Here is a 57,671-nt window from a genome sequence, read left to right as displayed (position 1 = left end):
GGCCCGCGCGCAGCTGGCGCGCCGACTCGCTGCGGACGTAGCCCAGCGCGGTGATGGCCGCCTGCACCCGCTCGCGGGTCTCCTTCGCGACCATGTCGGGACGGTTGATCACATTGGAGACCGTGCCGATGGAGACGCCGGCCTGGCGTGCGACATCCTTGATACCCACCGTGTGCGCCACACCCGCCATGCTACGCACTCCGCCTTTCCCGCTCGACGCCGCCGGCCGCCGCGCCCCGTGGGGGCGAGCGCGACGGCCGGCAGCACTCGATGTGCCGAGGGGTTACTCGACGACCTTCAGCAGCTTGTTCGGCGTGCCCTCACCCGGGTTGGAGATCTTGTCCGGGGTGGCACCCTCGGTCAGCGCCGTGGCGACGTCCGCGGGCTTGGCGTCCTGGTGGCCGGCCAGGTAGACCGCGGCGGCACCCACGACGTGCGGGGTGGCCATCGACGTGCCCGAGATGGTGTTGGTGGCGTCGTCACCCTCGTTCCAGTCCGAGGTGATGTCGGAACCGGGGGCGTAGATGTCGACGACACTGCCGAAGTTGGAGTAGTCCGCCTGCTTGTCGTCCTTGTCGCTGGCGGCCACCGTGATGGCGTCCTTGACGCGGGACGGCGAGCCCTGGCCCGCGTCGGTGGACTCGTTGCCCGCCGCGACACCGAAGGTGACACCGGCGTCGATGGCCTTCTGGACGGCCGCGTCGAGCGCCTCGTCCGCGCCGCCGCCGAGCGACATGTTGGCGACCGAGGGGCCCTTGTGGTTCTTGGTGACCCAGTCGATGCCGGCCACGACCTGCTCGGTGGTGCCGGAGCCCTGGTCGTCCAGCACGCGGACGGCCACGATCTTGGCCTTCTTGGCGACGCCGTGCGCGGCACCGGCGATGGTGCCCGCGACGTGCGTGCCGTGGCCGTTGCCGTCGTCGGCGTTGTCGTCGCCGTCGACCGCGTCGAAGCCGGAGGTCGCGCGGTCCTCGAAGTCCTTGTGCGAGACGCGGACACCGGTGTCGATGACGTACGCGGTGACGCCCTCACCCGCGGCGTCGGGGTAGTTGTACTTCTTGTCGCCCGCGGTGTCCTCCTGGTCGATGCGGTCCAGGCCCCACGACGGGGGGTTGTCCTGGGTGGCGTCGATGGAGAACTTCTTGTTCTGGACGACCTTGTCGACGGCCGGGTCGGCGGCGAGCCGCTTGGCCTCGGTCTCGCTCAGGCCGGTGGCGGAGAAGCCCTCCAGGGCCGCGCTGTAGTGGCGCTCGACCTTGCCGCCGTACTCCGCGGCGAGGTCCTTGTTCTCGGCCGTACGGGCCTGGTCCTTGAGCATGACGATGTAGCTGCCGCTGACGGCGGACTTGGCGCTCGCGCCGTAGATCTTGCCCTCGGCGGGGCTGGCATCTGCGGTGACCGCGGTGACGGCCGCGATGCCGGTCGCGGCGACGACGGCGGTTATGCCGGTGATCAGCCGCTTCTTGCTGGAACGCTTGTGAGCCATAGCGAGGGTTCTCCTCGTTTGGTGGTGTGGGGGGAAAGCGTTGCGTTGTGACCCGGCTGGACGAAAAAATCTGCCGCCGGGCTGGCTCGAAACCCTGACTGATTGACGCGTCCAATTCAAGACTCCCCCACGGGTGTGACATAGGCAACAACCATGCAAAAATGCAAATCCCGTCACACCCGGTCAAATTGAGCACCTCAGTTGACTCCGGTTGCTTCAACTCCCGTTACAATCCGGCAACATGGGGCGATAGCTGGCCCATGGAAGCGGTCGCCGGGCGGGTCTGGTAGCGATGCCTGGTTGCGGTACCTGGTAGCGGTTCCGCTCAGCGCTGGTAGCGGGCGAGGACGAGATTGCCGTCCTCGACCAGCCGGCCGCGCAGTTCTTCGAGGCCGATCGCGCCGCTGTAGTACTCCTGCAGCCCCGGCGTGGCGATCTTGTCCTTCCACTCCGGATAGCCGCGTACGGACTGCGCGGGCGCGGCTTGCAACGTGCCGGCCAGCGCCGTCCCCGTGGCCCAGCCGTACTTCGCCACTCGCAGCCGGGGATCGCGCAGCGCCTCGGTACCCGTCGGCAGCATCCAGTCGCCGAGCGCCAGCCGCACCATGTTCTCTGGGCGCAGCAAGAAGGCGAGGAACGCCATCGCCTCCTCCTTGCGCGGGCAGTCGGCGGCGATCGAGAGCGTCTGCGGGCTCACGCCTTGGGCGTGCGCGCTCCCCATGGGCGCCGGCAACACCGTCCACTCGAAGCCCTTGGGGGCTTGTTGAACGATCTGCTGCCGGTACGAGAACCCGAGCGGCACCATCGCGTACCGCCCGGCGAAGAACCCGGGGAGCGTGTCCGAACCGCCCATGCCGAGCGTGGCGCGGGCCGCACTGCCGTCGACGTGCACCTGGTCGTGGACCGTCCGCGGCACGACCTGATCGGCCGCCTCGAAGCGGACCTCGGCACGGCCGTCGGCACGGCGGTGGAAGAGCCGGCCGCCGGTCGACAGCGAGAGGTTGAGGGTGGCCGACACCGGCTCCTTGAGCGGCCAGGCGACTCCGTACCGGTCGCCTCGGGTCAGCTTTTCGGCCGCCGCCCGGAACTCGGCCCAGCTCCAGGGGCGCTCCGGTGTGGGCACGCGCACTCCGGAGGCGGCGCGCAGCAGCTCCCGGTTGGCGATCAGTACACGCGGCTCCTGGAGGAACGGCACCCCGTAGAGCTGCCCTTGAAAGGTGCCGGTCCGCAGGCTCTGTTGCGGGATGTCGGCGGCGAGCCGGTCCGGCAGCAGTCCGGTGAGGTCGGCGAGGTAGCCGCCGTACGCGAAGTCGGCGAGGTCGTCGGAGGCGTCGTGGATGATGTCGGGCGGCTCGCCGCCCTCGAAGGCGGTCACCAGCTGGTCGTGGACGGTGGGCCAGGCACCCTGTACGTACTCGACGGGGCTGCGGGGGTGCTGCCGGTTCCACTCGGCGACCAGCGCCTTGTTGGCCCGCACGGACTCCGCCTGCCAGGCCAGCGACTGGAAGCGCAGGGGGCGGCGGCCGGACGCACTGGGGCCGGTGGAGCAGCCGGCGAGTACGGGAGCGGCAGCGGCGACGCCTACGGACGCGACGCCTATGGACGCGGCGGCGCTCAGGAACGTACGACGGCGCATCGGCGCGCGGACGGGCTCGGACATCGGCGCGCGGACGGGCTCGGGCATCGGCCCGTGGGCGGGCTCGGGCATCAGTTCTTCACCGCCCCGGTCAGCATCCCGCCCGTAATACGGCGCTGGATGACGGCGAAGACGAGCAGGCTCGGCACGGTGGCGAGCAGCGCGGCGGCGGCGAGCGGGCCGAGATCGGCGGCGCCCTCCGCACCGAGGAAGTGCGTGAGCACGACCGGCATCGTCTGTTTCTCCGGCGACTTGAGCAGGACGAGCGCGAAGAAGAACTCGTTCCAGGCGGTGATGAAGGCGAACAGCCCGGTGGCGACGATCCCGGGCGCGAGCAGCGGCGCGGTCACGGAGACCAGCGTGCGGACCCGGCCCGCGCCGTCCACGGCCGCCGCCTCCTCCAGCTCGGCCGGCACGGCCCGTACGTACCCGGTGAGCATCCACAGCGCGAACGGCAGCGACCAGACGACGTACACGAGGGTGAGCCCGCCGAGCGAGTCCACCAGGCGCAGCGCCTTCAGCAGCAGGAACAGCGGGATGATCACCAGCACCAGGGGGAACGCCTGGCTGACCACCACCCACCCGGTCGCGGCCCGCGCCAGCCGCGTACGGAAGCGCGCGAGCACGTATGCCATCGGGGTGGCCACCACTACGGCCAGCAGCGCGGCCCCGGCCGCCGCGAGCAGGCTGTTCGCGGCCGAGCTCAGCAGCGGCTGCTCGTCGAACGCGGCACGGAAGTTGGCGAGCGTCGGGTCGTGCGGCACCCAGGTCGGGTCGATGCTGCCCAGTTCACGCGGGGGTTTGAAGGCGGTGGACACCAGCCACAGGAACGGCACCAGCAGGAACAGCAGGTAGCACAGGAGGGCGAGGTACTGTCCGGCCCGGGTGGCGGCCGCACGCCCGCGGCGAGTGCTCATCGCTCGTCCTCCCCGGCCCGCAGGCGGCCCGCGAGGTACACGGCCAGCAGGATCGCGACGACGGCCACCATCGCGAGCCCCATCGCCGCCGCATAGCCGAACTGCCCGTACCGGAACGCCTCCTCATACGCGAAGAGCATCGGCAACCGGGTGCGCCCACCGGGACCGCCATCCGTCAGCACAAACACCAACGCGAACGAATTGAAGTTCCAGATGAAGTTGAGGGCGCTGATCGCCAGCGCCACCGGGCGCAGCGCGGGCCAGGTGACCGTACGGAACCGCCGCCAGGCGCCCGCGCCGTCCATGGCCGCCGCCTCGTGCAGCTCGCGCGGCACGTTCTGCAGGCCGGCCAGCAGCGGCACGGTGGTCTGCGGCAGGCCCGACCAGATGCCGACGACGATGACGGCGGGCAGCGCGGTCGCCAGCCCGCTCAGCCAGTCGCGGCCCTCGCCGAGCCCGAAGCTGCGCAGCGTCTCGTTGAGCACGCCCGCGTCCGGGTGGTACACGAGCCGCCACATGATGCCGACCACGACCTCGGGCATCGCCCACGGCACGATGGCCAGCGCCCGGGCCAGCCAGCGCAGCCGCAGCTTCTCATTGAGCAGCAGCGCGAGGCCGAGCGCCAGGAAGAACTGCGGGACGGTGACGCCCAGCGCCCAGACCAGCCCGATACGGAAGGAGTCCCAGAAGAGCGTGTCCTGAAGCAGATCGCTGAAGTTGAGCAGCCCCACCCACTGAGTGGGTTCAGTCCGGCCCGACTGCGCGTCCGTGAAGGCCAGCGCCACCCCGTACAGCAGCGGGCCGACGCTCAGCACGAGGATCGGTATCAGCGCGGGCAGCACGAGGAACCACACGCCGTGATCACGACGCGGTCCGGACGACCGCTTCGCCGCGGTCATGAGGGTCACGACAGGGACTCCTTGGCGCGGCTCGGTCCGATGTCCCCGGCTGATCCGGTACATCCGGCACGGAACGGCCGCGCGCGCCCGTACGCGCGAACAGCCCTCGTCATCGTCGTGACAGCGGGCGGTGACGTCAACAGGTACGGCGGCGAGAGGGCGCTGGGGGGCCGCGGGGCAGCCGTGGGGCAGCCGTGGGGGCCGGTTGTCAGACCCGCCTGAGAGACTGTGGGTGATCGGAACACCCGGGGGTGACAGCGACACCGCACCCGGAGTGCTCACGGAGCGCAGGAGGCAGCACGATGACCGAGGCGAGTGGTGGCGGGGCGGATGCCGCGACGGGCACGCCCTTCACGGAGGCGCGCGCACGGGACGTCCTGGCCGCGGCCGGACGACCGGACGCCGCGGCGGACGCCAAGCTCCTCTCCCTCGGCGAGAACGCCGTCTTCGCGCTGGACGACGCCGGCCCCGTGATCCGCGTGGGCCGCAGCGCCGAGCTGCTGGAGCGGGCCGAGCGGGAGCTGCGGGTGGCCGGCTGGCTGGCGGAGACGGGCGTACCGGCGGTGCGCGCGGCGGAGCCGACGGCCCGGCTGGTGGACGGCCATCCCGTCACGCTCTGGGAGCGGCTGCCCGAGGCGATACGGCCCGCCGGGCCCGCCGACCTCGCCGAGCTGCTCCGACGGGTGCACGCACTGCCCGAGCCGCCGTTCGCGCTGCCCCGGCGGGAGCTGCTGGGCGGCGTGGAGCGCTGGCTGCGGCTGGCGGGGGACGCGGTGTCCCGGGAGGACGCGGAGTATCTGCGCGGCCGCCGGGACGCGTTCGCCGCCGCGGCCTCGGCCCTGGAGCCGCACCTGCCGCGCGGCCCCATCCACGGCGACGCCATCCCGCGCAACGTCCATGTCGGCCCGGACGGCCCGGTCCTGGTCGACCTGGAGACCTTCTCGCGCGACCTGCGCGAGCACGACCTGGTGGTCATGGCGCTCAGCCGCGACCGGTACGGCCTGGGCGCCGACGCGTACGACACCTTCGTACGGGCCTACGGCTGGGACGTGCGGGACTGGGAGGGCTGCGCCGTCCTCCGCGGCTCCCGCGAAACCGCCAGCTGCGCCTGGGTCTCCCAACACGCCCCGGGCAACCCCGCAGCCCTGAAGGAATTCCACCGCCGAATCGCCTCCTTGAGGGAGGGAGACGCGGCAGTGCGCTGGTATCCGTTCTGACGACCGATCGGAACCCGGGCGATCGGGCACCCGGACGATCGGGCACCCGGGCGATCGGGCAGCCGGGCGGTCGAGCAGCCGAGCCCACCCTCCTGCCGAGCCGATCGGGCACCCCGGGCGATCGCGCAGCCGGGCCGACCCGGCTGCCCCGCGCGGCCGCCGCATTATTCGGTACCGCTCGTCGCGTCCCGCGGCTAACGTCCCGGCCCATGCCCGACACCACACCTCCCGCACCTTCCGGGGACGCGCCCGCACCGAGCCGCAGCCCGGACGCCGTGACCGCCACGAGCGCCGCCCCGTCCACCGCCGGCCCCGGCACCGACCCCGGCCGTGATGGTGACGGGCCACCGCGGCTGACCCGGCTCGCTTTCCACGGGCCGCTGTCCGAGGAGCGGGCGGGGCGGATGGTGCGGCGGCTCGCCGCCGCGTGCCCGGCCACCGTGCTCGACCTCGGCTGCGGCTGGGGCGAGTTCATGCTGCGGGTGCTCGACGCGACGCCCGGCGCCACCGGGCTCGGCATCGACCTCAACGCCGACGACCTGGCCAGGGGCCGGGCCAACGCCGCGGCCCGCGGACTCGCCGGCCGCGTGGAGTTCGCCGAGGAGGCCGGGCACAGGACCACCCGCGGCCCCGCCGACCTCGTACTCTGCCTGGGCTCCGGGCACGCCGTGAGCGCCCCCGAGTCACCGCACAACGTCCGCACCGTACTGCGCGAACTGCGCCGCCTCGTCACCCCCGGCGGCCGCGTGCTGTACGGCGAAGGCTTCTGGCAGCGCCCGCCGACCGCGGCCGAGCTGACCCGGATGTGGCCCGGCGCCACCGCCGAGGAGCACCTGAGCCTGGCCGGACTCGTCGACCTCGCCGTCGAGGAGGGCTTCCGCCCGGCCTGGGTGGAGACGGCGAACGGCGACGAGTGGGAGGCGTTCGAGTCCGGCTACCGCTGCGACGTGGAGGAATGGCTGGCCGCCCACCCCGACCACCCGCTCACCCCCGAGACCCGCGAACGGGCCGACGCCCACCGCGCCTCCTGGCTGTCCGGCTACCGCGACCTCCTCGGCATCGCCTACCTCACCCTCATCCCGGTCACGCACGCCCCGCAGCCATAGAGTGCTCTCCTCCTTTCCGTCCTCACATCCGTCTCCGTCCTCACATCCGTCCGCACACTTGGAGCCCCCATGGCAGTTCGTCGTGTCATGCCCATCATCCAGTCGGAGGCCGCGCAGGAGAGCCGGGATTTCTACGGCCTCCTGGGCTTCGAGGAGGGCATGAACCTCGGCTGGATCACCACGCTCGCCTCCCCGTCCACCCCGACCGCACAGATCAGCGTCATGACCGGCGACCGGACGGCACCGGTCACCCCCGACCTGAGCGTGGAGGTGGACGACGTGGACGCGGCCTACGCAGCCATGCGGGAGAGCGGCGCCGAGATCGTCCATCCCCTGCAGGACGAGGAGTGGGGCGTACGGCGCTTCTTCGTCCGCGACCCCAACGGCCGGGTGGTCAACGTACTGACGCACCGCTGACGCCACTCCCCCGGCACCCCCGGCCCCGACACCCCAGCGCCCTCAGCCCCCCCGGCGTCCCGGCGCCCCCGCACGGTCACCCGTGCGGTATCAGCGGCCAGGCCGGCTCCACATGGGCCGCCGGGTCGGCCGTACGGCGCAAGTACCGCTGGAAGGAGGCGGCCTGGTCGGCGGCCGCCTTGCGCTGCAGGGCATGCAGGGCGGGCAACGTCAGGCCGGCCACCTCCGGGTGCTTCGCACCTATCCGGCGGGCCACTTCGACGGCGGCCACCGCGTCCGCACCCGCTTCGTGCGCCGCGTCCAGCGCCACCCCGTAGTGCGCGCACAGCGCCTGGAGCGTGCGCTTGCCCTTCCGGTACGTATCGAGGTGCTTGTCGAGGACGAGCGGATCGACGACCGGGGCCGGATCCACGCCGAGCCGGTCGGACAGCGGCGGTATGCCGTGCCGGCGGCACTCACGGTCCAGCAGCGAAAGGTCGTACCGCGCATTCATCACCACCAGCGGTGTCCCCGCGCGCAGCGCCTCTTCGAGCGCGTCCGTGATCTCCGCCAGGCCCTCCGCCGCCGGACGGCCGCGCAGCCGCACGACGTCGGTCGAAAAGCCGTGGATGGCCGCCGCTTCGGGCGGTATCGGCACGCCGGGGTCGAGGACCCAGCTCTGCGCCGGGGCCGCCCGCCCCGCCGCGTCGAGCCGGATGACGGCCGCGGTGACGACCCGGTCGGTCTCGATGTCGGTGCCCGTGGTCTCCAGGTCGAAGCCGACCAGCGGTTCCTTGTGCCAGCTCATGCGGCCTCCTTCAGTGGTGCGTCCCCCGTGTCGCACGCGACCGCGGCCGGTGCGGCGACCCGCCCGATCGGCCGGTCCACCCTCCGCGATCTCGTGTGCCTTTACTCTCCCACGCACCACTGACAACGCCCCCGGCTCCCGCCCCGCCCCGGCTCTCGCCCCGCCCCGCGCCCGCGTCCGTAGGCTGGCCGGCATGGATCTTCAACTGGCCGGGCGGGCGGCGCTGGTGACCGGGAGCAGCAGCCCGGTACGCGCCCAATCCCGTCGGCCGGCTGGGGCGCGCGGAGGACATCGCAGGCGCGGTGCTGTACCTCGCGAGCCCCCTGGCCGACTACGTCAACGGCATCGAGCTGCGCGTCGACGGCGGCATCACGGGCACGCCCTGAGCCGACGGCCGCGGAGCCCCGGCACCGCCGCCCCCGCGCCCCGGCTCACGACACCGGCCGCGCGTCCGCCCACACGCTCTCGAATTCCTCGCGGTACACCTCGAAGAGCCCGTGATCGCTCTCCCGGCCGTCCTCGTGGCGTACGACCTCCCGGCCGCCGCCGCGCAGCACCAGGACGGGCACCTCCATGCCCCGGCTCCTGCGCAGGTAGGACTGGACGACGGCCAGGCCGTCCGGGCCGTCGCCGTCCACGAGGTACGCCGTGAAGCGCGGCGTCTCGTCGAAGACCTGAATCTCGAAGGCGCCCGGATCGCGCAGCCGGGCCCGCACCCGCCGCATGTGCATGATGTTGCTCTCGATGGAGCGGCTCATCTCGCCCTTCTTCAGGCCCAGCTCCCGCTCGCGGCGGCGCACCGCGCTGCTGGCCGGGTTGAGGAAGAGCAGCCGTACTCGGCAGCCGGACTCGGCGAGCCGGACCAGCCGGCGGCCCGAGTAGTTCTGCACGAGGAGGTTCAGCCCTATCCCGACCGCGTCGAGCCGCCGCGCGCCCCCGAAGAGGTCCTCGGCGGGCAGCTGGCGCTGCAGCCGCACCCGGTCGGAGTGGACGCCGACGACGTCGGCGTAGCGGTCGCCGACCAGGTCCTCGACCGCGTCGATGGGCAGCCGCCCGGCCGTACGGGTGCCGATGCCGGAGCCCAGTATCTCCAGGAGGCGCGCGGAGGCGCGTTCGGCCTGGGCGAGCACCGTCTCGGAGAGCGCGCGGTTGCGGGAGACGATGTTGCGGGCCACCTCCAGCTCGTCCAGGCCCAGCTCGACGTCGCGCCGGTCATCGAAGTACGGCTCGAAACAGGGCCAGTGCTGGACCATCAGCTCGCGCAGCTGCGGGAGGGTGAGGAAGCTGAGGATGTTGTCGTCGGCGGGGTCCAGGAGGTACCCCTTGCGGCGGCTGACCTCCCGTACGGCGACCGCGCGGTGCACCCACTCCTGTCCGGCGGGCCCGGCGGCCGCGACCACCCATTCGTCGCCGTGCACCGGCTCGTAGATGGGGCGCAGCACGGCCGCGACAACGGCGCGCAGCCGTTGTTCGACCAGATTCAGCCAGATGTACGCACGCCCGGCGCGTCTGGCGCGGGTGCGGACCTCGCTCCAGGCATCGGCGTCCCACTCCAGTTCCGCCCCGATCTCCATGGGACGTGCGAGGGACACCGCACCGGGCGGTGCGTCGATGGAGCCGCCGCCCTCATGACCATCGTCACCAGGAGGCAACTCCAACCCGCCCGAGCTCACCTGTACACCGCCTTCCGAACCCCCGTGCCAACGATCAAGGCACCCTACTGCGGGTGCGGGAGGGGGTGCAGCCCGATGCGCCGACTCTTCCACCAACTCCCCTTATTCGCTGTGCCCGTTGTGTCCGGAAACGGGAGGCGGGCGTGAGCGGAGTCATAGCGGGCTCGCCGGGAACCGCCCGGGAGTCCCGGCGCACTCTCCCCTCGTCACGCCCCTCGTCAGGGGTCTCCGCCGGCTCTGGAGGCACTCGGGAACGAGGCTGAAAGTGATTGCTCAGGAGTCGCGACACGCCCATGAGGCCCCTTACTGCACATCATGTCGCCATACATGGTGATCTGCGGTCGGACACCTGACCGTTCCCCCGGTCGGAGGACCCTGTTTCGCGGCAGGTTGCCTGCCTTTCGGCGAAGATCTCGCGAACATCCCACTGTTCGTCGCTCATCGGGGAAGAATTCCGGTTTGGTCCGCGGTCGTCAGTCCGTCGCGGCGCCCCTCTAGGAAGTGGAAGAGTCGACGCATGCAGGTCTGGCCGGGACAGGCGTATCCGCTAGGTGCCACGTACGACGGTGCGGGCACCAATTTCGCGGTGTTCTCCGAGGCGGCACAACGTATCGAGCTGTGTCTGCTGCACGACGACGGTTCGGAAACGGCGGTCGAGCTCCGCGAGTCCGACGCGTTCGTCCGTCACGCGTATCTGCCCGGCATCATGCCGGGGCAGCGGTACGGCTTCCGGGCGCACGGCCCGTACGAGCCGGCCAAGGGTCTGCGCTGCAATTCGGCGAAATTGCTGCTCGACCCGTACGCCCGGGCGGTCAGCGGCACCATCGACTGGGACGAGGCGGTCTACGGCTACCACTTCGGCAAGCCGGAGAGCCGCAATGACCTGGACTCGGCGCCGCACACGATGGCGTCGGTCGTCGTCAATCCGTACTTCGACTGGGGCGACGACCGGCCACCGCGTACGGACTACCACGAGACGGTGATGTACGAGGCGCACGTCAAGGGCTTGACGATGCGCCACCCGGAGCTGCCGCAGGAGCTGCGCGGTACGTATGCGGCGCTGGCGCACCCCGTGATCATCGACCACCTACGGGACCTCGGGGTCACGGCACTGGAGCTGATGCCCGTACACCAGTTCGTCAACGACCACCGACTGTCGGACGAGGGCCTGGCGAACTACTGGGGCTACAACACGATCGGCTTCTTTGCGCCGCACAACGCGTACGCCTCCTGGGGCGACCGCGGCCAGCAGGTGCTGGAGTTCAAGTCGGCGGTGCGCGCGCTGCACCAGGCGGGCATCGAGGTCATCCTCGACGTGGTCTACAACCACACCGCCGAGGGCAACCACATGGGGCCGACGCTGTCCTTCAGGGGGCTGGACAACGTCTCGTACTACCGGCTGACCGACGACCCGCGGTACTACATGGACACCACGGGCACGGGCAACAGCCTCCTGATGCGCAGCCCGCACGTGCTCCAGTTGATCATGGACTCGCTGCGCTACTGGGTGACCGAGATGCGGGTGGACGGCTTCCGCTTCGACCTCGCGGCCACCCTGGCCCGGCAGTTCCACGAGGTGGACCGGCTGTCGTCCTTCTTCGACCTGGTGCAGCAGGACCCGGTGGTCAGCCAGGTGAAGCTGATCGCCGAGCCCTGGGACGTCGGCGAGGGCGGCTATCAGGTGGGCAACTTCCCGCCGCTGTGGACCGAGTGGAACGGCAAGTACCGCGACACCGTGCGCGACCTGTGGCGCGGCGAGCCCCGTACGCTCGCGGAGTTCGGGTCCCGGCTGACCGGTTCGTCCGACCTGTACCAGGGCGACGGGCGCCGGCCGCTCGCCTCCGTCAACTTCGTGACCTGCCACGACGGCTTCACGCTGCACGACCTGGTCTCGTACAACGAGAAGCACAACGAGGCCAACGGCGAGGACAACCGGGACGGCGAGAGCTTCAACCGCTCCTGGAACTGCGGCGCCGAGGGCGAGACGGACGACCCGGAGGTGCTGGAGCTGCGGGGCCGGCAGATCCGCAACTTCATCGCCACCCTGATGCTCTCGCAGGGCGTGCCGATGCTCAGCCACGGTGACGAGTTCGGGCGCACCCAGCAGGGCAACAACAACGCCTACTGCCAGGACAACGAGCTGGCATGGGTGCGCTGGCCCAAGGAGGGCGAGGACGGGCAGGACCAGGAGGCGCTGGAACTGCTGGAATTCGTGCGCAAGATGGTGTGGCTGCGGCGCGACCACCCGGTGTTCCGGCGGCGCCGCTTCTTCCACGGCCGCCCCATGGAGGGCACGCACGACGAGCTCTCGGACATCTCGTGGTTCACGGCCGAGGGCGAGGAGATGCGGCAGCGGGACTGGCAGGCCGCGCACGCCAAGTCGCTGACGGTGTTCCTCAACGGGAGCGCGATCTCCGAGCCGGGCAAGCGCGGGGAGCGGATCTCCGACGACTCGTTCCTGCTGCTGTTCAACGCGCACGGCGAGGAGAAGGAGTTCACCGTGCCGATGGACCACGGGCGGCAGTGGCAGGCCGTGGTGGACACCGCGCGCCCGGAGAAGGTCGCCGAGGGCGGCCCGAAGGTGCGGGCCGGCGACACGCTCACCCTGGTGGCGCGGAGCCTGATGGTGCTTCAGCGGCCGGCCTGACGGGCAGCGGTGCGTCCGTGCTTTCCGGGCTTCCCGGCCGCGTGCGGAACCGGACGGTCAGCGCCATGCACAGGACGAGGACGGCGGCGGCGACCGCGACGGCGAAGGCGGCGGCCGGGCCGTACGACTCGGCCAGCCGCCCCGAGAGGGCCAGCGCGAGCGCCTGCCCGCCGACGATCGAGCTGGTCAGAAAGGCCATCGACTCGGCCATGCGGCGGGCGGGCACCAGCCGTTCGGTGAGCGCGAAGATCGTGATGAGGTGCGGCGCGAAGGCCACGCCGAGCACCACGACCACCGCGTACAGCGCGCCCAGGGAGCCGACGAACAGCAGCGGTACGGAGAGCACGGTCAGGCCCACCGCGGCGGCCCGCCAGCGGGCCGGCAGGCCGATCCGGGCCGGTACGAGGACGAGCGACAGCCCGGCCACGGCGCTCATCACGCCCATCGCCGCGTAGACCAGGCCGGCCTGGCCGGGCGCGCCGAGCCGCTCGGTGAGCGCGGTGATGCCGGCCTGCGAGGCGCCGAACATGGCGCCCTGCAGGGCCATGGAGACCCGCAGGGCGTGCGCGGCCGCCGGGATGCGGGGGCGGTCGCGCCGGGCCGTCCTGCGGCGTTCTCGCGCTTCGGCGTGTCGCCGCCGCAGCGGGCCGGGAGCCGCACCGGCGGTACGCGCGTCCGGCCCGCTTCCCGTCGGCGCCGTCACCCGCGCCGTCCGGTGCATCGCGAACGCCGAGCCGCACGTCGCGAGAAGCAGCGCCGCGAGGGCCAGCGCGACGGCCGGGTGCGCGACCGCCGCGGCCACGCCCACCAGCGCCGGGCCCAGCACGAAGGACACCTCGTCCAGCGTGCCCTCCCAGGAGAGCGCGGCGTTCACCGTGCGCTCGTCGCCTCCGGACCGCCGTACGAGGGCGACCAGCCGGCTACGGGCGAGCGGCCCCACCTGGGGCACGGTCAGCCCGGCGAGCAGCCCGAGGAGGGCCAGCGGGAGCGTCGCCATGTGGGCCAGCGCGGCGAGTACGAGTGCGGTGACGGCGAGCGCGTTGGCCCAGCAGGCCGCCAGGACCACCGGGCGCTGGCCGTGCCGGTCGGCGAGCCGGCCGATGAGCGGCCCCGCCACGGTCTGCCCGGCGGCCAGCGCGCCGCCGGCCACGCCGGCCGTCGCCAGGCTGCCGCTGGTCTCGGTGACCAGCAGGACGCTGCCGAGCTGGCACATGGCGGTGGGCAGCCGGCCGAGGAAGGAGACGGCAGGCAGTACGGGGCCGGTCGTGGCGAGCACGGTGCGGTAGGTGGCCAGTACAGCGGTCATCGCCCGACGCTATCGGACGGCGGCCGCGGCCCGTATGGGCGGGACGTACGAACGAAAACCGGGGCACACCCCGCCCGATCGGATGAAGCAACAAGGCACCGTGCGGGTACGTGTGTCCCCATGACGCCCGAATTCAGCGCGCCGCCCACCGCCACCTACCGGCTGCAGCTACAGCCCGGTTTCCCGTTCGCCGCGGCCGAGAAGGCCGTGCCGTACCTCGCGGCCCTGGGCGTCTCGCACCTGCACCTCTCCCCCGTGCTCGGCGCCGTCCCCGGGTCGGCGCACGGCTACGACGTGGTGGACCACTCCGTGGTGCGCGCCGAGCTGGGCGGTGAGGAAGGGCTGCGCGCGCTGTCCCGGACGGCCGCGGCGCACGGCCTGCGGCTCGTGGTGGACCTGGTGCCCAACCACATGGCCCGGCCGGCCCCCGCCTCCTTGAACGGGCCGCTGTGGTCCGTTCTGCGGGAGGGGCCCGCCTCCCCCTACGCCCGCTGGTTCGACATCGACTGGGAGGGCGGGCACGGCGGGCGGCTGCTGATGCCCGTACTGGGCGGGCGGCTGGCCGACGAGCTGCCCCATATGCGCGTCGAGGGGGACGTGCTGCGCTATCACGAACACGCGTTCCCCATCCGCCCCGGTACGGAGCGGCTGCCGCTCCCGCAGCTCCTGGATGCGCAGTGGTACCGGCTCTCCTGGTGGCGGCTGGCCCGCACCGAGCTGAACTACCGGCGCTTCTTCACCATCTCCGAGCTGATCGCGGTCCGCGTCGAGGACCCCGAGGTCTTCCGCGCGACGCACGCCACGGTGCTCCGGCTCCTCGAGGACGGCGTCATCGACGGGCTGCGCATCGACCACCCGGACGGGCTCACGGACCCCGCGGGCTATCTGGCGCGGCTGCGGCAGGCCACGGGCGGGCGCTGGACGGTGGTCGAGAAGATCCTCACCGGCGACGAACGGCTTCCGGAGAGCTGGGCCTGCGCGGGCACCACGGGCTACGACGCGCTGCGCCACATCGACGGGCTCTTCGTGTGCCCGGAGGGCGCCGACCGGCTCTTCGGGGTCTACCGCGACGCCGTCGCACCGCTGGCCGACCGTGGCGGCGACTGGGAGGAAACGGTACGGCAGGCCGCGTACGAAGTCGTCACCCACGAGCTGTCGGCGGAGGTCGACCGATTGGCACGTACGGCGGCGCGCATCAGTGAGCGCGCGCCGCACCACGGCGACCATGCCCCGTGGGCCCTGCGCCGCGCCCTGCACGAACTGCTCGTCCGGCTCCCGGTGTACCGCCCGTACGCGCACGACCCGTGGTGCGCGGAACGGGACGCCACGATGCTGGCGACGGCCGCCGAGGGCGCGGCCGCCGCCTTCGAAGTGCGCGAGGAGGCCCGCTCCGTGGAGCTCGTGCGCGACCTCGCGCTGGGCCGCCTGCGTGACGGCTCCGGGGACGAAAGCGCCGACCACGACGACTTCGCCGCCCGCTTCGCGCAGACCGCCTCCGCGCTGCGCGCCAAGTCGGTGGAGGACCGCGCGTTCTACCGCTACACGCCGCTGCTGTCCGCCTGCGAGGTCGGCGGCGACCCCGGTGACCCCGCGGTCACCGTGGCGGCGTTCCACGCCTTCTGCGCCCGTCTGCAGGCCGCCTGGCCGGCATCCGGAACGGTACTGTCCACCCACGACACCAAGCGCAGTGCCGACGTCCGGGCCCGCCTCGCCGCCGTCAGCGAGTGCCCCGAAGGCTGGCGCGAGGTGCTGACCCGGCTGAACGCCCGCACGGCGCGCACGATGGACGGCGTCGAACCCGATCCGCAGATGGCGTGGACGGCCTGGCAGACGGCGTTCGGACTGGCCGGCACCACCGCGCCCCTTCCTGGCGCGGCGGACGTCCCCTCCTGCGGGGCAGCCGTCGCCCCGGGGCCGATGGGCGACGGCATCCCCTTCGAGCGGCTCGCACCGGCTGTTCTGAAGGCCGTGCGGGAAGCCGGGCTGCAGACCACGTGGACCGAACAGAACACGTGGTACGAGGAGTCGGTCACGGAGTTCCTGAAGGCGGGCCCTTGCAGTGCCGCGGCCGCCGCCGAACTGGCGGCGTTCGCCGACGAGCTGGCCCCCTTCATCCGCGCCAACGTGCTCGGCGCCGCCCTGCTGCACCTCACGATGCCGGGCGTCCCCGACCTCTACCAGGGCACGGAGCACGAGTACTTGGCGCTCGTCGACCCGGACAACCGCGCCCCCGCGCGCTTCTCACCGGAGTTCCTGGCCGACGTGGACAGCGGCGGGGAGGGCAGCGGCGGCCCGGCCGGCGACCCGTACGGCACGCCGGGGCTCTCCGCCGAGAAGCTGCGGCTGACCGCGGCAGCACTGCGGCTGCGCCGGGCGCACCCGGAGTGGTTCGGCCCGCAGGGCTCGTACCGGCCGCTGCACGCCGTCGGCGACCCCGACGGCCATTGCGTGGCCTTCGCCCGCGCCGACCGCGCGGTGACCGTGGCCACCCGGCTCTCGCTCCGCCTCGCCGAGTCCGGCGGCTGGCACGCGGCCGCCCTCCGGCTCCCCGGCGCCTCCGCGACCTGGCGCGACCTGCTCACCGGCCGCGACTTCGAAGGCCCCACGGTCCCGCTGGCCGACCTCTTGGACCGTTGGCCGGTGGCCCTTCTGGTGCGCAGCGCTCCGTAAGTCAGCGCCCCGTGAGTCAGCGCCCCGTGAGTCAGCGCCCCGTGAGCACGTAGGCCACGCTGCCGAAGGTGACGTGATCACCGGGGTGGACGGCGACCTCGCCGAGGACGCGACGGCCGTTGACGAACGTGCCGTTCATGGAGCCGAGGTCGCGCAGCAGCCAGACGTCACCGGAGGTGCGGAGCTGGGCGTGGGAACGCGAGACCGTGTCGTCGTTCAGGCGCAGGCCCGCACCCGGGGCGCGGCCTATCTGGAGGGGGAACGGCCCGGGGTCCGGCAGCAGCAGCTTGGGGAGGCGCTCCGTGCGCCATGCCCTGCGCACCATGAGGTGGAAGGCGGACGCCTTGCCCACCGCGCGCAGCACGGCGCCCTCGAAGCGGCCACGCGTGGCCAAGTCGCCGGTCGCCCGGTCCAGTTCGCTGCGGTGCCGTGCGGTGAGCACCAGCTCCAGGCGGCGCAGAAACGTGTCCTGGGACAGCCGCCCGTCCGCCGCGCCTTCACGCAGCAACGCCAGCGCGCGATCCCGCTCGGCATCCGACAAGCGGGCCGGTCGCGCCGGGAATTCGAGCGATGTCATGGCCCGATTGTCCGGCGTATTCCGGTCATCTGTCCAGGCAGCACCCGAGGCACCGGAAATTCGCTCGCGCCGCGCACACAGGGGCGGTTAGTGTGCGGGCACGTGAAGGGCCCGCGGCAGGCGGGCCGGTGAGGCGGAAGGAGGCGGAACGGCATGTACGGCACGGCCATCGATCTGTTCGCGCGCTCCGGCGCCGCCCGCCGCATACGTTGACGGGCGTCGGGAGCGTGCCTCCCGAGAGGACTCGTACACCATGACCGACCTGGTCATCCGCGCGCTCACCGAAGGCGACGCGCGGCTCTTCCACACCCTGCACGACCCCACGGCCCCGTTCCTGGGGCACGACCGCTTCGGCCGGCCGTACGCCACGCTCGCGGCCGGCGGCGAGTACCGCCCCGACTGGACGTGGGTCGCGCTGCGCGACGGCGTCGTCGTGGCGCGCGCCGCGTGGTGGGCCGGCCCGGACGACACCCGCCCGATCGCCCTGGACCGGCTGGACTTCGCGCCCGGCGAGGGCGCCGCAGCGGCCGAGCTGCTGCGCGCCGCGCCGCTGTCGGCGGAGTACGTCCTGATGCTGCCGCCCGGCTGGCGTGCGCAGCCCGACGTGCGGGCCGCTGCCGAGGCCCGGACGGCCGTCGTACGGGCTGCCGGGCTGCGCCCGATGGTCGAGCGCTTCCGGTACGTCTGGACCCCCGAGTGCGGCGTGCCCGCGGACCCGGGGCGGCTGGTCTTCCGGCCGGAACCGGACGACGAGGTGATCCTGGACGTGCTGCGCCAGGTGGAGCGCGGTTCGCTGGACGCGCACGCGCGGCGGGCCGTTGCCGCGGGCGGCGTGGAGCAGGCCGCGCGCGAGGAGCTGGAGTTCTTCCACTGGTGCCCGTCGCCGCGCGACTGGTGGCGGGTGGCGTACACGCCCGAGGGGCAGGTCGTCGGGCTGCACGTCCCGGCGCGCAACCACACCTCGCCCGTCGTGGGGTTCATCGGGGTCGTCCCGGCGCAGCGCGGCCACGGTTACGCGTACGACCTGCTGGTCGACTGCACGCGTCAGCTGGCCGCGCTGGGCGTGGATCGGATCGTCGCCGAGACGGACCAGCACAACACCCCAATGGCGGCGGCATTCGCCAAGGCGGGGTACCCCGTCACCCAGGAGCGTGCTTTCTTCGACGGGTAGGCGCAGCACGTAGGCGCGTCGGTGCCCACGGGGCGCGTCGCGGTGGTGTGGCGAGGAGGGAGAGGCCATCGTGCTCTTCGAGGTGTGGGCACCGGACGCCGGTCGGGTGGAGCTCGTACGGGAGGGCCGGGCCGTCCCCATGACCCGCTGCCCGTCCCGTACGGGCTGGTGGCGGGCCGAGGAGACGGCCCGCCACGGCGACCGGTACGCCTTCCGGCTGGACGGCGGCGAGCCGCTGCCCGACCCGCGCGCGGCCCGGCTGCCGGACGGCCCCGGCGGCCCGGCCGCGGTCGTGGACCACGCCCGGTACGCCTGGCGGCACGACTGGCCGGGCCGCGGACTGCCCGGCGCGGTCCTCTACGAGCTGCACATCGGGACGTTCACCCCCGGGGGCACGTTCGATGCGGCCGTCGAGCGGCTGCCGCACCTGAAGGAGCTCGGCATCACGCACATCGAGGTGATGCCGGTCTGCCCGTTCCCGGGTACGCACGGCTGGGGGTACGAGGGCATCGCCCCGTGGGCCGTGCACGAGCCGTACGGGGGCCCGGACGGGCTGAAGCGCTTCGTGGACGCCGCGCACGGCCTCGGGCTCGGCGTCGTCCTGGACGTCGTGCACAACCACCTCGGCCCGTACGGCAACCACCTGCCCGCGTTCGGGCCGTACTTCACCGACACCCACCACACGCCCTGGGGCGCCGCCGTCAACCTCGACGCGCCCGGCTCCGACGAGGTCCGCGCGTACCTCCTGGGCAGCGCGCTGTCCTGGCTGCGCGACTACCGGATCGACGGGCTGCGCCTGGATGCCGTGCACGCGCTGCATGACACCCGGGCCCGGCACTTCCTCGCCGAGCTGTCGGAGGCGGTGGACGCGCTCGGCGCGCAGCTGCGCCGTCCGCTGTTCCTGATCGCCGAGTCCGACCTCAACGATCCGCGGACGACGGCGCCGCGCCCCTACGGGGGCCACGGCCTGCACGCCCAGTGGAACGACGACTTCCACCACGCCCTGCACGCCGCGCTCACCGGCGAGTCCCAGGGCTACTACGCCGACTTCGCGCAGGCGCCGATGGCAGCCCTCGCGACGACTCTGACCAGCGGCTTCTTCCACGCCGATTCCTACTCCAGCTTCCGGGAGCGCAGGCACGGCGCGCCGCTCGACATACGCGCCGTCCCCGCACACCGATTGCTCGGCTACACGCAGACGCACGACCAGATCGGGAACCGCGCGCTCGGCGACCGCCTCTCGGAGCAGCTTTCCCCCGGCCTTCAGGCGTGCGCCGCCGCACTCGTGCTGTGCGCCCCGTACACGCCGATGCTCTTCATGGGCGAGGAGTGGGGCGCGGGCACGCCCTGGCAGTTCTTCACCGACCACACCGATCCGGAACTGGCGGCGGCGGTACGCAACGGGCGGCGCCGGGAGTTCGCCGCGCACGGCTGGCAGGCCGAGGAGATCCCCGACCCGCAGGACCCGGCCACCCGTGAGCGTTCCTGCCTGGACTGGACCGAACCGCGGCGCGCGCCGCACAGCGCGCTGCTCGACTGGTACCGCACGCTCCTCACGCTCCGTCGTGAACTCCCGGCCCTCACCGACCCGTGCCTGACCCGTACGCGCGTGGCGTACGACGAGGAGGAGCGGTGGTTGCGGCTGGACCGGCTGACGCCCGAAGGCCCCGGGAGCGTCCATCTCGCGGTCAATCTGCACCCTTCCCGTACCGCCGCCGTCCCGCTGCCGTACGAGGGCTCAGAAACGCTCACAGGCCGCCCTGCGCCCCCGGAACGGGGCGCGGACGGCCTGCTGCGGCTGGAGCCCGCCGCGGCGGCGGTGCTCAGGAGCTGACGGCCCCCTGCGCGGCGGCCGGCTCGCGGTCCGCCGGCCCGCCGTCCAGCTCGCGCTCGCTCGCCTCGACCGCGGCCTGCTCGGCGGCCAGGTCGAGGTTGCGGTTGAGCAGGTAGTACAGGCCGCCGCCGATGAGCAGGCCGGGCACGAAGGACAGGTCCGCGCCGCCCAGGGCCTTGGCGACCGGGCCCTCGAAGGCGTGGGTGGCGAAGAACGGGATCATCGTGACGAAGCCGACGGCGTACGAGACGATGCCGCGCCAGGACCAGCGGCCGTAGATGCCGCCCTTGGAGTCGAAGATCGCGGTGACCGCGTAGTGGCCGCGCCGCACGCAGTAGAAGTCCACCAGGTTGACCGCGGTCCACGGCACCAGGAAGTACAGCATCATCAGCACGAAGGTGTTGAAGCTGTGCAGGTAGTCCTTCGGCAGCAGCATCGCGACGACGAAGATGACGACCCCGATGGCGGCGATGCCGGCGACCCGCAGCCGGACGGTCGGCTTGACCGTACGGAAGGCGTCCACGGCGCTGGTGGTGGTGAGCATCGCGCCGTACGCGTTGACGGCCGTGATGCCGATCAGGGCGACGGAGGAGACCACCACGGCGAAGGTGCCGAAGCCGGGCAGGATGTCGTTGCCGACCTGGCGGATGCCGGTGATCGCGCCCGGCTCGGGCAGCGCGGAGGACAGCAGCGCGCCGAGCGACATCAGCCAGACGGCGGAGCCGGCCGCGCCGGCGTAGGTCCACCAGATGACCTTGCGGGCCGGGACGTCCTTCGGCAGGTAGCGCGAGTAGTCGGAGACGTAGATCGCGTAGCTGATCTGGTAGCCGGCCGCGGCGGAGAAGACGACCAGGAAGGAGGTCCAGGTCGAGCCGCCACCGGACGCGGCGGCGTGCGCGGTACCCGGGTCCAGCTGGACGAAGGCCCCGATGGTGAGCACGCCGAAGACGGCGATCAGCACGTACGTCAGCCAGCGCTGGACCAGGTGGAGCAGATCGTGGCCGACGACCGCGAGGACGATCGCGAGGCCGATGATCAGGGCGTACCAGAGGGTGGTGCCTCCGGGCAGGATCGTCTGCAGCCCCTCGGTGGCCAGCACCACATTGAAGACGTTGAAGCCGACGTACACGAAGACGACGGCGGCGAACGGCACGATTGCGCCGCGGGTGCCGAACTGGGCGCGCGACTGGATCATCTGCGGCAGGCCCATACGGGGGCCCTGGTTGGCGTGGAACGCCATGAAGAAGGTGCCGAAACAGGCACCGAGAATCACGGCCAGCACGGACATGCCCAGGCTCAGGCCCAGCTCGGGGCCGAGGAAGCCGGTGACCATCGTGGTGAGCACGAAGTTCCCGGTGAACCAGAACGGCCCCTGGTGCCAGACCTTGCCGTGGCGCTCGCGCACGGGCACATAGTCGATCGATCGTTGTTCGATGACCCTGGGGGCGGCAGCCATGGGTCCTCCTCGGATGGTGCAGTGAGCGGCTTTGGGGGGGCCGTACGGGGACGGAATGGGGGGCTGTGGGGGACGTGTGGCCTGGGGCCGAGCACGGTGGTGTGAACCTACGGGCCCGTTGAGAGCCGCTTCGATCGCCCGATCGTCCATCCGATAGATATGTGATGGACACTATGTCTATGCCGCTGTACCTCACCGACCTCCTGGCGCGCCCGGACCTGAATCTTTCGGTCACCGGCGCCCCCGCGCCCGGGCTGCTGGACCGCACCATCGATGCCGCCACCGTCTCCGACCTGCTGCATCCCGGCGAGTGGCTGCAGGGCGGCGAGCTGCTGATGACCATCGGGCTGCTGCTGCCGATGGAGCCCGCCGCCTGCCGCGCGTACGTCGCCGACGTGGCGGCCGGCGGCGCCGCGGCCCTGGCGCTCGGTCTCGGGCACGGCCTCCCGTACCAGGCGGCGCCGCAGCCCCTGGTGGACGCGGCACAGGAGGCCGGCCTGCCGCTGCTCACCGTCCCGGACGAGGTGCCGTTCATCGCCGTCACGAAGGCCGTCTTCGAGGCGCGTGCCCACGAGGAGCGGCAGGTCCTGCAGCGCGCCTTCGCGACCCAGCGGCGGCTGACCGCGGCGGCCACGGACAACGGGCTGCGCCCGATGCTGGAGGAGTGGACGGCGGCCACCGGGGTGGGCGCCGCGGTCCTCGACCCCTTGGGGCGGCTGCTCGCCTCGGGTGGGCCGGATGTCGAGCCCGTACTGGACAGCGCCCGCGACCTCATCGACCGGGTGGCCTCCCGGGGGCTGCGCGGCAGCGCGGCCAGTACGGCCGGCGGGCAGCAACTGGAAGTGCAGCCGCTGGGCGCCCGCCGGCTGCGCGGCCTGCTCCTCCTCAGCGGCGGCCCCGACGCCGCGGCCCGCGCCGTCGTGCCCGGTCTGGTCTCCCTGCTCTCTCTGGAGCTGGAGCGGCGGCATCTGATGGACGAGCCGGAGCGGCGCCGGCGCTCCGCGCTCCTCTCGGAGCTGCTCGCCGAGCCCGAGGGCGGCCAGGAGCGGGCTGCAGGGCGCGCGCAGGACATCCTCGCCTCGGTCGGGCTGGCCACCGAACGGGTGCGCGGCGTCGTGGTCGAAGCGCCCCCGGAGACCGCCCAGGAGGCGGCCGCCGACCTCGCCCTCGCCGTACCGGGCGGCCTGGTGCGGGTCGCCGAGGGCGGCCTCGTCGAGGCGGTGGTCGCCGAGGAGCTGGACGTACGGGACGTCCTCGGCCGCTTCGTACCGGCCTGCCCCGCCGGCCTCGGCCCGCCGGCCGCTCCCGAGGCCGTACGGGCCTCCCTGCGGCAGGCAGCCGGGCTGCTGGGCCTGAGCCGGAGCTCGGGCGCGCCGGTCGAGGCCCGCGAGAGCCAGGCCAGCCGGCTGCTCCTGGAGCTCGGCGACCGGCGCACCCTCCTGGGCTACGCGGACGCCGTGCTGAGCCCCCTGGACCTCGCCGACAGCGGCGAGGAGCTGATCGCCACGCTGGCCGCCTGGCTGGAGACCGGCGGCTCCTGGGACACCACCAGCCGCCGCCTCGGCGTCCACCGCCACACCGTGCGCAACCGCCTCGACAAGGCCATGGCCCTCACCGGCCGCCGCCTCGACGACGCGGACGACCGCTTCGACCTGTGGCTGGCGACGCGGATCCGGCGCGGGGGCCGGGTTTAGCACCGGTACGCATGGCCTACGGGGGCGGCGTACCGGCTGTCAGTGGCGGGCGCGGCTCGGCTGTACGCGGGTGGGCTCGCCCGGCATCTTCGGGTGGTCGGGCGGATAGGGCAGATCGCCGAGGCCACTCTCGTGCTCGGCACGGTCGGCCAGCTCGAACACGGACTCCAGCCCGAAGCTCTCCTCGGCCATATCGGCGTGCACATCGCCCCGTTCCGCGTAGCGGGCCGGCATCGTGGCCAGGTCGAAGTCGGCCGGCTCGGCGTCGTCCAGCTCCTCCCAGAGGAGCGGCGCGGACACCGTGGCACGCGGGTTCGGCCGTACCGAATAGGCGGAGGCGATGGTGCGGTCGCGCGCCATCTGGTTGTAGTCGACGAAGATGCGGGCGCCGCGCTCCTCCTTCCACCAGGCCGTCGTCACCTGGTCCGGCATCCGGCGGGCCAGCTCGCGCCCCACCGTGATGGCGGCGCGCCGCACTTCAGTGAACGTCCAGCGCGGCTCGATCGGTACGTAGACGTGCAGGCCGCGGCCCCCGGAGGTCTTCGGCCAGCCCCGTAGGCCCAGCTCGTCCAGGAGGGCGTGCAGCGCGTGGGCGGCCCGTACGGCGTCCTTGTAGTCCGTGCCCGGCTGCGGGTCGAGGTCGATGCGCAGCTCGTCGGGGTGGTCGGGCCGGCCGCGGCGGACCGGCCAGGGGTGGAAGGTGACGCAGCCCAGGTTCGCCGCCCAGAGGACGGCGGCGGGCTCGGTGGGGCAGATCTCGTCGGCCGAGCGGCCGCTGGGAAAGGTGATGTGGGCGGTCGGCAGCCAGTCGGGGTGGTTCTTCGGGGCGCGCTTCTGGAAGAACGACTCGCCGGTGACGCCCTCCGGGTACCGCTCCAGAGTCGTCGGCCGGTCGTGCAGCGCCCGAGTGATGCCGTCGGCGACGGCCAGGTAGTACTGCGCCAGGTCCCACTTCGTATAGCCGCGCTCCGGGAAGTACACCTTGTCCGGGTGGGACAGCCGTACGGTACGGCCGCCGGCCTCGATCTCCACTGCCGCACCGCCCGCACCCTTGGCACCGCCTGTACCGCCCATGGCCGCCACGGTAAGGGCGCGCGGCCGGGGGCGCTCGTCGGGCGACGTAAGGGGCGTACGCGCACAATCGAGACATGGATCTCCCGGTGATGCCGCCCGTGAAGCCCATGCTGGCCAAGCCGGCGGCGAAGATCCCGTCCGGCATGCAGTACGAGGCCAAATGGGACGGCTTCCGGGCCATCGTCTACCGGGACGGCGACGAGATCGAGCTCAGCAGCCGCACCGGCAAGCCGCTCACCCGCTACTTCCCCGAGCTGGTCGAGGCGCTGCGTACCAATGTGCCCGCGCGCTGCGTACTGGACGGCGAGATCGTGATCGCGCGCGGCGACCACCTCGACTTCGATGCGCTCACCGAGCGGATCCACCCCGCCAAGTCCCGCGTCGATCTGCTCGCCGAGCAGACCCCGGCCGGCTTCGTCGCCTTCGATCTGCTGGCGCTGGACAACGAAGCGCTGCTCGGCGCGCCCCAGAAGGAGCGGCGCGCCCGGTTGACCGATGCCCTCCAGGGCGCCGAGGCGCCGGTCCATCTTGCGCCCGCCACCACCGATCCCGATGTCGCCGCGGAGTGGTTCACGCAGTACGAGGGCGCCGGCCTGGACGGAGTGATCGCCAAGCCGCTGGACATGCCGTACCGCCAGAACGAGCGGGTCATGGTCAAGATCAAGCACGAGCGCACGGCGGACTGCGTGCTCGCCGGCTTCCGCTTCCACAAGAGCGGCCCGGTGGTCGGCTCGCTGCTGCTCGGCCTGTACGACGCGGCCGGCACGCTGCAGCACGTGGGCGTCTGCGCCGCGTTCTCCATGAAGCGGCGCGAGGAGCTGGTGGCCGAGCTGGAGCCGCTGCGGATGGAGTCGGCGGCGGGCCATCCCTGGGCGCACTGGACGGAGGAGGAGGCGCACGAGTCCGCCCGGCTGCCCGGCGCGCCCAGCCGCTGGAGCGGCAAGAAGGACCTGTCCTGGGTGCCACTGCGCCCGGAGCGGGTGCTGGAAGTGGCGTACGACCACATGGAGAACGGGCAGCGCTTCCGGCACACCGCCCAGTTCCGCCGCTGGCGCCCGGACCGCACCCCGGAGAGCTGCACGTACGCACAACTGGAGGAGCCGGTGCGGTACGACCTGGGCAGGGTGCTGACCCGAAGGGTGGACTGAGGCGCCATTAGGGTGAGGGGGTTCGAAGGGCCAGAGGGGCACGAGAAGTGCGGGGGTTGTTGTGGGGCGCGTCGAGCCGGACTGGATACGCGTGCCGGTCGGGGCGGACGCGGCCCGCTGGACCACTCGGGCCCGCTGCCGGAAGGTGCTCCTGGTCGTCCACAACGTGACCTCGGCGACCCGGCTGTTGGACGTGCTGCCGCTGTTCCGCGACGACCTACGGGTGCAGCTGCTCGCCACGTGTACGGGCTCGTCGCCGTTCCAGGCAGGCGTGCCGGAGCTGCTGGCGGAGACCGGCGTACCGGTACTGCCGTGGGAGCAGGCGCTGCGGACACCGGTGGACCTCGCTGTCACGGCCAGCTTCGGCGGTCAACTGGCGGACCTTTCCGGGAAGTTGGCCGTCCTGTCGCACGGCGCGGGATACAATAAAAGGCTCGAAACGCCAAACGCCAAACGCCAAACGCCGGATGGCGGGGAGCGCGGGGACGTGCCCGGTCAGGCGTCGTCGGCATCCGAGCCGCCGGTGTTCGGTTTCGGTCCGGAATGGACACTCTCGGACGGCGCCCCCATAGCGGATGCGATGGTGCTCTCCCACCCCGAGCAGCTCCGGCGGCTGCGTGCCGTCTGCCCGCAGGCCGCGGACACGGCCGTGCTGGCCGGTGATCCCTGCTTCGACCGGATGCTGGCGGCCCGCCCGTACCGCGACCGCTTCCGCCGCGCGCTCGGCGTCGCACCGGACCAGCGGCTCGTCCTGCTGAATTCGACGTGGAACCCGGAAGCGCTCTTCGGGGACGGCGGCGACGACGTCCTGCACGCGCTGCTCGCCCGCCTGACGGCCGAACTCCCCGCCGACGAGTACCGCACCGCCGCCGTACTGCACCCGAACATCTGGCACGGCCACGGACCCGGCCAGATACGCGCCTGGCTCGACCGGGCCCGGCGCGCCGGGCTGACCCTCGTCGACCCGCTGACGGGCTGGCAGCAGGCGCTGCTCGCCGCGGACCTGGTGATCGGCGACTACGGCTCCGTGTCGTACTACGCGGCCGCGCACGGCACGCCGGTGCTCATCGGCGCGGACTCGCCGGCCGGCCTCGCGGCGGACTCCCCCGTCGCCGACTTCGTACGGCGGACGCCGCGGCTGGACCCGTATGCGCCGCTGCGCCCCCAACTGGACGCCGCGCTGGCCGGGCACCGGCCGCTGCCCGGCCCCGCCGCGCTCACGACCTCGGCACCGGGCGAGTCGGCACGGCTGCTCCGCCGGGCCTTCTACGGGCTCATCGGCCTGCCCGAGCCCCCGGAGCCCGCGCTGCTCGACCCGCTGCCACTGCCCCCGTACGAACCGCCGGTGCGCACCACGCCGTTGCGCGTCCTGACGCGGCTCCTGGGGCCGGGCGAGGTGACGGTGGACCGCCGGGCCGGCCGACGCGGCGGGACGGCGGACGCGGCCGACGAGGGCCCGTCCCGGGGCCCGGACGGGGTGCGGGCGCACGTAGCCGTGCACGAGGACACGCTCGATCCCGGGACCCTCTCCCTGGCCGACGTGATCTTCCGTTACGGCGCGGCGGACGACCCCCGGCTCGGCCCGCCCGCCTCCTGGACGGCGGAGGTCCTGGACCGCCACCCGTACTGTCGGCTTGCCGCGTACGTCACCGGGCCCGGCAGCTGCACCGTCCGCACCCGCGACGGCGACCTGCTGCGGCTGACCGCGGACCGGAGCGCGGCCGGTGGCCTACCGGGCGCCGACCCGGCCGCGTACGCCTCGGCGCTGTACGCCTGGCTGGCGGACGGGAAGGGAGTGGACGGGTTGCCGGAGGACGGGGCCCCGGAGGGCGGGCCTACCAAGTGGGTGGGACGGCTGACCGTATGGGCGGGCCGGGCGGCTTACCGGGTGCGGGTCAGTCGCGAAGACGCCGCTCCGTAGCGGCGTCCGTCGCTGTCCCCGTAGCGGCGTCCGTCGCGGTCTCCATAGCGGCGGCGTCCGTCGCGGCTTCCGTAGCGGCCGTCACGCGCCATCCAGGCACCGCTCGCGCAGTGCCCGTAGGTGGCCGAGGTGGTACTCCGCCTGTTCGTCCGCCAGCGCGGCGATCGCCTCGTCGATCAGCGGCAGGGCGTCCGCCGCGCGCCCGGCGAGGTGGTACGTCTCGGCCAGGTCGGTCAGCGTCCGCGCGGCGTTGTACGCCTCCCCGCTGTCCCGGAAGAAGCCCAGCGCGCGCGTCAGCAGCTCCTCTGCCTCGGCCCACCGGCCGAGCCCCCGCAGCGCACGCCCGCGGTGGCGCTGGAGGAGTGCGCGGGCGCGCGGTACATCCGCACGCCCCTCCGCCGCCGGCCCGATCTCCGCGACGTACCCGTCCGCCTCGGCGAACAGCTCCAGCGCCTCCTCGTACCGCCACTGCGCCAGCCGTACCAGGCCCAGCGTCTCCGCGGCGGTCGCCCGGCCGCGCAGGTGCCCCTGGGCGCGCTCGGCGTCGGCGGCGGCCGTCAGCTCCGTCTCCGCCTCCTCGAAGCGCCGCAGCTCCACGAAGGCCAGCGCGAGCTGCGTGTGCATACGGGCGGCCATCCGCGAACCGGGACTCACCGCGTCGGCGACCCAGACCCCGGCCCGCAGCGCGGGCAGCAGCTCCTCGTGCCGGCCGGCCTTGAGCTGGTACGCCCACAGCGCCTCGCAGAGCTGGCAGGCCGCGTCGCCGAGCCGGAACTCCTCGGCGGCCAGCACGGCCTGTACGAGGTTGCCCAGCTCGCCGCCGAGCGCGGCGACCGCCTCGCCGGGGCCCGCGTACGGGCCCGGCGTCAGCCGGCCGTCGGCGTAGAGCGGGCCGACGTGCCAGCGCTGCGGCAGCGCGGCCAGGTCGGCGCGTACGGCGAAGCGCAGCGCCCACTCCACCGTGCGCCCGACGGCCTGCGCGTACGCCGCGACGCCCGCCTCCCGGAGGGCCGCCTGCTCGGCGTGGCGGCGGACGGCCGGACGGTAGCGGTAGCGCCCCGCATCGGTACGCTCCAGCAGCCCCTGGTCCGCCAGCACCTCCAGCAGCCGGCCCGCCTCCGCCTCCTCGATGTCCGCGGCCGCCGCGGCCTGCCCGGCCCCGAACGCGGCCCACGGCCACACGGCCGCCAGCCGGTAGAGCCGGGCCGGAGCGGGCGCGAGCTCCTGGTAGAGGTCGTCGATGACTGCGGGGACGGGGGCAGGGGCGGCGGCGTGAGCGGAGCCGTGCGCCGGGGCGTGAGCGGAGCCGTGCGCGGGCTCGCGCGCGGGCCCCTGCTCGGGCTCGTGCTCTCGCTCGCGCGCGGGCACCTGCTCCGGCTCGCGCGCAGGCTCGTTTCCGGCGGTGCGCCCCGCCTCGTACCGGCCCTCGTCTCCGGACACTCCCGGCTCCCCCTCCTGGCCACGGGTCAGCCGCGGGGCCATCGCCCGCAGCGCGTACGGTGAGCCGCCGCAGCGGGCGAGGACCGACGACAGCGCGGACCGGGACGCCGCCTTGACGGCCCGCTCCCCGACGAGGTCGGTCAGCAGCGCGACGGCGTCCTTCTTCCGCAGCGGGTCGACCTCGATCGGTACGGCATCCAGGCCGGCCAGCCGGTGCTGGGCGACGACAATCGTGAAGACCCCGGGCGCGGCGGTGAACAGCGGCCCGGCCTGCGCCGCGGAGTGGGTGTGATCCAGTACCAGCAGCAGCCGCAGACCGGCCACGAGGCGGCGGAACAGGGCGACGCACTCCGCCCGGCCCGGCGGTATCTCCGGCTCGGTCAGCCCCAGTTCACGCAGTACATGGCGGACCGCCACGGCCGGATCGAGTCCGCCCTCCGCACCGTCGCCACCAAGATCGACGTACACCTGTCCATCCGGGAAGTGCCCGTCCGCGGTTGCCTGCCACCCCCATTGACGGGCGAGCGCGCTCGTACCCATGCCCTCCGGGCCGTACAGCAGTACGCGACGCGGGCGCCCGGCGTACTGCCGCGCCAACTCGCGCCCCATGCTCCGCTTCTGACTGTCCCGGTCGGTGAAATACCGCAGTGAAGGCGGAAGTTGCGGAACCGCACGGGCGCGCGCTTCCGGGAGCGCGTCCCGTACAAGGGCCTGCACTTCGGCGAGGCGCGCGGCGTTACCGGGATCGCGCAGCGCACCCTCGTAGAGCAGGCGGGCCAGACCGTCCCAGTCGCCCGGCGTCGCCGGCGCGGCCACCTCGCGCCCCGCGATCCGCCGGGCGAGGCCGCCGACCGATTCGAGCGCGCGCTTCCCGGCCTCGTTGGCCATGCCCGTGCCGACCGCTCCCAGCATCGCCGTGACCGCCGCCAGCGATATGGGATCCACCATCCCCAACTCCCCTGCTCCCGGCACCCTCACGGCCACCGTCCCCGCCAAGACGAGATCAACCGTAGCGAACGGCGGGGGCGACCATGAGCGTCCCGGGGCACAAGATGATCGCCTCCGTCCTGGCTCGGGTCAGCGAACTCGCAGACCAGGCCGCCGCCCGATCGGATGGCCAACTCAGCCAGGCGCTCGACGGCGGAGTGACTGACAGCGGATGGTCGACCAGGGTGTTCCGGTTCGGCGAGACATGAGACGTGGAGCCACAGCCACAGACGGCGGCCCGGTGGTCTCGACCAGTGTGGACGCCAGAGCGCGGGGTCCGGGTTTCAGGAGGAGAATGGAAGGCGATCAGAGCCCGGCGGGGACCGCAGGAGGTGGATCATGGGAGAAGCACGCGACGTCATGGACCGGCTCACCGAGGCACTGACGACGGCCGCCGATCCCAAGGCCGTCGCGGCGTGCTTCGCGGAGGACGCTGTCGCGGTCACGCCAGATGCGGGAGAGCTCCGGGGGCGCGCGAGCATTGTCGAGTTCTTCGGTCAGATGACGGAGATGATTCCGCAGGCGTCGTTCGAGTCGCTGCACGCGTACGAGATCGGCGACACCGCCATCGACGAGGGGGTCTTCGGCGGCCGCAACACCGGCCCCATCGCCCTCCCCAGCGGCGAGACGCTCCCGGCGACGCAGCGGGAAGTCCGGATACGCGGATGCGACTTCGCCACGGTGAGAGACGGCGTCATCGTCGACTACCGCCTCTATTTCGACCAGGCCGACTTCCTCGCACAACTGGGGCTCATGCCCGAGACCCCGTGAGCTCGTCGCGCCTGCCACCCCGGACGCCGAAGCCGCCCGCGCGGAGCCTCGCGGGGCGGCCCGGCTCAGGAGGGGCCGCTCAGGAGGGACCCGCTCCCACCTTTGCCGCCGCGGCCAGGTAGGCCACCACCAAGGGGCGCTCGTCGTCCCGGCGGGCGGCTACCGCCAGACGGGACGGGGAGATGCCCCGGACCGGTACGGCGATCACCTCGTCCCGGACGACCAGTGAGGCGTTGCCGGTCGCCAGCAGCACCACGCCCTGGCCGTTGGCGACCGCCTCGTGGGTCTCCTCCGCGCTGGCCACCACCCCGCCTATCCGCGGCGCGCGGCCGTCCCGGGCGTCCAGGGCCAGCCAGTAGTCCCGCAGCGGACCGGCCTCCGGAGGGAGGGCGAGGAAGGGCTCGTCCAGGAGATCGCTGAAGTCCACCGCCCCCTCGGGATCGGCTGCGGCCCGCGCCGCCAGGGGGTGTTCCCGCGGCAGTGCCACCAGGCGTGGCTCCTGGGCCACCACCGCGTATCGATAGCGGTCGCCGCCCGGCAGCGGCAGCCAGACGAAGGCGACATCGCTGGACCGGTCCGCCAACCCGGCGCTGGGGTCGGCCCAGTTGACCTGCCGGAGGACGGGCCGTGCGTCCGGGTACTGGGAGATCAGCCGCGTCCGCAGGGCAGGCAGCAGCCCGCGGCCCGGGCTGGTGGACATGCCGATCACCAGAGTGTGCAGCTCGGCGGCCCTCGCCTCTTCCACCGCCGACTCGGCGGCCTCCCAGGCGGCCAGCATCCCGCGGGCGTGCGGCAGCAGGGCCGCCCCCACCGCGGTCAGCCGCACCGCCCGCCGGTCCCGGTGGAACAGAGACGCGCCGACCTGCTTCTCCAGCATCCGTATCTGCTTGCTGAGCGCGGGCTGGGAGACGAACAGCCGCTCGGCGGCCCGCGTAAAGCTCAACTCCTCGGCCACCGCGGCGAAGTAGCGCAGATCGCGTCCATGGACGTCCATAACCCATGGCTATCACAACAGGTCTTGGACGTGGTCCCGGATTTCGGCGAAGGATGGCCGCTGTCGGCGGGGAGGTCCCGAACGGCAGCGGAAAGAGGAGACGAAGAGATGACCGAGAGCGGCAAGGTCTGGCTGGTCACCGGCGCGAGCAGTGGTTTCGGGCGGGCCATCGCCGAGGCCGCGGTCGCCGCCGGGGACACGGTGATCGGCACGGCCCGACGGACCGAGGCGCTGGCCGACCTGGTCGCCGCGCACCCCGACCGGGTGGAGGCGATCGGCCTGGACGTCACCGACGGAGAGCAGATCGACGTGGTGGCCGCGGACGTCCTGGCCCGCTACGGCCGGGTGGACGTGCTGGTGAACAACGCCGGGCGCACGCAGGTCGGGGCGTTCGAGGAGACCACCGACCGGGAGCTGCGCGACCTGTTCGAGCTGCACGTGTTCGGCCCGGCGCGGCTGACCCGGGCGCTGCTGCCGCAGATGCGGGAGCGGGGCAGCGGCTCGATCGTGAACATCAGCAGTTTCGGCGGACAGCTGTCCTTCGCCGGATTCTCCGCGTACAGCGCGACCAAGGCGGCGCTGGAGCAGCTGTCGGAGGGCCTGGCCGACGAAGTGGCGCCGTTCGGCATCAAGGTACTGATCGTGGAGCCCGGCGCGTTCCGCACCAACCTGTTCGGCAAGGGCGCGGCGTACTTCTCCGAGGAACACCCGGCGTACGCGGAGAAGGTCGGCGCCACCCGGAAGCTGGTGCAGGGCGGCGCCGGCACCCAGCCCGGGGACCCGGCAAAGGCCGCGGCGGCGATCCGGCTGGCCCTGGACGCCGAGAACACCCCGCTGCGCCTCGCCCTCGGCGGCGACGCGGTGGACTCCCTCATCGGGCACCTGGATTCGGTGCGCGCCGAACTCGCCGCGTGGGAGAAGGTCTCCCGGGGGACGGACTTCGACACCCAGTGACGGTCCCGGGCGGCCGCTCACACCTCACTACGGCGCTCGGGGTCGTGGTCGAGGTCTGCGAGAAGAGCGTCGAGCGCGTCGTTGAGTGCGTGGGTGTTTGCTGCGTCGAACCAGGTGGTGCGGATTCGCTCGTTGATGCCGTTCGGGGTCTCGTGGGCAGCCGCGAGTCGGGGCAGGGTCCTGGCCTCGTCACTCAGTGCTCGTCCGACGCCTTGGAACAGGCTGCGGACGTATCGATCCGCATCAGCGGAGGGAACGCCGTGCCGTGCGGCCCATTCGGTGAGCGTGGCCAGGTACCAGTAGTGGGTGGTGATCGTTGCCGTCAGTGCGGAGAAGACGTTGAAGGACGTTTCCTCCGCAACGGGCAGTGACCCGCCGAGTCGGTCGAAGAGGGCCGTCGCGGCCGGGTGGGACGGGTGAGTGACGGTGACGGAGGCTCGCCGGCGCACGTCGGGGAGAGGGATCGCACGCACGATCGGTGCATCGGTGTCGAGGGTGCGGCGCAGTTCGTCATTTCCTACGCCGGCCATGACGCTGACCACGACCTTGTCCCCGGCGACCGTCAGTCCGGCGAGGGCATCGGTCCGGTCCTGGGGGCGGACCGCGATGATCACCACCGTTGCGCGGTCGACCACCTCCTGGTTGTCGGAGCAGACTTGCACGGATGAGTAGCGCCGGGACAGGTCAGCGGCTGCGCTTGCCCCCCTCGGGGAGAGGAACACGTCCGGCAGGGTGTCCGCTCCTTCGCACAGTCCTTCCACGAGGGCGCGAGCAATCTCTCCGACGCCGATGATTCCGATGCGATCCGCCGCGTCCGCGCCGACGTCCGCGTCCGTGCCGACGTCCGCGTTCGTTGGATTCGTGGTCATGGATGTTCGCCAATCTCGTGGGCAGGGACTTCGGTCTCAGGGACTGATCGTCGAAAAGCGCCCGTTCCGAGTGTCCGGGTCAGCGGCTGAGGTCCGCCAGCGGGTGCCGCAGCCGGTCGATCTCCTCGGACACCCGGACCGGCACGTTCGCCGCGTTCGGCACCGGCTCCCCGGCGAGGGCGCGTACGACCGACTCGGCCACCGAGACGCCGGCCTTCTCCTGGGCCTCCGTGGTCCCGGCGCCCAGATGCGGGGTGGCCACGACGTTGTCGAGGCCGAGGAGCGGCGAGTCGGTGCACGGCTCGTGGTCGAAGACGTCGAGGGCGGCGCCGGCGATCTCGCCGGCGCACAGCGCGGCGTGGAGCGCGGCCTCGTCGATGATGCCCCCGCGCGCGACATTGATCATGTACGCGCTCGGCTTGGCGCGACGCAGCTCGGCCGCGCCGATCAGGCCGACGGTCTCCGGCGTTCTGGGCAGGTGAACCGTCACGAAGTCCGAGCGGTCCAGGAGTTCGTCGAGCGTGACCAGCGGTATCCCGTCCTCGGTGGACGCCACGTACGGGTCGAACGCGACGACCTCCATGTCGAAGGCGGCGAGGCGCTCGGCCACGAGGCGGCCGATGCGGCCGAGGCCCACGACGCCGAGGGTCTTGCCGGCGAGTTCGACACCGATGAAGCGGCTGCGCTGCCAGGCACCCCGCCGCAGCACTCCGGCGGCCTGCGGCACGTTCCGGGCCACTGCCAGGATCAGGGCACACGTCATCTCGGCGGCGCTGACCACGTTGGCCGCCGGGGCGTTGACCACCAGGACGCCTGCGGCAGTGGCGGCGGGGGTGTCGACGTTGTCGAGACCGACCCCGGCCCGCCCGATGACCTTCAGACGGCTTGCCGTACCGATCACTTCGGCGTCGGCCTGCGTGCTGCTGCGTACCAGAAGTGCGTCGGCATCGGCGACGGCGGCCAGCAGTTGCGCGCGGTCCGTGCCGTCACAGTGGCGGATCTCGACCCCTGGGCCGAGTGCGTCGACCGTGGCGGGCGAGAGCTGGTCGGCGATCAGCACGACGGGTCTGGACATGGTGGTTGCCTCCGTTGGGAGCGGCCTGCGGGCCGGTGAGGAATGGTCGGTGGGCGGGATACGGAGCCGGGCGCGGGGGTCAGCGCCACAGCAGGGCGATGACGCCGAGCACCAGGAACACCGCTGCGTGGGCACCGAGCACGGTGCGCAGCACCCAGCCGGTGTTCACCGGCGCGGCTTCCTGCGCCACGGATGCTTCGGGCTGCAGCGCGGTGGTCCGTACGGTGGTTTCGCGGACCGCGGTCGCGGTGCCCGTGGCCGGGTCGCGCCGGGCGGGGGCGGGTGCTGTGGTCGCCTCTCCGGTGTCGGGGTGCTGCGGGCCGGGAGCGTTGGTGGCGAGCTCGGCCGCGAGCACCACGCGGGCCACCGAACCCCCGGAGGCCAGTGCGGCGCTGACGTTCTGGACGCCGACGAGCTGGACCGCCGGGTAGCCGAGCACGTGGGCGGTGGCCCCTTGGCTGGCGGCGAACATCGCGTTGGCCCCGGTATTGGACCCGGCCAGGAACCCGCCGGCCGCACCGATCCAGGGAGCGACCAGCAGGTAGGCGGGGCCGAGCGAGGCACAGGCCTCGGCCATTTCCCGGCTCATGCCGGTCACGGTCAGCAGGGTGCCGAGGACGAGGAAGACCATGGTGGTCAGGGTGACCTGCCACCAGCGTGCGGTGGCCGTACGCACCGCGGCGGGCAGCACCGGCCCGGGGGAGCCCAGCAGCCGCGGAGCCAGTGCCGTGGTGAGCAGCAGCCACCCGGCCGGACCGGCGATCACCGTCCACCAGCCCTCCTGGACGCCCGCCGCCGTCAGCGCCGCCCGCCCGAGGAGCAGGCCGACCACGAGGAAGACGTACGGGGCCAGGGCGCGGGCCACCGGCCGTGGGCGCCGCTCCCCCACGGCCGGGCGCTCCCGCCGCCGCGAGACGAGCAGCAGCACCCCGATGGTGGCGAGTCCGCCGAGGACACCGGCCAGGGGTACGCCGATGAAGGTGTTCACTGCCCATACCGTGACCCACAACGTCGCGGTGGCCAGCAGCAGTTCGCCGCCCGAGGCCACCGCGCGCCGCACTCCGAAGGAGACGGCGAGCGCCGCGGCGCCGCAGATCAGGAAGACGGGCGCGGAAAGCAGCGCCGACACGACACCGAGTTCCTGGAAGTCCACCCCGCCGAGGTCGGCGGACACCAAAGTGCCGGGTGCGAGCGAGCCCCATGGCACGGTGACCAGTCCGAGCAGCCCTGCCACGGCGGCCTTGGCCGGTGCGAGGCCGAGCTGACGCAGCAGCGGGATCGCGACGATCACCCCGATGCCGAACCCGGTGAGCGACTCGGCGAACGGCGTCACGCCGAACACGATGAGCAGCACCGAGCGGACGGGTGAGTTGCAGGCACCGCCGAGCCGGTCGCCGAGCCGGGCCTGGGCACCGGTGCGGGACATCAGCTCGCTGAGCAGGATGCCGCCGAACAGGATCGCGGCCAGTTCGACGAGCGTGGGCAGCATGTGCAGCTGGGCATCGGCGAGCTCGGCGAGGGGGGTGCGGAACACCGTGGCGGTGAGTACCGCAGCGGTGCCCAGTGCGGCCAACGCGGCGTACAGAGCACGTACCTTGGCCGCCAGCAGGCCGAGGGTCACCAGGATGGGCAGGGTGGCCAGGACCGCGTTCATCGGGCGGCCTCCACGGTGGCGAACGGATGGTCGCCCACCGGGCGGGCCGCATCGAGCATGGCGCGGACGCAACGGTCCGCATCCAGGAGCGCGCGCGACACACCACCGGGCGAGGGAACGTAGTGGTTGTAGAACGTGGCGCCTTCGCAGAGCGGACCGAGAATCCACATCCGGGTGTCCGCGGACCCGTCGCGGCCCACCGGGTGCTGACCGGGCGTGATGTCGACGCCGCCGCTGCTCGGTGCTTGCACGGCGCGGTGGCGGCGGATGCGGCCGCTCTCGCGCAGGTCAGCGAGGAGTGCGCTGCCGGTGTGGTCGATGTCGGGCCGGTCCGACGTCGCGTGGCACAGCCAGTGTGCGTGTGCGGTGTGGTCCTCCGCGAGGCGGGTCGAGGAGAGCCGCCAGGAACCGGTGTCCCCGTCCCAGACGGCCTCCGGCTCGGGGCCGAAGGGCACCTCGACGACGCCGGCGCGGATCAGAGCGAGCAGTTCCCCGTGCCGTTCCAGCTGCGGCCCGGTCACCGAACGGTTGAGGACCGCGGTGAAGGAACCGTAGAACTCGTCCTGCGACTTTCCGTCCAGACCGCCGAAGTCGACGGCGTAGCGCAGGACGTCCCGCTGGTCGCGCAGTACTTCGAGGGCGGACTTGAGCGGGCTGGCGCCCAGGCCCTTGGCGGCCTCCAGCAGGTCGGCCTCCAGGGCCGCGGTGTACCAGTCCTGGTAGGCGGCGCTGTCGTCGAGGGCGCCGAGGACGGGGAACAGTACTCGCTCCGGCACGAACTCACCGAAGGCCGCGTGGTGTTCCACGTCCAGGCGAGCGAGCTCCGCATTCAGCGTTCCCGCTTCGGCCGCGGCCCGCAAGGACTCCTCGGTCGCGAGTTCCTGGGCGCCTCCGAGGAGGATGGCACAGCGCCGGTGGAAGGCGATGCGCATCTCCGTGCACACCAGTGGTACGAGGTCGCCATGGAGGCTCAGCGCGCCGTCGGACGTGCCGGTGCGCAGCCGGTCGATGCGCTGTCCGGTGAGCACGAGCGGGGTGAAGGCGCCCTCGCGGTTGGCGGCGGGGCGGGCGCGGAACGGCAGTCCGGTGCGGGAGAACAACAGGATGCGCGGTTCGCGTCCGCTTGGTATGTATTCCCGTACGCCATGGTGGACGGTGTAGCGTCCGCCGCGGCCCAGGGTGAGCGCGGCCAGGGCGTCCATCCCGGACAGGCCGGTGCCGGCCAGGGCGATGGTGTGCTCGGGGGCGACCTGCGCGAACTGCCGCTCCGGCGGGTAGGGCGAACGGATCCTGCGGTGCTCGCCGGGAGCCTGCGCGGCGGCCGCGGGCGGGGTGTGCCCCGTGGTGAGGAAGACATAGCGGCTGCGCAGCACCGTGCCGTTGTCCAGGGTGACGGCGCGCAGGCCGTCGTCGGTGCCGGCCAGGGCGACCGCCGTGGCCGGGTGGAGCCGGATGTTCAGGCGCGCGGGGGCGCGGTCCAGAGTCCGCTGCAGGAACCAGGACAGGTACGCGCCGAGTATCCGGCGCGGCAGATAGTCGTCCGGGCGTATCTCACGGCCATGGGTGCCGAGGGTGAACCCGTCATCGGCCAGGCGCAGACCGCGCTCGCGCACCCACTCGTACAGGGTGGGGCCGTGGTCGCCGACGGCCTCCCCGACGGTGGCTTCCTCGGGGAAGAGCGAGACCTGGCTGCAGACGGTGTTGAGCAGCAGGTAGTCGGGCTGTTCCGGATCGTGCAGGCCGGTGCCGTCGCAGGTCGGGTCGACGAGGTCGACGGTGACGGGGTGCTCCGCCCATTCGGGGGCGGAGGTCAGGGTGATGAGGCGTTCGAGGACGCCGACGCCACGGGAGCCGAGGCCGATGACGCAGACGCCGGCCGGGGGCGTGGGGGCGTACGCAGCGTTCGATGCGGAGGTGCGGGTCATGACTACCACCGCTGGGTTTCGCCGAAGAAGTCGGAGATCTCGACGGCCTCGCCGGACTCCTGCGCGGTGCGGTGGACGTGGGTGCCGACCGCGAGGTCGAGCACGCCGAGGCCGAACGGGGAGAAGATCACCGGCCGGTCGGTGGCCACCTCGACCTCGCCGCGGATCACCTGGGCGAGGGTGCCGGCGATGAACTCCCGGTGTCCGTACTTCTGTTCCGCCAGGTGCGGAGAGGTGTTGGCCGTCATGCAGTGATCGACATCGTCCAGGATGTTCTGGGCGGCGGCGATGATCTCGGGGCCGATGTCGCGCAGCGAAACGTTCAGGACGATCTGGCCGGGAGCGAACGCGGCGGGGTCCAGGACATAGGGTTCGCCCGCGGTGGTGGCGAAGACCACGAGGCCGGCACCGTCCACGGCGGTTCCGAGGTCCGCTTCGACGCGTGCGGGGTAGCCGAGAGCGTCGCCGGCGTAGTCGGCGAACGCCCCGCCGTACTCGGGAATCCGGTCATGGATGACCAGGTCGTCGATGTCCCACTCCTGGGCCTTGAAGAACTCCAGGATGTTCCGGGCGATGATGCCGGCGCCCACGATGGTCAGCCGCCGGACGGTGCGCGAACCGGTCAGCTCCTCGGCGGCGAGGACCGCGGAGGCGGCGGTACGGGCCGCGCTGATCTGGGACGCCTCCAGGCAGGCGAACGGGTAGCCGGTCTCGTAGTCGTTGAGCAGCAGGGCCGCCGAGGCGCGGGGCACCTTGTTCTTGATGTTGCCGGGGAAGCTGCTTATCCACTTGATGCCCGCCACGTTGTACTCACCGCCGAGGTAGGCCGGCAGGGCGATGATGCGGCTGTCCGGCTTGTCGGGGAAGCGCAGGAAGTAGCTGTTGGGATTGACGGAGTCACCGTCCTGGTGTGCCAGGTAGGTGGCGCGCACCTCTTCGACGATCTGCTTTCTGCCGCGCTCGATGATGTTCCGGGCGGTCTTGCCGCCGATGACACTGAACTCGAACATTGATTACCCCTTCATCGCGAGGGCGGCCGCACGCCCCGGCTCGTTGTCGGTTTTCTGGGTGTTCCGGGAGCCGTGCGGACCCGAATCGAGTCGGCCGAACCGTTCAAAAACCCAGACTTCGTCGTAAATGGTGTCGAGATAGCGGTCGCCGATATCGGGCGAGATGGCGACCACGCAGGCGCCCGGCTCGATGCGGTCACTGTTGCGTTCCACGGCGGCGAGCACCGACCCGGTCGATCCGCCCAGCGCGATACCGCGCTCCGCGGCGAGCCGCCGGCACATCCGCACGGCCTCGAACTCCGGAATGAGAATGACCTCGTCAACCCTTCCGGAGCGGAAGATCTCAGGCCTTCTGCTGGTACCGAGACCGGGAATGTGCCGCTTTCCGGGCGGCCCGCCGAACGTCACCGAACCCACCGAATCCACGGCGGTGATCCGGGTGTCCGGCGAATGCTCCCGGAAATAGTCGGTGCAGCCCATCAGCGTTCCGGTGGTGCCGGCGCCGATGAAGAGGTGGTCGATCCGCCACCCCTGCTCGACGATGGCTGCCGCGGTGCGCTCGTAATGGGCGCGCGGATTCGCCGGGTTGGCGTACTGGTTCGGCCAGACCAGCGAGGAGTCCTCGCGCAGCCGCTCGTGGATGTAGTCGATCCGGGTCTGCAGGAAACCGCCGTTGGCGTCGCGCTCGGTGACCACGACGACATCCGCGCCGAACGCCTCCATCAGGGCGATGCTCTGCTGCGCGGTGTTCGGGTCGGCGACGCAGGTGAAGGAGTAGCCACGCGCGGCGCACACCGAACCGAGTGCGATGCCGAGGTTTCCGGAGGACGATTCGATGACGCGCCCTCCCGGCTCCAGGAGTCCGCTGCGCTCCGCGTCCTCGATCAGCCCGACAGCCGCCTTGATCTTGATGGAACCCGCCGGATTGAGGCCCTCGATCTTCAGCTTGAGATCAACGTTCGGAATAAATCCGTCCAGGTCCAGGAATACGCTGTCCAGGACCAGTTCATGAGCGTTCCGATAGAGCATCGGACTTTGCCCTTCTGGGAAATGGAGCCCGGAACAGGGTCAGGCGTCCGGGTGGGTGCCGTCGAAGTACTGCTTGGCCTCGGACCACACGTCACGGGCGAGCTTGCGGCCCTGGGCGTCGGCCTCGGTGTGGTCGAACTCCCAGTGCACACCGCCCCACAGCCGCGAGTGGCCGACCTCTTCGGCCGCGGCGCTGAACGTCGGCCATTCGAGCTGTACGTCGTTGGTGGGCATGCCGGGCTCGATGGTGGACGAGCCGGCCTTGATGACGCCCTTGCCGCCGTACTCGTCGGAGCCGGTGAACAGCTTCAGCATCTCGGCGCCGGCGGAGGTGAAGCCGGTGTGACCGGAGCCGTAGGCCGCGAAGGACGGAGTGTTCAGATACGGCCGCCACGTCGAGCCGTCGATGGTGCGGGTGCCCTTGCCGGGGCCGGCCCAGCCCTTGATGTCCTGACCGGACTTGGCGTACCGGATCATGGTGATCGGGCGGCCGTAGTCGTAGTGGCGCTTGGTGTTCCAGTCGACGACGGCCTCGTCGGCCTCGGCGATGTTCAGGGCGAAGAACATCTTCACGTCGCGGTCGAGCGAGTGCCGGTCGCGCTCGGAGACGTGCCTGGCCCACACCTGCGGGATGGCGGACGAGGACTCGCCCGGCCACTGCCAGTGCTCGGCGATGGCCTTCTGGCGCTCGGTGAGGTGGGCGTTGCGCTCGATCTGCTTCTCGATCGCCGCGTCGGCCTCCGGCGTGCCGTACTTCGGCGGCGCCGGCGGCAGGTACGTGGCGGTGTCGTCGATCAGGAACGGCTCGGCATCGGCGAACTGGGGCGTGATGAAGGACTGCGTCTTGCCGTCGGCGGTGGTGAGCGGCGCCCAGCGGTCCGGGGCGACCAGCTTGTCCTTGTCGAAGTCGTTGACGTCCTGCGGCGCGTTGACCGGCGTGTACGAGCCGGGCGGCGGGGCGTACGGCGGCGTGCCGAGCTGGTTGGAGCCGTCCTCGTGGCGCACCTTGAGCAGGGCGTCGGTGGCGGTGACGGCGATGCCGGCAGGCGAGTCCCCCGCGGCGCCCTCGACCTCGGCCGGATCGTAGCCGAGGGAGCGCAGCTTCTCGTCGAACGTGGCCCGCTGTGCGGGGAACAGGTCGCTCAGAGCGCGGTGCGCGGCGAAGCTGATCGCCTCGCGCTTGTTGGCGTACGTACGCTCGGCCTGCGGGCGGCGCAGGTCCCCGCCGAGCTGGGTACCGACCGCGTGGTGGTCGTACGCGGCCCAGGCGTCGTAGATCGCGTTGTGGACGATGCCGAGGGTGCGCCCGCCGACCGGCGGCGGGGTGTTGTGCCCCGTCGCCTTCGCGTTGGCCTTCATGGCGGCGACGGTCCGGGCGTTCCACTGGAGGACGACGTTGCCGCCGTCCGTGGCGGTCCGGGCCGCCACCGGGGTCGCCGGGGTGTCGTGCGACGCCGCGGACGCGGGGCCGGTGACCGCGGTGGCGAGGGTCATGGCGGTGAGGGTGCCGAAGACCGCCCATTGTCTGAGCGGGGTGGGCCGGGGCCGGAGGAACTTCATGAAGGTCTCACGGGGCCTTTCTCGGGGGGGGGAGTCGGTGGGGTGGTGGGTGGTCGTCACTCGGCCCAGCGGGAGCCGGTGATGACGTCGACGAAGTTCGGCCGGACGTACCCCTCGGTGTAGCGCTCCAGGACATCGGCCTTGACGTTGCCGAATGTGGTGTCCGGGCGGTGGGCGATGCCGCCGTTGAAGGCCTGCAGGATGCGGCGCTTGAAGTCGGGGCGCGGGTGGGCCGCGACCACGGCGGCGCGCTGCTCGTCGGTGATGTCGTCGTAACCGATGCCCAGGACGTCCAGCTCGACGCCGGCGGTGACCAGGGCGATCTCCGGGGCCATGCAGGTGGGGATCTCGGGAGTGGTGTGCAGGGCGATGGCCTCCCACACGACTCGGGCCGAGTCCTGCGGGACGCCGTGCGAGAGCAGGAAGTCCTTGGCGTCCTCGGCTCCGTCGATCTCGAAGCGGCGGGTGGAGCCGCGGTGCTTCTCGGTCAGGCCCAGGTCGTGGAACATGGCGCCCACGTAGAGCAGTTCGGGGTCGTACTGGAGACCGCGGCGGTTCCCCTGCAGGGCGCCGAAGAGGTAGACCCGGCGGGAGTGGTGGAAGATCAGCTCGTCTGCCGAGTCGCGCACCAGCTCGGTGGCTTCCTTGGCCAGGGCGCTGTCGGGAACCTTCACGTCGGCGATGGTCACTGGTGGACCTTTCTTTCTGCGGGCCCTGGGGCCCTGGGTGGTTGCCGGTGAGCGCGGGGATGACGGCCCGTGATGGCCGTGCGTGCTCCCGAAGACCGGGGAGCCGGCGAGGGGCCGATGGATGTGTACGGGGCCCGGAGACGGCGGTGTCCGTACGCCCGGCGGAGCGGCGTTCCGCGCCGCCGGCCGGCGCTTCCCGGCGGTGACGGGCAAGACAGTAGGGCGGCGTCCGGCGCCCCGGTGTGCCGCCGGCGCGACTTCGTCACATGCCGCGTGGAGAAACCGGGGTTCGCAGGCCAGGTGACGAAGTACGGGAACCCGGCTGGCCGGGCCGGCGGGCCCTGCCTAGGCTCCGACGCATGATCAGCCAAGCGGCCGTCGGATTCATGGAGCAACTCGCTGCCGAGGGCGTCCAGACGTGGTTGACGCCGGACCGGTCGACGAGTGCCGACCCGGCGCAGCTCCTGCCGTACGCCCGCGCAGCCACTCGGGGAGCCGTGCTCGGCATGGCCCTGCACGGCGACGTGCCGCCCGACCCCGCGACCGTGCGCCTGCTGTGCGAACGCCTGGGAGGGCCGGTCTCGCCACGGGGCGGCCCCACCGGTCATGTGTCCGTGCCGCTGGACCCGGCACTCGCCCACGACACCGAGGGCCTCGTGTCGGCCTCGCGCTCGCTGTATACCGCCGTGGGCCGGGACAACCTCCTGGTGCAGATTCCCGCCACGGAGGCGGGAACCGAGGCCATCGTGGCGTGCCTGGCCCAGGGGGTGCAGGTGGACGCCACGCTGATCTGCACCACGTGGCAGTGCGACCGGGTCTTCGACGCGTTCCTGACCGGGATGGAACGGGCCCTGATCAAGGGCTACGACCTCCAGCACATCAGGACCGTCCTGTCGTGCCCGGTGGGCCTCCTCGACGGTACGGCCGCGCCCCCGTCGGCAGGTGTCGCCACGGCCCGGCTGCTGTACCGGATGCGGGAACGGCGCCTCGACAGCACATGGTGGCGGGTCCTCAGGGCCGGCCGGGCCCGTCCGCCGGCCCTGCTGTGGACGGACCTGCGGCCCCACCACGCGGCCCACCTGGTCGGCTGGAACACCGGAATGGTCTTCACGCCCGGCATGCTCGAAGAGGCCGCGAGGACCGCCGTGTTGGCCGGTGACGCACTGCTGAACAGGCACCGGGAGAGCGGGCGGGAGCCGGCCGCGCTCCCGCCCGCCGAGTCCGGCCGTGGCACGGCGGATCAGCCCGTCACAGCGGAGCTGACCCGCCGCCGCCGGGCCTGGAGCGCCGGACGCTGACGAAGGCCGGCCGGCCTAACGCGCCCGCGGGCGCGCCGGCTCGGCTCCGGTCAGGCTCCGCAGCGGTGCGGCTTTGACCACGGTCTCCTCGAACTCCGCCGCCGCGTCGGACAACGTGACGATCGCGCCGCCGACGCCGTACGTGACGCGCTCGGCGGTGACGACGGCGGTACGGATGACCACACTGAGATCGGCCGCCCCGGAGAGCGAGAAGTAACCGAGCGCGCCGGAATAGACGCCGCGCGGTCCGCCCTCCAGCCGGTCGATGATGCGCATGGTGCGCACTTTCGGGGCACCGGTCATGGAGCCGGCGGGGAACGCCGAGCGCACGCAGTCCACCGCGCTGTGTCCCGGGGCGAGCCGGCCCTGCACCGTACTGACCAACTGGTGCACGGTCGCGTAACTCTCCACCTCGAACAGGCCGGTGACCCGGACGGTGCCGGGTCGGGCGCAGCGGCCGATGTCGTTGCGCACCAGGTCGACGATCATCAGGTTCTCGGCGCGGTCCTTCTCGTTGCCGAGCAGATCGGCGACGAGCGCGGCGTCCTCCTCGGCGGTGGCGCCGCGCGGCCTGGTGCCCTTGATCGGCTTGGACTCGATCAGACCGTCACCGGAGACGGTGAGAAAACGCTCGGGTGAACTGCTGAGCACCGAGAGCCCGTCGAACTGCAGCAGCGCCGCGTACGGCGCGGGACTGGCGCGGCGCAGCAGCCGGTACCCCTCCCACGGATCGACGCTGCCGCGTACCTCGGCCAGGTTGGTGAGGCACACCTCGTACGTCTCGCCCGCGGCCAGTTCCTCCTGGCAGGCATCGATCAGCTCCAGGTAGGCGCCGCGGTCGTGGCGCAGCACCGCTTCGGCCGGTTCGGCAGGCGGCACCGGTGGGGCGAGCCGCGCGGGGGCGGGGCCGGTCAGGAGGGCGGCGGTGTCCGCGAGCCAGTCGTGGGCCCGCTCGTGGTCCGCGGCCGGCCCGTCCTCGTCGATCAGGGCGAGCAGCCGGGTCCGGCCGGTGAGATGGTCGCGCACCACGGCACGGTCGGTGAACACCATGACGGCGTCGGGCTCCGCGGAGCGGTGCACGGTGTCGCCGCCGCACTCGGCCTTGAGCTCGTAGCCGAGGTAGCCGACCCAGCCCAGCGCGAAGTCACCGGGCAGCTCCGGGAGGTGGGTGCGCCGCTCGCGCAGGTCGCGGTCGAGCCAGTCGAGGAAGCGGCCACCCACCACCTCGGTGCCGGACCGTGAGGTGACGGTGACGGTGCCGCTCGACACGTCGGCGGTCGCCACCCGGCCCAGCGGCCCGGACGCGTCGCCCATGACCGAGAAGCGTCCGCGCGCCGGAGTGTGACCACTGCTGTCGAGCCAGTACGCGTGCGGCTGCCCTCGAAAGAGCCGGTCGTACGTCTCCTCCTCGCCCCACTCCGTGGTCACCTGCCGGGTCAGCACCCGCAGTTCATGCCTGGCCGCGGGCGTGCGGGGGATGGCCGCCGCGGCCCGGGCCGTGCCCGGCCGCGGCCGGGCCGGCGCGCGGCCGGCGCGTCCACCGGCGAGGTCGACGAAGTTCCGGATGAGGCGTTTGCCGTATTCGGTGCAGACGGACTCGGGGTGGAACTGCACTCCCCACATCGGCCGGGTCCGGTGCCGCAGCCCCATCAGCACCCCGTCCGGGGTGTGGGCGGTGGCTTCGAGCTCGGGCGGCAGCCCGGTCACCGCGAGCGAGTGGTAGCGCACCACCTCCAGGGGTGACGGCATGCCCCGGAACAGGTCCGTGCCGTCGTGCAGCACGGGCGAGACGCGCCCGTGTCGTGGCTCCGGCGCCCGGTCGACCGTGGCGCCGTGGGCGAGGGCGATGCCCTGGTGACCGAGGCAGATGCCGAGCAGGGGTACCTCGGCCCGCTCGATCAGCTGTCGGCAGATCCCGAAGTCGCTTTCCCGGCCCGGGTTGCCGGGCCCCGGCGACACGATGACGGCGTCGAATCCGGACGGCATGTCCGGGTGCCAGTCGGGGTCGTCGTTGCGGACGACGAGCGGCTCGGTGCCGGTCGCCTCGGTGACGTAGTGATGGAGGTTGTACGTGAATGAGTCGTAGTTGTCGACGAGCAGTGTGCGCACGAGGTGAGTTCTTCCGGGTCAGCGGTTGATGGGGAGGATTTCGAGGAGCATGTGCTCGACGAGATCGCTGCCGTACTCGCCTTCGAGCACCTCGACGCTGTCGACCGTGCGCAGTTCGCGGCCGCTCTCGGCGGCGATCCGGTGCAGTGCGGCCACGTCGCCACGGCTGCTGAAGTGGAGCAGAGCCCTGCCGCCCGGTGTGCGGCGGTCCGGGGCCTCGGCCAGGAACCGCTGGTGGGTGCGGTAGCCGGCGTCCACGTAGGCGTACTCGTGGAGGGAGCCGTACTCGTACCCTTCGGGCGCCCGCACGTAGTTGGAGCTCCAGAAGACCGTGTCGAACCGCTCGTCGGGACGGAGCCCGGAGAAGAGATCGCTGTGCAGGGCGCGCACCCGGTCCGCGACGCGGTGGCGCACGGCGTTCAGCTCCGCGTTGCGCACGGCCTTCGGGTTGATGTCCAGGGCGACGACCCGGTCCGCGCCGGCGAGCGCCGCGAGGACCGCGATCACCCCGCTGCCGGTGCCGACGTCGAGGAACGACTGCCCGATCTCGGCGGTGGTGGCGTCGGCGAGGCCGAGGAAGTCGACTCCCACTCCGGTGGACGGCGAGTAGACGGGCGTGAACACCTCGTCGAGCAGGTCCCATTCCCTGTCGGACATGCGGAAGACGTCCGGCCGATCTTCCCTGGTCAGGGAGATCCGGCTGCGTTCGACAGATCTCTCGTAACTCTGGATGTGCGACGACATTACATTCCCCCCACAGAGCTTTTAGCAGCTCTTGGTCGTAACCGCTCAACATCAGGTGTACGGCAGGACAATGTCGTCCGGAGCGAGGTGACGGAAGGTGGTCCGGCAACAGGCCGATCCGCGGCGGATGGTGCTCTCGCCACCTCACACCCCCTCTGACCTGGGGATTCATTTTCAACAAACTGTTGACGCAAGATGCACCAGTCTTCTATTTTTCACAAAGCGGGCAGGCATGTGCCGAAAACCGCCACAGTGAAGGGACAGAGGACATGCGCGAGCCCAGTGAGCTGCACGAACTCATCGAACTCCTGGAGTTGCTGGCCGAGAACGCGCCGCCGGACCGCTTCGAGGAGCCCGTGCGCCGAGCGCGCGCCGCGGGCTCGGACCCCGCGCACATCGAAAACCTGGAACGGGCCCAACGCCTGGCCCTGCAGGTGCACGAGACGATGTCCCTCCACCACAGGCGTCAGGTCGGCCTCGCCGCGCTCGTCGACACCGCCCGGGAGCTGACTCTTCCGTACGACCTGGACGGGCTGCTCAACGTCATCGCGCGCCGGGCGCGCTTCCTGCTGAACCTGGACATGGCCTGGGTGTCGATCCACGACCGCGAGGGCGGCCATTCGGTGGTGCGCGCCGCCGAGGGGCACATCAGCATGCTCAGCGTGGGCATGCGGACGCCCACGACGGGCGGCCTCGGCAACATGGTCACCGAACGCGCCGCCCCCGTCTGGACCGCCGACTACCTCAACGACCAGCGGATCCCCCAGGCGGAGGTCACCCACAACGCGGTGCGGGCCGAGGGCCTGCGTGCCCTGCTCGCCGTGCCGCTGCGCAAGGAGGGCGCGATTCTCGGTGTGCTCTATGCGGCGCAGCGGCAGGTGCGCCGGTTCGCACCGGACGAGATCACGCTGATGTCGTCGTTGGGAGACCTGGCCGCGGTGGCCATCGAGAAGGCCCGGCTGCACGACCAGGCGCAGCACGAACTGAGCGAACTCAGCCGGCACGCCTCCCGCGCCGAGGACTCCTCCGCCTCGGCCCGGCAGCTCAACTCCGCACACACCCGGCTGATCGACCTGGTGCTGCGCGGCGGCGACCTGCACACGCTGGTCGACGCGATCGGCGAGCTGCTCGACGGCACTCTGCTGGTGCGTGACCCCAGTGGTACGAACCTCACGATGAACACCGTCCCCGGGCTCGACGAGGCCGGGATCCGCAAGGCCGCGATGGAGTCCCACGCCGGTCGGACGCCGGTCGAGATGTCCGGCGGCACCTGGGTCTGGCCCGTCATGGCCGGGGAGGAGCTGCTCGGCACACTCGTGCTCGTACCGAACCGGCCCTTCGACGACCGGCAGGTCCAGCTGCTGTCCCTGGTCGCCCAGGCCACCGCCGTCTCCGTCCTGCTCCAGCGCAGCACCAGTCTCGCCGAGGGCCAGGCCCGCAGCGACGTGTTCCACGATCTCCTCCATGGCGGGCAGCTGTCGGCCAAACAGCTGGACGACCGCGCGCGCAGGCTCTCCGTCGACCTCAGCCGCCCCCACGTCCTCGTGGTGGCACGTCCGGAGGGCGACTCCCCCGGCAGGGCCGCCTTCTGGGCCTCCTCCTACGCGCATCAACGAGCCGGCGTCAAAAGCGTGGAGAGCGACGAGATCGTCCTGCTGCTGCCCGGAGTCGACCCCGCGGCCGTTGGGCGGGCCGTGGCCGCGGAGCTGTCCGCGGCACTCGGCAAGCCGGCGACAGTCGGCTCGGCGGGTCCCGTCACCGACGCCAAGGACCTCACCGACGCGTACCGGGAAGCGCGGCGGTGTGTCGACGCACTGATCTCCCTCGGCTCCGTCGGCGGCACCGCTTCGACACGTGAGCTGGGCTTCCTGGGGTTGCTCCTGTCCGACCAGCCCAACACGGCCGTCTTCATCGCGGACGTCATCGGCCCGGTACTGGACTACGACACGCAGCAGGGCACCGAACTGACCCGCACCCTGGAGGCGTACTTCGCGCACGGCAGCAGCCCCACCCGCGCCGCCGACACCCTCCACGTCCACCCCAACACCGTGGCCCGCAGGCTGGAGCGGATCACCGAACTCCTCGGCGACGGATGGCAGGACTCCACGCAGCTCCTTGAGGTACAGCTGGCACTGCGACTGCACCGGATCCGGCACACCGTGACCGCACGGGCTGCCGACTCGGCCGTACACCGCTGAACCGGTGGGCCGGCAGCGCGTACACGGGGGCCAAGGCCCTCGCCTCGCGCGACAGCACGGTCACGGCATGGGCCACCGACGCCAGCGTCATGTGGCGGTGCCAGCCGCCGAACGACCGGCCCTCGAAGTCCCGCAGCCCGATCCGCCCGCCCACCGTCTCGGCGTCGCGCGCGACCCGTCCGCCCAGCTTCGTCAGGTGCAGCAGTTCGTGCGCCGGGACCCGGGTCATGCCGGTGAGCCAGATGTGGGCCGGCGGCATAGAGGGATCCTGCCACTCGCCCACGACGAGCAGCGGCCGCCGGTCCCGCGGCGCACCCGGCGACGCGGGGCGGCCCGCCCCCCGGTGCCCGCCCTCGGGCAGGGTCACTTGGACCGCGGCGACCAAGGAGGTGCGCCGGCGCCCCGTGAGGTGGTCGGTCCACTCGACGGGGCGCCGCAGTCCCTTGACCGACTCCAGGATGTGGCGCACACCGAGCGGCCCGGCACCGTAGCCCGGCAGTGCCGGCTCGGCCACCTCCAGGACCGTCAGGGCACCGGCCCGGGCGAGCAGCGGGACGGAAGCGGCATCGAACCCCGTGATCAGACGGCGGAAGCCCGCCCCGGCCACGTCGAAGACCACCGGCCGCGTCGGCACCTGCCAGGTCCGCATCGCCTCCAGGACCGATGCCGCCGCACACTCCTCGCGAGTCTCGCTGATCACCTCTGGAGGGATGCCCGCACGCCGGCGGCGCGCAGGGTCCTCCGTCCAGCGGTCCGACAGGAACAGACGCCAGTTGACCGGCGCGCTCAGCTCGTCGGACGCGAACCACACACCGAAGGCGTACTGGCCCGCCCCCGGTCCGTCGGCCCCCGCCCCCGTGGACGCCTCCACGCCCACCGACCGGTCACCCAGCTTGGGGATGGCGAGGGGCTGGACCACCCAGGCCCGCGGCGCCGCGACCCGGTGCAGATGGTGCGCGAGCGCCTCCCGCACGGGCCTCCAGTCCCAGGTGGAGGCGCTGATGAAGTGGTGCATGCTCTGCTCCGCCGCGCTGCCGCCGATCAGCGTGGCGATGCTGCGCATGGACTTCCGGCCCTCGACCGTCAGCAGTCCGCGCACGTACTGCTCACCCTTGGTGCGCTGGTCCCTGCGTTGAAGGGACGGCGGCAGCACGGCCCCCATCAGTTCGGTGACCAGCGCCGCCTGGACCGGGTTCCCGTCATGCCCGTCGCCGCGCCTCACAAGTCCGGTGGAAACGATCTCACTCACGACATCCCCCTGTGCCTCTGTCGCTCACTGCCTCTTGGCCGGAACAACAGTGGTCGCCGGGAGGGGCGCGGACGATGTGCCACCGGCACCCCACTGCGCGATCAGACGCTGGGCCGCTCACCACCACACGGCCCCACCTGCGCGGATGCTCCCCGCCGGGCAGATCACGGGGTGGTGAGCGGAGCACCGTCGTCAGGCCGGGACGGCACGCACCTCCGGACCGCCGAGCGTGCCGGCCGCGCGCAACGCCGCACGCCGCACCTTTCCCGACACCGTCATGGGCAGCCGGGAGGCGAACTCCAGCACCCTGACGGCCTTCTCCGGAGAGAGTTCGACGGCCGCGAAGTCCAGCAACGCGCGTGCGGCCTCGTCCCGGTCGAGCGTGCCGGGCGCGAGCACGACGAACGCCTTGGGCACCCACAGCCCGACAGGATCGGGCACGGGCACCACCGCGGCCTGGGCCACGGCCGGATGGCGAAGCAGTACGCGCTCCAGCTCCAGCGGGGAGATGCGGTGATCGAACGACTTGAACATGTCGTCGTCCCGGCCGGCATAGCGCAAGGAGCCGTCGGCGCCCAGGGTGACCAGGTCGCCGGTGTGGTAGCGGCCCCCGGCGAACGCCTTCGCGGTCTTCTCCTCGTCGTCGAGGTACCCGGTCATCAGGCCCGCCGGCCGGTCCGTCAGGTCCAGGCACAACTCCCCGGTGCCGCCGGGCTCGACGGGCCGGCCCGAGGCCGGATCCACGACGACCACGGTGTAACCCGGCAGCGGGCGCCCCATCGTGCCCGGCTCCGCGCCGGAGCCCGGAGCGTGCCCGAGCTGCGCGGTGGTCTCCGTCTGGCCGTAGCCGTCCCGCACTCGCACGTCCCAGGCACGTGCGACCCGGTCGACCAGGGACGCCTCCAGCGGTTCGCCGGCACAGGTCGCCTCGTGCAGCAGCGGCGGCGGTGCGCCGAGCCCCGCGGCCAGCAGGCCGCGCCACACCGTGGGAGGGGCGCAGAAGCTGGTGATGTCCCGGGTGCGCAGCACCTCCAGGATGTGCTCCGGTGCGGGGTTCGGACAGGTCAGCGCGGTGACCGTGGCCTCCGCGTTCCACGGGACGAAGAACGAGCTCCAGGCGTGTTTGGCCCATCCCGGCGCCGAGATGTTCAGATGGGCGTCGCCCGACCTGACCCCGTTCCAGAACATCCCGGACAGATGGCCGACGGGATAGCTGGTGTGGGTGTGGCCCACCATCTTGGGCCGTGCGGTGGTGCCGGAGGTGAAGTACAGGAACAGCGGATCGTCGGCGCGCGTACGGACGTCCGGCACGTAGCGGCTCCGGTCCGCGGTCCACGAGTCCTCGTACGACAGCCAGCCCGGCACCCGCCCGCCAGTGGCGATGCGGGTCCAGTCGCCGGTCAGCCGGGCGAACCGTTCGGTGAGGGCCGCGTCGGCGAGGACATGCCGCACCCGGGCCCGGCGCAGCCGGTCGGCGAGGTCGTCCGTGGTGGCCGTGGCGTAGGTGGGTACCACCACCGCGCCCAGTTTGATCGCCGCGAGCATCGTCTCCCACAGGGGACGGCCGTTGAACAGGGCGAGCAGCAGCCGGTCCCCCCGGCGGACACCGGCCTCCCGCAGCCAGTGGGCGACCTGGTCGGAGCGGCGGGACAACTCCTCGAAGGAGATGCGCTCGTCATCCGCCGGACGCGGGCCCACGAGATGGAGTGCGGTCTTGCGATTGCCCTCGGCGATCACGTCGAACCAGTCGAAAGCCCAGTTGAAGTGGGTGAGGGCGGGCCAGGTGAAGGCCGCACGCGCGCCCTCGGGATCACCGTGGTGGGCGAGCAGGAGGTCGCGGGCCTCTCGGAAGGCGCGGCTCGCCTGCCGGTCGTGGACACTCATGCCGTGCTCCCCGCGCTCATCGCCATGAGCTGCGTCTCGGGCGCGGCCCGCAGTGTGCGCAGCATGTCGGCGGCGATCGCGTCCGCGTCCTGGCGGAACAGCGTGTTCAGGCCGGGCTTGCCGCTGCCCACCTGGGTGAACCAGCGGACGTGCTCGGTCGGGATGCCCAGGGCGTACAGATCGTCGCGCACCGAGCCGTCCGCGCCGATCACGTGGAACGGCGCCGTGGTCACATTGAGGCCGCCGGTGGACCGGCTCAGGCCCGACTTCGGTTCCGTGCGTACGTACTCGCTGACCAGGCCCTCGGCCAGCAGGGACCTGGTCAGCGAGGACCGGTCCCGGTGCACGTCCGGGTCGGGGATACGGGCATCGATCAGGGTCTGCGCGAGGCGTTCGGAGCCGGCCACCTGGGGTGAGTCGATCCGGAAGGCCTGCCGGCCCTCGTCGGCCGCGAACCGCGTGGCGGGTCCGGCGATGTCGACGAGCCCGCTCTCGATGAGCGCGACCAGCTGTGCCACGCGTTCGGCGGGCGGACCGGCGGAGAGCAGTGCGTTGACCGGAAGGAAGTCCCGTTGGAACTCCTCCGCGTGCGAGTCGGGGTGCAGCCCACCGAAGTCGACGGCCTCCCTGACCACGTTGCGGATGTCCCGCAGGATGTCGAGCGCGGCCTTCAGCGGCCCGTCCACGTTGCCCAGCGCGGCCTGGGCGAGGTCCGCACGCATGACCTCCAGGAGCCGGGTACGGAAGGCATCGGGGCTGTCGAACCGGGCGTCCTTGAAAGGACGGGCGAGCGCCCGGAGGTCCAGAGGCGGCAGCGGCTCGGTACTGCCCGACGCCTCGTGTGCGGCGCGGTACACATGGTCGAGCTCCTTCAGCAGAAGCGGCCGGACGTCCATGTCGAAATGGAGCCGGTCGGTGCCCGTGGTCCGGTGGCGGCGCTCACGTGCGGCAGCCACCGCCTCCTTGGTGAGGAACCGCGGCCGGTACATGTGATCGGGGCGCTTCTGGTTGCGGCCCCGGGCCGGTATGGGCAGCCCGCTGCGCGACCCTGCGACGATCCGTGGTTCGAGCCCGCTGGGCACGTAGCGGAGGCGGCCCTCGTCGTCACGGCCGAAGGTGCCACCGCGGCCCACGGTCAGCGAGAGCATCACATCGTAGAAGGACAGGCCCATGCCGCGGATCCCGACGGTGCTGCCCGGGGCGATGTCCGCCACGGACAGGGGCATGTCGGCGGCGGAGTCGCCGCACAGGTAAGTGATGCCGGGGTGCCGGTCCGCGAAGTCGAGCAGGTGCTGTTCGTGGGCGTCCGGGGCGTTCTCCGGGTGCCCGGTGGCAATGAGGACCTTGTCGGCATCGATGAGGTACGGCGAGCGGTCCAGTTCGAGGGCGTAGCCGCCGTCCGGAACCGCGGCCATCGACGTGACCCGGCCCCGCGTCTCGACGAGCTCGACGTCGGCCGGCAGATGGTCGGCGATCGATCGGTGGACCGCGCGCAGGTACTGGCCGTACCGGCGCCGCGAGGCGTAGTCGTCGGGGCCGAGCAGGGGCTCCCCGTGCTCCTCGGCACGCTGCGCGATCCACTCTCCGAGGGAAGGGCCCGCGCCCGGCCGCGCGGGGCCGCCGTCGGGGACTCCGGAGTACATGGTCACCTGGCCGACGACGGTGTTCATGGTGAACCACTCGTCCTGGTCGGTGCGCCAGATGCGGCCGGCCCCCATCTCCACCGCGTCGATGACATGGATGCGCACGATGCGGTCGGCGAGTTCCGGGGCCGCGAGACGAACGGCGAGCCGTTCGAGCACGGACAGGCCGCGCGGTCCGGAGCCGATGATGGCGAGGGTGAGTGCCGGGCGTCTGCTGCTGTCTGGGAACACGATCGGTCAGTCCTTAGCGAGGGCGGTGGGGAACGGAGTGCGGGCCGTGTCCGTGGGCAGCTCCTCCAACGCGGCGTCGTCATAACGCCGTTGGACGTGGCTGAGCATGTCCAGGAAGTCTTCGGCGCGCAGGCGTCGCGGGCCGGCCCCGGAGGCCGCGGTCAGGGGCATCGATCCGACGGACAACCACTGCAAAGTGCCGTCGGGTGCTATGCAGCTGCGCGAGCGCTGGGCGTTGTCGGTGTGCAGGCAGTACGGCACGTCCAAGTAGCCCTTGGCGAAGGCGCGCAGCAGGGCCTTGCCCACATCGGCGTCGAGGTCGAGCACCGCGTCCACCAGTGCCCGGGCCTCGGCGTACACGGGGTTGTCGCCCCGCGCGGTACCGGCGTCCACGCCCAGGAGCCCGGGCGGCAGGCCGGCGGCGTCCTCCGCGGCCCGGGCGGCTTCCTGCAGCGCATGGATGTTGTCGGCCACGGTGGGGATGCGGTGCGCTTCCGCCGGAGTCTTGACGATCAACCGCTCCGTGCCGGTCACCGCGGCGAGCACCGCGCTGTCGCGCAGCAGGGACAGTGCCCCGGCCGGAGTGCGCGGGAAGACCCCCATGTAGGTGTAGAGGACGACGTGCCACTGCAGGTCGCCGAGGAACTCGCCGGCCAGCCGGCGCAGGGCGCCGATCGCGTCGACGTCCTGGGCGAAGCTGGTGCCCTGGGCGTAGCTGAGCGACACACTGCGCAGACCGTGCTGCCGGAAGAAGAGTCCCTCCAGCAGCGAGATCGCGACGAGCAGGCTCGGCGGGCACAGCTGACCGAGCATGCACCCGCCGAAGCTCTCCAGGTGCGCTCCCTCCACCTGGTCGGCGAGCAGTTCGCAGCTGTCGGCCCAGGCGTCCACCGCCTGTGCCAGCGGGGTCCGGCTGTAGGGCAGGCAGTACGAGACGGGACCGCCCTCGGTGGCGTCGAGCCCCGCGTCGAGCAGGGCCCGGACGATGCCCAGGGGCAGCGACGAGCCGTGGCGCACCTGGATCGCGAAGCCGGCGCCCGCACCCACCTCGCCGATCATGCGGCGGGTGGTCTCCGCGCCATGTGCCACGATCGGGAAGCCATTGAGGTCGCTGCGGTCGTCGAGGGCCTTCCGCGCGGAGGCGTGGTCGCCGACCCGGGTGTAGCTGTCGAGGGTGATCGTCCCGACGGTGGTGGCTTCGGCGGCGTGCACGGCCCGCAGGCCGGTCAGCATGCCCGGCACGTCGGGGAAGCCCATACGGGGCTGGACGATCAGCCGGCCGCCCGCCGCGGCGGCGGCCACCGCGGCCCCGAAGGGCGCGGTGGTACGCCGCCGCGGGGCCGCCGGGGCGCCACCCGCGAGCAGGAGGCTCACCGGGGTCCCCCCGCGGCCACGAGGGCGGGCCGCATGGCCTCCTCCAGATAACGGCGGAACGGGGCGACACCGGCCGTGTCCTCGAAGACCGCGTCGAAACCGGCGGCGAGCAGCTCCGGCCCGTACGCCCTGTTCTCCGCGCCGCGGGTACCGAGCTTTCCGCCGATGACCACCGGCAGGCCGGTCAGGTCCGGTTGGGCGCGCAACCGGGCGATGACGCGGCGTCCGTCCAGATGGCCGTGGCCGTTGACGCTGCTGATCACCACCATGTCGGGCCGGGTACGCCGGCATTCGGCGATCAGGAGGTCGTCGGGGACGCAGGAACCGATGTTGATCACCTCGTGCCCCAGCTCTTCCAGCATGAGCTGCAGGAAGACCAGGTTCCAGGTGTGGGAGTCGGAGGAGACACTGGAGACCAGGACGCGTTGACCGCTGCCTCGGACACCGGGCAGGGCGTCGCCGGTCGGCGCGGACGGGTACGGCAAGTGCGGCGGGTACGGCGGGTACATGAACCTCTCTCAACTGACGGGCCGTTGTGCAACGGCGCCGGACAGGGGGCCGGTCGACGTGCCGGGAAGCGGCGGCCGGGTCAGGCGGCGGCAGCTCCCACGGGACGGATCGGGCCCTGCGGGACGCGCGCCTCGGCCGGCCGGGTCCGGATGGCGAGGACGGTGCACCCAACGGCGCTGGACATCTGATGCCGGGTGCCGGGGCCTTCGACGACCAGGTCGCCCTTGACGTACGACGTGCCGTCGCTGTGGTCCAGCCGGCCGTCGAGCACGAGCATCAGCTCGTAGCCGAGGTGTTCGTGGAAGTCGCCGTGCGCGGTCGGCGGGAAGCGCAGCAGGAGGCCGACCGACTGCTCTCCGCTCTCCGCGTCCGGCGCCCACAGGACGTGGTGCTCGACGCCTGCGCGGCCCGGCTCGTCCCATGACGACCATTCGATGTCGTCCAGTTCGAAGCCGCTGCGGAAGACGTTCTTGATGTATTCGATCTCGGACATGCGTTATCCACTCTGGTCGAAGAAATGAGGTGCCGAAAGCGAATCTATACAGACCGTAAGGGTGCAGTTGGCGCTTGATTCCGATGGGGGGCAGCGGAAGAACCGATAACGGAATGCCACTCCTCGGCACCCCTTGGACTTTGTCGCACCAGCGGTGAACTCCGTCGAGTTGACTAAGTCCGGGGATGTCCTGCCGTCGCCGCACGGCTCCCCGACAAAATGGGGCCTGTATCAATTCGTGGAGGCTGACCATGGAGATTGCGCTGTACCAGGTGAGAACCTTCTTGGAGGTGGTACGCACCGGAAGTCTCACCAAGGCGGGGCGGAACCTCGGTTACTCGCAGTCGACCGTGACGGCGCACATCCGCGCACTGGAGGCGCAGGCCGGCACCGCGCTGTTCCAGCGGCTGCCGCACGGGGTCCGGCCCACTCCGGACGGCGAGACCTTCCACGACTACGCCACCCGCATCTTCGGCCTGGTGAACGAGTTGTCGGTGTCCCTGGCCGGCGGCCGTGAGATCAGCGGCCGGATCTCCGTCGGGGCCTCGGCGCTCACCGTCGACCAGGAGCTGACCCGGCTGATCCTGGAATGCCGGTACCGTTATCCCAAGCTGGAGCTCTGTCCGGTCGGAATGGACTCCGCACGGATCTCCGAGGAAATCGGCGCGAGCCGCCTGGACATGGGACTGGTACTTTCGTCCGCCGACCAGAAATTCCCCCGGCAAGCCGGCCTGCACAGCGAGGACCTACGCACCGTCGAGCTCATGGCGGTGGCAGGGAGGGAACTCTCCGATTCCCTCGATGAAGGCGCGGTAAGCGTATCCCGACGGCCCCATGGGGAAGCCCCGGGAAAGACCGTGCGAATCCTGAGAGTGGATTCCGGAAGCGGCTCTCCGGAAAGGCTTCGCGAGGCCATCCGGCAGCGCTACGGAATCGAGTCGGAGTTTCTTCCGGTCGGTTCGGTGCGCGGCGCTCTCGAACTCATGCGCACTGGCCCCTGCATCGCGATGCTGCCGCGCGAGATGGTGGCCAGGGAAATCGAGAGCGGTGAAGTGGGTATTCTGCGGGACGTGCCGGGCGAGCGCCACGTCGTACGGATGATCTGGAACGGCCGGTCCTGGCTGCCGCCGGTGCTCGCGGCCACGCTCGAACTGGCCCGCCGGGTGGCGCTTCCGGTCCCGGTGCCCGCCTGAGTCCCGGTGCTCGCCTGACACTGCGGAGAGCAGCCGCCAGGCACGAAGAGTCCCGGGCCCCGACACCGACGGGGGGGGGCGAAGAGTGGGAGGGCGGGGAACCGCCCCGCGCGGGGAGAACACCACAAAGAAGGGTGGGCGGCACCACCGAC

The 57,671-nt window shown here is 72.1% G+C and carries 42 protein-coding genes and 3 pseudogenes (1 of these 45 running past the window's edge); 16 read left to right on the top strand and 29 right to left on the bottom strand.

From position 1 onward, the window contains the following. The 5 genes from AB0I82_RS27680 to AB0I82_RS27660 form a co-directional block, all read right to left on the bottom strand. A protein-coding gene (locus AB0I82_RS27680; protein WP_363260075.1) for a LacI family DNA-binding transcriptional regulator crosses the window boundary here: on the bottom strand, nt 1–181 show its beginning. It extends 842 nt beyond the left edge of the window; 181 of the gene's 1,023 nt are visible here — the first part of the coding sequence; it begins with the start codon at nt 179–181; its stop codon lies beyond the left edge, outside the window. Nucleotides 182–283: 102 nt separating this feature from the next. Beyond that, nucleotides 284–1,486, bottom strand: coding sequence for a S8 family serine peptidase (locus AB0I82_RS27675; RefSeq protein WP_363260074.1), 1,203 nt, complete (start codon nt 1,484–1,486; stop codon nt 284–286). Nucleotides 1,487–1,811: 325 nt separating this feature from the next. Then, nucleotides 1,812–3,122 carry an extracellular solute-binding protein gene (locus AB0I82_RS27670; protein ID WP_363260364.1) on the bottom strand — a complete coding sequence of 437 codons (1,311 nt, stop codon included), beginning with the start codon at nt 3,120–3,122 and terminating at the stop codon, nt 1,812–1,814. Nucleotides 3,123–3,193: 71 nt separating this feature from the next. Continuing rightward, nucleotides 3,194–4,039 (bottom strand): carbohydrate ABC transporter permease, encoded by an 846-nt coding sequence (locus tag AB0I82_RS27665; protein ID WP_363260072.1) that lies wholly within the window; start codon nt 4,037–4,039, stop codon nt 3,194–3,196. Further along, complete coding sequence (locus AB0I82_RS27660; RefSeq protein ID WP_363260363.1) at nt 4,036–4,938, bottom strand: sugar ABC transporter permease; 903 nt, start codon at nt 4,936–4,938, stop codon at nt 4,036–4,038. Before AB0I82_RS27660 ends, AB0I82_RS27665 begins: the two co-directional genes overlap by 4 nt. Before the next feature lie 302 nt (nt 4,939–5,240). On the opposite strand from AB0I82_RS27660, the gene AB0I82_RS27655 reads away from it, so the two are divergent. The 3 genes from AB0I82_RS27655 to AB0I82_RS27645 all read left to right on the top strand — a co-directional run bounded on the left by AB0I82_RS27655 (nt 5,241) and on the right by AB0I82_RS27645 (nt 7,678). Next, nucleotides 5,241–6,155, top strand: coding sequence for an aminoglycoside phosphotransferase family protein (locus AB0I82_RS27655; RefSeq protein WP_363260071.1), 915 nt, complete (start codon nt 5,241–5,243; stop codon nt 6,153–6,155). 209 nt (nt 6,156–6,364) lie between these two features. Then, on the top strand, nt 6,365–7,261 hold the full coding sequence (locus tag AB0I82_RS27650) for a class I SAM-dependent methyltransferase (protein WP_363260070.1): 897 nt from the start codon (nt 6,365–6,367) through the stop codon (nt 7,259–7,261). Between the two features lie 69 nt (nt 7,262–7,330). Further along, nucleotides 7,331–7,678 (top strand): VOC family protein, encoded by a 348-nt coding sequence (locus tag AB0I82_RS27645; protein ID WP_363260069.1) that lies wholly within the window; start codon nt 7,331–7,333, stop codon nt 7,676–7,678. 76 nt (nt 7,679–7,754) lie between these two features. Here the strand turns inward: AB0I82_RS27645 and AB0I82_RS27640 are convergent, their stop codons facing one another. Continuing rightward, on the bottom strand, nt 7,755–8,465 hold the full coding sequence (locus AB0I82_RS27640) for a 3'-5' exonuclease (protein ID WP_363260068.1): 711 nt from the start codon (nt 8,463–8,465) through the stop codon (nt 7,755–7,757). Nucleotides 8,466–8,713: 248 nt separating this feature from the next. Between AB0I82_RS27640 and AB0I82_RS27635 the strand changes: the two are divergent. Continuing rightward, nucleotides 8,714–8,851, top strand: a pseudogene (locus AB0I82_RS27635) (SDR family oxidoreductase); the annotation flags it as partial. A gap of 45 nt (nt 8,852–8,896) precedes the next feature. On the opposite strand, the gene AB0I82_RS27630 reads toward AB0I82_RS27635, so the two are convergent. Continuing rightward, complete coding sequence (locus AB0I82_RS27630; RefSeq protein ID WP_363260067.1) at nt 8,897–10,138, bottom strand: SAV2148 family HEPN domain-containing protein; 1,242 nt, start codon at nt 10,136–10,138, stop codon at nt 8,897–8,899. 517 nt (nt 10,139–10,655) lie between these two features. Here AB0I82_RS27630 and glgX point away from each other — a divergent pair. After that, on the top strand, nt 10,656–12,785 hold the full coding sequence (gene glgX, locus AB0I82_RS27625) for a glycogen debranching protein GlgX (protein WP_363260066.1): 2,130 nt from the start codon (nt 10,656–10,658) through the stop codon (nt 12,783–12,785). Here the strand turns inward: glgX and AB0I82_RS27620 are convergent. Further along, on the bottom strand, nt 12,739–14,091 hold the full coding sequence (locus AB0I82_RS27620) for an MFS transporter (protein ID WP_363260065.1): 1,353 nt from the start codon (nt 14,089–14,091) through the stop codon (nt 12,739–12,741). The genes glgX and AB0I82_RS27620 overlap by 47 nt on opposite strands. 120 nt (nt 14,092–14,211) lie before the next feature. Between AB0I82_RS27620 and treY the strand changes: the two genes are divergently transcribed. Continuing rightward, nucleotides 14,212–16,761 (top strand): malto-oligosyltrehalose synthase, encoded by a 2,550-nt coding sequence (gene treY, locus AB0I82_RS27615; RefSeq protein WP_363260063.1) that lies wholly within the window; start codon nt 14,212–14,214, stop codon nt 16,759–16,761. Nucleotides 16,762–16,792: 31 nt separating this feature from the next. Here treY and AB0I82_RS27610 read toward each other — a convergent pair whose 3' ends face one another. Further along, nucleotides 16,793–17,338 carry a DUF1707 and FHA domain-containing protein gene (locus AB0I82_RS27610; RefSeq protein WP_363260061.1) on the bottom strand — a complete coding sequence of 182 codons (546 nt, stop codon included), beginning with the start codon at nt 17,336–17,338 and terminating at the stop codon, nt 16,793–16,795. 253 nt (nt 17,339–17,591) lie between these two features. Between AB0I82_RS27610 and AB0I82_RS27605 the strand changes: the two genes are divergently transcribed. Together AB0I82_RS27605 and treZ are read left to right on the top strand one after the other, a co-directional pair. Beyond that, a complete protein-coding gene (locus tag AB0I82_RS27605; protein WP_363260060.1) occupies nt 17,592–18,509 on the top strand; it encodes a GNAT family N-acetyltransferase in 918 nt (305 codons plus the stop codon). Between the two features lie 70 nt (nt 18,510–18,579). Next, on the top strand, nt 18,580–20,343 hold the full coding sequence (gene treZ / locus AB0I82_RS27600) for a malto-oligosyltrehalose trehalohydrolase (RefSeq protein WP_363260059.1): 1,764 nt from the start codon (nt 18,580–18,582) through the stop codon (nt 20,341–20,343). Here the strand turns inward: treZ and AB0I82_RS27595 are convergent. Then, a complete protein-coding gene (locus tag AB0I82_RS27595; RefSeq protein WP_363260058.1) occupies nt 20,333–21,799 on the bottom strand; it encodes a cytosine permease in 1,467 nt (488 codons plus the stop codon). The genes treZ and AB0I82_RS27595 overlap by 11 nt on opposite strands. A 164-nt stretch (nt 21,800–21,963) precedes the next feature. On the opposite strand from AB0I82_RS27595, the gene AB0I82_RS27590 reads away from it, so the two are divergent. Next, the gene (locus AB0I82_RS27590; protein WP_363260057.1) at nt 21,964–23,493 is read left to right on the top strand and encodes a PucR family transcriptional regulator; all 1,530 of its coding nucleotides are present in this window, start codon (nt 21,964–21,966) and stop codon (nt 23,491–23,493) included. 39 nt (nt 23,494–23,532) lie between these two features. On the opposite strand, the gene ligD is transcribed toward AB0I82_RS27590, so the two are convergent. Further along, a complete protein-coding gene (ligD, locus tag AB0I82_RS27585; protein WP_363260056.1) occupies nt 23,533–24,567 on the bottom strand; it encodes a non-homologous end-joining DNA ligase in 1,035 nt (344 codons plus the stop codon). Nucleotides 24,568–24,641: 74 nt separating this feature from the next. Here ligD and AB0I82_RS27580 point away from each other — a divergent pair, with 74 nt between their 5' ends. Next, entirely contained in the window at nt 24,642–25,715 is a 1,074-nt protein-coding gene (locus AB0I82_RS27580; RefSeq protein WP_363260054.1) for an ATP-dependent DNA ligase, read from the top strand. 61 nt (nt 25,716–25,776) lie between these two features. Beyond that, nucleotides 25,777–27,636 carry a hypothetical protein gene (locus AB0I82_RS27575; RefSeq protein ID WP_363260053.1) on the top strand — a complete coding sequence of 620 codons (1,860 nt, stop codon included), beginning with the start codon at nt 25,777–25,779 and terminating at the stop codon, nt 27,634–27,636. Between the two features lie 81 nt (nt 27,637–27,717). Here the strand turns inward: AB0I82_RS27575 and AB0I82_RS27570 are convergent, their stop codons facing one another. Further along, nucleotides 27,718–30,024 carry a tetratricopeptide repeat protein gene (locus tag AB0I82_RS27570; RefSeq protein ID WP_363260052.1) on the bottom strand — a complete coding sequence of 769 codons (2,307 nt, stop codon included), beginning with the start codon at nt 30,022–30,024 and terminating at the stop codon, nt 27,718–27,720. 378 nt (nt 30,025–30,402) lie between these two features. Between AB0I82_RS27570 and AB0I82_RS27565 the strand changes: the two genes are divergently transcribed. Then, a complete protein-coding gene (locus tag AB0I82_RS27565; RefSeq protein WP_363260051.1) occupies nt 30,403–30,834 on the top strand; it encodes a nuclear transport factor 2 family protein in 432 nt (143 codons plus the stop codon). A gap of 79 nt (nt 30,835–30,913) precedes the next feature. Here AB0I82_RS27565 and AB0I82_RS27560 read toward each other — a convergent pair whose 3' ends face one another. Further along, nucleotides 30,914–31,828, bottom strand: a complete 915-nt coding sequence (locus AB0I82_RS27560) for a LysR family transcriptional regulator (protein ID WP_363260050.1) — start codon at nt 31,826–31,828, stop codon at nt 30,914–30,916. Between the two features lie 108 nt (nt 31,829–31,936). On the opposite strand from AB0I82_RS27560, the gene AB0I82_RS27555 reads away from it, so the two are divergent. Beyond that, nucleotides 31,937–32,782 carry an oxidoreductase gene (locus AB0I82_RS27555; RefSeq protein ID WP_363260049.1) on the top strand — a complete coding sequence of 282 codons (846 nt, stop codon included), beginning with the start codon at nt 31,937–31,939 and terminating at the stop codon, nt 32,780–32,782. A 17-nt stretch (nt 32,783–32,799) separates the two neighbouring features. Here AB0I82_RS27555 and AB0I82_RS27550 read toward each other — a convergent pair whose 3' ends face one another. The 8 genes and pseudogenes from AB0I82_RS27550 to AB0I82_RS27515 all read right to left on the bottom strand — a co-directional run bounded on the left by AB0I82_RS27550 (nt 32,800) and on the right by AB0I82_RS27515 (nt 42,593). Beyond that, the gene (locus AB0I82_RS27550) at nt 32,800–33,651 is read right to left on the bottom strand and encodes an NAD(P)-binding domain-containing protein (protein WP_363260048.1); all 852 of its coding nucleotides are present in this window, start codon (nt 33,649–33,651) and stop codon (nt 32,800–32,802) included. A 142-nt stretch (nt 33,652–33,793) separates the two neighbouring features. Continuing rightward, nucleotides 33,794–34,726, bottom strand: a pseudogene (locus AB0I82_RS27545) (hydroxyacid dehydrogenase); the annotation flags it as partial. Nucleotides 34,727–34,805: 79 nt separating this feature from the next. Continuing rightward, entirely contained in the window at nt 34,806–36,380 is a 1,575-nt protein-coding gene (locus AB0I82_RS27540) for an L-lactate permease (protein WP_363260047.1), read from the bottom strand. Further along, nucleotides 36,377–38,305: an FAD/NAD(P)-binding protein gene (locus AB0I82_RS27535; protein WP_363260046.1), complete on the bottom strand. Its 1,929-nt coding sequence runs from the start codon at nt 38,303–38,305 to the stop codon at nt 36,377–36,379. Before AB0I82_RS27535 ends, AB0I82_RS27540 begins: the two co-directional genes overlap by 4 nt. A gap of 2 nt (nt 38,306–38,307) precedes the next feature. Then, nucleotides 38,308–39,315: a 2,3-diaminopropionate biosynthesis protein SbnB gene (gene sbnB, locus AB0I82_RS27530; protein WP_363260045.1), complete on the bottom strand. Its 1,008-nt coding sequence runs from the start codon at nt 39,313–39,315 to the stop codon at nt 38,308–38,310. Between the two features lie 3 nt (nt 39,316–39,318). Continuing rightward, on the bottom strand, nt 39,319–40,344 hold the full coding sequence (gene sbnA, locus AB0I82_RS27525; RefSeq protein ID WP_363260044.1) for a 2,3-diaminopropionate biosynthesis protein SbnA: 1,026 nt from the start codon (nt 40,342–40,344) through the stop codon (nt 39,319–39,321). Between the two features lie 39 nt (nt 40,345–40,383). After that, nucleotides 40,384–41,904, bottom strand: a complete 1,521-nt coding sequence (locus tag AB0I82_RS27520; RefSeq protein WP_363260042.1) for a vanadium-dependent haloperoxidase — start codon at nt 41,902–41,904, stop codon at nt 40,384–40,386. Between the two features lie 56 nt (nt 41,905–41,960). Further along, nucleotides 41,961–42,593, bottom strand: a complete 633-nt coding sequence (locus tag AB0I82_RS27515) for an HD domain-containing protein (RefSeq protein WP_363260041.1) — start codon at nt 42,591–42,593, stop codon at nt 41,961–41,963. A 359-nt stretch (nt 42,594–42,952) separates the two neighbouring features. On the opposite strand from AB0I82_RS27515, the gene AB0I82_RS27510 reads away from it, so the two are divergent. Beyond that, the gene (locus tag AB0I82_RS27510) at nt 42,953–43,891 is read left to right on the top strand and encodes a transaldolase family protein (protein ID WP_363260040.1); all 939 of its coding nucleotides are present in this window, start codon (nt 42,953–42,955) and stop codon (nt 43,889–43,891) included. 15 nt (nt 43,892–43,906) lie between these two features. On the opposite strand, the gene pabB is transcribed toward AB0I82_RS27510, so the two are convergent. Further along, nucleotides 43,907–46,000, bottom strand: a complete 2,094-nt coding sequence (gene pabB / locus AB0I82_RS27505; RefSeq protein WP_363260039.1) for an aminodeoxychorismate synthase component I — start codon at nt 45,998–46,000, stop codon at nt 43,907–43,909. A gap of 18 nt (nt 46,001–46,018) precedes the next feature. After that, nucleotides 46,019–46,657 carry a 50S ribosomal protein L11 methyltransferase gene (locus AB0I82_RS27500; RefSeq protein ID WP_363260037.1) on the bottom strand — a complete coding sequence of 213 codons (639 nt, stop codon included), beginning with the start codon at nt 46,655–46,657 and terminating at the stop codon, nt 46,019–46,021. A 356-nt stretch (nt 46,658–47,013) separates the two neighbouring features. Here AB0I82_RS27500 and AB0I82_RS27495 point away from each other — a divergent pair, with 356 nt between their 5' ends. Next, nucleotides 47,014–48,942 carry a GAF domain-containing protein gene (locus tag AB0I82_RS27495; protein WP_363260036.1) on the top strand — a complete coding sequence of 643 codons (1,929 nt, stop codon included), beginning with the start codon at nt 47,014–47,016 and terminating at the stop codon, nt 48,940–48,942. Between the two features lie 529 nt (nt 48,943–49,471). Here AB0I82_RS27495 and AB0I82_RS27490 read toward each other — a convergent pair. The 6 genes and pseudogenes from AB0I82_RS27490 to AB0I82_RS27465 all read right to left on the bottom strand — a co-directional run. Next, a pseudogene (locus tag AB0I82_RS27490) lies at nt 49,472–50,104 on the bottom strand (transposase); the annotation flags it as partial. A 279-nt stretch (nt 50,105–50,383) separates the two neighbouring features. Further along, nucleotides 50,384–52,075, bottom strand: coding sequence for an AMP-binding protein (locus AB0I82_RS27485; protein WP_363260035.1), 1,692 nt, complete (start codon nt 52,073–52,075; stop codon nt 50,384–50,386). Continuing rightward, a complete protein-coding gene (locus AB0I82_RS27480) occupies nt 52,072–53,949 on the bottom strand; it encodes an FAD/NAD(P)-binding protein (RefSeq protein WP_363260034.1) in 1,878 nt (625 codons plus the stop codon). The genes AB0I82_RS27485 and AB0I82_RS27480 overlap by 4 nt, the downstream gene beginning before the upstream one ends. A 6-nt stretch (nt 53,950–53,955) precedes the next feature. Continuing rightward, nucleotides 53,956–55,323, bottom strand: coding sequence for a methylaspartate mutase (locus AB0I82_RS27475; RefSeq protein ID WP_363260033.1), 1,368 nt, complete (start codon nt 55,321–55,323; stop codon nt 53,956–53,958). Next, nucleotides 55,320–55,775: a cobalamin-dependent protein gene (locus tag AB0I82_RS27470; RefSeq protein WP_363260362.1), complete on the bottom strand. Its 456-nt coding sequence runs from the start codon at nt 55,773–55,775 to the stop codon at nt 55,320–55,322. The genes AB0I82_RS27475 and AB0I82_RS27470 overlap by 4 nt, the downstream gene beginning before the upstream one ends. Before the next feature lie 137 nt (nt 55,776–55,912). Beyond that, entirely contained in the window at nt 55,913–56,326 is a 414-nt protein-coding gene (locus tag AB0I82_RS27465; RefSeq protein ID WP_363260032.1) for a cupin domain-containing protein, read from the bottom strand. Between the two features lie 251 nt (nt 56,327–56,577). Between AB0I82_RS27465 and AB0I82_RS27460 the strand changes: the two genes are divergently transcribed. Beyond that, nucleotides 56,578–57,519, top strand: coding sequence for a LysR family transcriptional regulator (locus AB0I82_RS27460; RefSeq protein ID WP_363260031.1), 942 nt, complete (start codon nt 56,578–56,580; stop codon nt 57,517–57,519). Nucleotides 57,520–57,671: the final 152 nt, after the last annotated feature.

It is taken from the genome of Streptomyces sp. NPDC050315, assembly GCF_040655775.1.
Lineage (GTDB): Bacteria > Actinomycetota > Actinomycetes > Streptomycetales > Streptomycetaceae > Streptomyces.
Note: the sequence above shows the minus strand (reverse complement) of the source record. Positions and strands in the feature narration are given on the sequence as shown.

Coding starts and splice junctions, on each gene's coding strand:
- AB0I82_RS27675 (WP_363260074.1), bottom strand. CDS start 1,486: ATGGCTCACAAGCGTTCCAGCAAGAAGCGGCTGATCACCGGCATAACC.
- AB0I82_RS27670 (WP_363260364.1), bottom strand. CDS start 3,122: ATGCGCCGTCGTACGTTCCTGAGCGCCGCCGCGTCCATAGGCGTCGCG.
- AB0I82_RS27665 (WP_363260072.1), bottom strand. CDS start 4,039: ATGAGCACTCGCCGCGGGCGTGCGGCCGCCACCCGGGCCGGACAGTAC.
- AB0I82_RS27660 (WP_363260363.1), bottom strand. CDS start 4,938: ATGACCGCGGCGAAGCGGTCGTCCGGACCGCGTCGTGATCACGGCGTG.
- AB0I82_RS27655 (WP_363260071.1), top strand. CDS start 5,241: ATGACCGAGGCGAGTGGTGGCGGGGCGGATGCCGCGACGGGCACGCCC.
- AB0I82_RS27650 (WP_363260070.1), top strand. CDS start 6,365: ATGCCCGACACCACACCTCCCGCACCTTCCGGGGACGCGCCCGCACCG.
- AB0I82_RS27645 (WP_363260069.1), top strand. CDS start 7,331: ATGGCAGTTCGTCGTGTCATGCCCATCATCCAGTCGGAGGCCGCGCAG.
- AB0I82_RS27640 (WP_363260068.1), bottom strand. CDS start 8,465: ATGAGCTGGCACAAGGAACCGCTGGTCGGCTTCGACCTGGAGACCACG.
- glgX (WP_363260066.1), top strand. CDS start 10,656: ATGCAGGTCTGGCCGGGACAGGCGTATCCGCTAGGTGCCACGTACGAC.
- AB0I82_RS27620 (WP_363260065.1), bottom strand. CDS start 14,091: ATGACCGCTGTACTGGCCACCTACCGCACCGTGCTCGCCACGACCGGC.
- treY (WP_363260063.1), top strand. CDS start 14,212: ATGACGCCCGAATTCAGCGCGCCGCCCACCGCCACCTACCGGCTGCAG.
- AB0I82_RS27610 (WP_363260061.1), bottom strand. CDS start 17,338: ATGACATCGCTCGAATTCCCGGCGCGACCGGCCCGCTTGTCGGATGCC.
- AB0I82_RS27605 (WP_363260060.1), top strand. CDS start 17,592: ATGACCGACCTGGTCATCCGCGCGCTCACCGAAGGCGACGCGCGGCTC.
- AB0I82_RS27595 (WP_363260058.1), bottom strand. CDS start 21,799: ATGGCTGCCGCCCCCAGGGTCATCGAACAACGATCGATCGACTATGTG.
- AB0I82_RS27590 (WP_363260057.1), top strand. CDS start 21,964: ATGGACACTATGTCTATGCCGCTGTACCTCACCGACCTCCTGGCGCGC.
- ligD (WP_363260056.1), bottom strand. CDS start 24,567: ATGGGCGGTACAGGCGGTGCCAAGGGTGCGGGCGGTGCGGCAGTGGAG.
- AB0I82_RS27580 (WP_363260054.1), top strand. CDS start 24,642: ATGGATCTCCCGGTGATGCCGCCCGTGAAGCCCATGCTGGCCAAGCCG.
- AB0I82_RS27570 (WP_363260052.1), bottom strand. CDS start 30,024: ATGGTGGATCCCATATCGCTGGCGGCGGTCACGGCGATGCTGGGAGCG.
- AB0I82_RS27565 (WP_363260051.1), top strand. CDS start 30,403: ATGGGAGAAGCACGCGACGTCATGGACCGGCTCACCGAGGCACTGACG.
- AB0I82_RS27560 (WP_363260050.1), bottom strand. CDS start 31,828: ATGGACGTCCATGGACGCGATCTGCGCTACTTCGCCGCGGTGGCCGAG.
- AB0I82_RS27555 (WP_363260049.1), top strand. CDS start 31,937: ATGACCGAGAGCGGCAAGGTCTGGCTGGTCACCGGCGCGAGCAGTGGT.
- AB0I82_RS27550 (WP_363260048.1), bottom strand. CDS start 33,651: ATGACCACGAATCCAACGAACGCGGACGTCGGCACGGACGCGGACGTC.
- AB0I82_RS27540 (WP_363260047.1), bottom strand. CDS start 36,380: ATGAACGCGGTCCTGGCCACCCTGCCCATCCTGGTGACCCTCGGCCTG.
- AB0I82_RS27535 (WP_363260046.1), bottom strand. CDS start 38,305: ATGACCCGCACCTCCGCATCGAACGCTGCGTACGCCCCCACGCCCCCG.
- sbnB (WP_363260045.1), bottom strand. CDS start 39,315: ATGTTCGAGTTCAGTGTCATCGGCGGCAAGACCGCCCGGAACATCATC.
- sbnA (WP_363260044.1), bottom strand. CDS start 40,344: ATGCTCTATCGGAACGCTCATGAACTGGTCCTGGACAGCGTATTCCTG.
- AB0I82_RS27520 (WP_363260042.1), bottom strand. CDS start 41,904: ATGAAGTTCCTCCGGCCCCGGCCCACCCCGCTCAGACAATGGGCGGTC.
- AB0I82_RS27510 (WP_363260040.1), top strand. CDS start 42,953: ATGATCAGCCAAGCGGCCGTCGGATTCATGGAGCAACTCGCTGCCGAG.
- AB0I82_RS27500 (WP_363260037.1), bottom strand. CDS start 46,657: ATGTCCGACAGGGAATGGGACCTGCTCGACGAGGTGTTCACGCCCGTC.
- AB0I82_RS27495 (WP_363260036.1), top strand. CDS start 47,014: ATGCGCGAGCCCAGTGAGCTGCACGAACTCATCGAACTCCTGGAGTTG.
- AB0I82_RS27485 (WP_363260035.1), bottom strand. CDS start 52,075: ATGAGTGTCCACGACCGGCAGGCGAGCCGCGCCTTCCGAGAGGCCCGC.
- AB0I82_RS27465 (WP_363260032.1), bottom strand. CDS start 56,326: ATGTCCGAGATCGAATACATCAAGAACGTCTTCCGCAGCGGCTTCGAA.
- AB0I82_RS27460 (WP_363260031.1), top strand. CDS start 56,578: ATGGAGATTGCGCTGTACCAGGTGAGAACCTTCTTGGAGGTGGTACGC.